We start from the raw sequence: 57671 nt of genomic DNA on the forward strand, positions 1-57671 counted from the left end.
AGCAAATTGGCTCAAATGTGAAATTTCACTTGGCAATTTATTGCCTAGTGAAAGGCCGAGCTTGAAGACTTTGCCCGGTTTTGGGCTTAGCAAAGGCTCCAAGTCGTGCCCACATTGTTCCAGCCAAATTTGCTTTGCTATGGAGGACGGCATCATAAACAATATCTAAAGTACATTTTTCCGATGCTTAGGACCAGGATTAAGATTCCACTTCAACAATCGTCTAATCTGCTGAATTGACGTTTTCCATTCCAAAGTTGCCAAAATCAAGAACACTGGTAAAAACTGAATCAAATAACGACTTCTACCACCTTCAAAGATTAGCAAGAAAATGAACCCACCAACTAATGACAAACGCAATATTTGGGTTATTTTCCGATCATCTTTCCAAGCAAAAAAAATCAATCCCAACCAAATGCACCAAAAAATTTGTGTTAAAAATCGGAAGTCACCAACATTGTTTCCATATAATAGAACAAAGTTTTCCAGTTTTCCTTTGAACCCGTGTTTATCCGGCGTGTATTTATTAGGAATCGAGATTCCTTCATGTAGCCAACCAAAAGTTCCATCAGAAGTGTTATTCCTTTGCTTGTGAACCAAAAAAGCAACATAACCACTAAACCCCATTTTATGAAGTCGCTTCTTGATTGATTTAACTGAATAATCAATTCGATCTTGTTTATTAATCAGAATAACCATTTTATATGAATCTTTAGCATTGTAACCACCTGTCTTAGATAAACCCATGTTGATAAAGTGGATCATCGGTACGGCTCGAAAATTATTAACATGAATATATGTCTGGTTAGTAATTACTTGACTAATTTTATAGTAACTTCCACCCACACTAAAGGTAAAAATACTCATCACTAAAAAAAACCAAATCCATTGTTTATTACGAACATTCATCAAATTAATTAATTCAACAATTATGATTGCAATTATCGGTATAATTGCAGATGGTTTAATGAAATAAGTTGCTCCAACTGTTAACCCATCCAATATTACAAAAAATAATTTCCAAAAATTACCTATCTTTGAATGAGCAATTATGGCGTAACAAAAGATATAAAAGGCAACGAATGGCATTACCCACGTGTCAGTATAAGGGACAATTATTGCTGGAAAAATCGCTAACCATAAAGCCTGAATATATAAAATAATTGGTAACTTGGATTTATCAATAACAAAAATAGAGCCCAAATTAAATAAGGCTGCCAAATCAACCATAACTATTGTCACAAAATCAAAAAATATCCACGATGTTTGATGAAATATTACCGCTATTTGATGTTGTAACAATAATATCCCTAAATTATTGGGATAAATACTAAAATAACCAATAATATTAACATCCTTAGTATTCGTTAAAGCTTCATGTACCGCACCAACATCATTACCCATACCATAATGAATCAATGAGACAAATCCGATTTGCAACAAAATTGCCAATATGAAACAAACCGTCGCTGTAACCCAACTTCGATCGACAAATAGCCACAGCAAAAAATCCCTCACTGAATGATTGACGTAACAAATGGTAAATAATGCTCCAAATATTAATAATACTATTGTCGTAAAAGCCGTCGTACCAATTTTGGTGATTGGATTATCTCCTAGAATCAAATTGGACGATGTCAAAGCGAAAATAAACGTGGCCGTAAAGAAGATATAAAAAATTATCTTTATAGCCCGATGATTAAATTTAAATAACGTCTCTCTCATATATTCCCTCAATATACTTTTTTCTATATATGAATAGAGTACAACGTAGGATTTTTTTTATAAATAGCCGAAATTATTTACTTGCTCTTTCTAACAAATAACGTTTCAAACGAGGATAAATTTTATTAGCAATCGTTTCCGCAATGATAAAACCAATTGCCAAAGACATCCCCACTGTCAAAGCTTTTACAAATCCATATGCTGCTAAAGCATCTTTTCCCAGAGTAAAATTCTTCATACTATCGTACAAAATAGCCCCTGGAACTAGTGAAACTAAACAAGGCACATAAAAAATATTGACCGGTGCTCGCACTAAAATTGCACACAGATTTCCTAACAAACCAATCACGACTGCCCCTAAGAGGTTGGGCATAATTAGACCATGATTGACTGATTCAACGAGAATATAAACTATCCACGCCAAAGCTCCGACAATCCCTGCAGGAACTAAAGTCCGCCGTGGATTATTGGTAATAATGCCGAAACCAACACTAGACAAAAAGCCGAAAATAAATCCATAAATCAACTGCATTGCCATAATTAACCTCCCCAAATCGTGCGCATCAAAATTTGTCCTACGATTACGCCACTACCGATAGAAATACCTGACATGATTGCATCTGTTGCTCGAACTAATCCGGAAATCGTATTTCGTTCGATAATTTCTCGCAAAGAGTTAGTCATCGGTACTCCAGGAACTAATGGCATCAAAGCACTAATAATAATGTAATTGGCATCATGAGCAATCCCAACATCGCCTAAAACATTAGCGATAAAACTAATTGCCAAACTTCCTAAAGCTACTGGTATATAAGGTGTTTTATTGTGATGTGCTACAAATTGAGAAATCAAATAACCGATGATACCCACGAAAAAGGCAATGAACAAATCACCCCAAGTAGCTTTAAACAAAAGCATCGGTGGCATGGAAACTAATCCTGCTCCGATACATTTGACCAACCAAGAGAAATCTCTTGATTCATGATCGACTGATTGCACTTCTTCTTTGAGCTTTTTAAAACTAATCTCATGCTGATAAAATTGTCTCGATAAAGTATTGATGTCATCTACTTTTTGCAAGTTGAAGTCCCCCACTCGCACCTTAAAAATTCTCGTGGCAGCGTCTTTTTCTGAACTAACAAAAATACCAGTCATTGTCGCGTGACAAACAACCGGTAAATTGGCAGCTCTTCCAACATATTCGACTGTATTTTCAACTCGAGCCGTTTCCGCCCCATTTTCTAGTAGAATCGTACCCACTTGACCACAAAGAGTAACAATTTCTGTTGCTGTGATTGTCTCCATGCCGGTTCCCTCCAAATGGTAAATTTCGTCTTGTTAAACTATTATTAACATATTCTAATCTAGAAAAACAGTTTTTGGATTATTTTTAATAATAAAAAAAGTAGATTCATTTTCATGAATCCACTCATTTTTACAAATCATTTTAACGTTTTGAAGTTATTCCCTTTAACAAAACTAGCCACAATAAAACGACTAGACCGGCTATGATCAAAACTATATCAGTTGATTCACTACCAGTTTGTGGCAAAGTAGCAGTTTTTGATTTATTATCTTCATCTTTGACTGTTTGTACATCGCCAATATTACTCAAATTACCTAAATCAGAAATCAACCCGGAAGTATCATCTGAATTAGAACTAGAACTGTCTAGCAAACTAGACAAATCAGAAGGATTTAAACTCCCAAAGTTCAAGTCGAATTTTAAATCTTTATCCAAACCAAAATCAGGAATATTTAAAGAAATATCTCCCGGAATCAAATTACTCAAATCAGTTAGCTTCTTAATCGGGAAGTCAAAAGTAATATAGTTGCTATCGCCTTCACTCTTGAAAGTTAAATTAAATGGTTTTTGTCCATTGATGGCATTGATTTCAAAAGCAGTATTACCAAATTTCCTAGGATATTTGATTGTTGCTTCAACATAATAAGTTCCGTCAGGGTTTTGCATGACTTTAGCTGTATTAGTGAAGTAAGGTGAAATCAAAGAACCATCACCATTGTTCTTAGAAATTTGATACGTCAATTCTTTCAAAATAGTCTTAGGTGCTTGCACATCGGCTGAATCGTTGGTATCAGTATCATTACTATTTTGAGTAGTATCATCTTCATCCTCACTTGGAGTAGCAATGATATTATTGTCAGAATCATTACTTGCTCTAAGATCATTCAACAATGTTTTAGCATCATTAGCTGTATTAGTAACATTATTTTCTGCTCGAGTAATTTTATTAAGACTATCTGCCAGAGTTTGTGAATTTGGATCATCTAATGAACTCATGTCGAATCTGAATGTAACATTTTGCTTATCAACGTTTAATACCAACAATTTAGTTTGCACCGTTGCTGGAATATCCTTGTCCAAATCATTCAAACTATCAATTGTGAAACTGATTTGAAAATGATTATTATCCTTTGTCGTAACTTTAGGTGTCTGATTATTAATAGTTGAAACTGTCAAACTACTAATATTACTGACACGAGCCGTAATAAAAACTTTATATGTTCCATCATTGTTAGGAACAATTGTCGCACTCTTAGTGAACAAAGTATTCATCGGTGATAAAGTATTGGAATTTTCTTTATAAACTTCATAGTTAATTGTTTTATTATTGCTATCGTTTGTATCTGCTTGAACTGTTTCCTCTAATACGTTGGGTGAGCCCGTATCGTTCAGACCTACCACGCCAAATATTCCCAAAAGCATCCCCACAGACAATAGACTAATTAAAAACTTCTTCATCTTATCGCCCCTTTTAACATATACCAATTTTATCATATTAATATCTTTCTCTGGAAATAATAAGACAAGTTTCTCAAATTATCGAATTTATTTTCATTAGAAGTATTAAAGTAGCATTATAGCTTTATTTGAAATAAACTAATGGATAGATATATACTTATACTTATTACATGCAGGAAGGTGACTTTTTTATGAAACAAGGGACAACAATCCTAACTCTCGACAACGGATATCATTTGTGGACTAACACACAAGGACACGGTGACATCAAACTACTTTGTCTCCACGGTGGACCTGGTGGTAACCACGAATACTGGGAAAATTTCGGTGAAAAATTGGCTGACCTTGGCGTACAAGTTACAATGTACGATCAACTCGGCTCATGGTACTCAGACCAACCCGACTATTCTGACCCAGAAATTGCTAAAAAATATCTAACTTACGACTACTTCCTAGAAGAAGTTGAAGAAGTTAGACAAAAATTAGGATTAGATAACTTCTACCTTATCGGACAATCATGGGGTGGCGCTTTGGTTCAAATGTACGCTGCTAAATATGGTCAACATCTAAAGGGTGCTATCATCTCAAGTATGGTCGACGAAATTGACGAATATGTTAAGAACGTTAACCAATGCCGTCTTGATACTTTAGGTCCCGACAAAGTTAAGTACATGCAAGAAATTGAAGCTAAAAATGAACTTTCAGATTCAACATACCAAAGCTACGTTGACATCCTAAACGCTGAATATGTTGACCGCAAACAACCAACAGCTATCAGACATTTGATTGACACAATGTCCGTTCCTGTTTACAACACATTCCAAGGTGACAACGAATTCGTTATTACTGGTAAGTTAAAGGATTGGCACTTCAGAAAGCACCTTAAGGAAATCACTGTTCCTACATTATTAACTTTTGGTGAACATGAAACAATGCCTATTGCTACTGCTAAGATTATGCAAAAGGAAATTCCACATGCTCGTCTAGTTACAACTCCAAATGGTGGTCACCATCACATGATCGATAACGCTCCTGTTTACTTTGATCACTTGGAACAATTCATTAAAGATGTTGAATCAGGTAACTTCAATGACTAACAAAAAAGCTCTCCATTCGGAGGGCTTTTTGTTTTGTCTAATTAGTTTTAATATATTTTCTCCACTTGAGTCGACTCAACCAAGTTTGTTGGGCGGAAATACCATGTTTTTGGGAATGTTTAGCATAATCGCCATCATCATCCAAAACATAGGAATTTTCAGTATCTTTAGAAAAGAGCTTAACAATTTTGATCAATTGTTGCTTAGGCTTCTCTTCAATAATTGGAACGGCTAATTCAACACGACGTTCTAGGTTTCTTGTCATCATATCAGCCGATGAAATCCATACTTCAGTATGCTCATTGCCAAATTGGAACTTAAAAATTCGACTATGTTCAAGCAATTGTCCAACGATACTTTTTACTCGAATATTCTCTTTAGGACCGCAGAGTCCCAGTTTCAAAGAACAAGGTCCTCTAACAATCAATCTAAATGGTAAGCCAATTTTGGCAGCATCATAAATGGCATCAATAATATCTATATCAGTCAATCCATTTACCTTCATGAAGACTTCACCTTGACCATCACGCAAGTAAGCCTTAGCTGCTTTTTTAATATTAGCAATTACCATATCATTAATACCATTAGGTGAAGCAGTCAATAAATCATAATGAGATTTTTTACCAGTAGTTAAATAATCAAAGAATTTAATAGCGTCATTAACGTAAATTTGGTTACTTGTAAAATAGCTAATATCTGTAAAGCCTTTAGCTGTGATGGCATTATAATTACCAGTTCCGATTTGAACATAACCTGTGTCATCAGCATGCAAAACCATACAAATTTTTGAATGTACTTTGTTTACTTTATCACCAAAAATTACTTTTACACCGGCTTCTTTAAGTGTTTTGGCGACTTCGATATTGTGAACTTCATCAAATCGGGCACGCAATTCTACAACTGCTGTAACATCGATTCCTTTGGCTGCAGCCTCTTTCAATAAGCGCAACAATTCCGAATCTTTCTCAGTCCGATAAATAGTAATACAAATTTTCGTAGTCTTAGGATCTTGAACTGCCGCATTCAAATATTCAATGAAGACATTGAATGAATCATATGGATATTGCACTAATAATGATGAATGACTTAAATATTCTAGGATATTATTGGAATTATTCCAATTCAATCCATTAAAAGGTTTATTGACCAATTCTGGTTGATCACGGAATTTCTTGTAAAAGATATTCAAAAATTTCAAATCAACCGGTCCAGGTATTTTATAAACACTCTTCTTATTCAATTTCATCAATTTAGAGAAGTATTTACGACCCTTTTCTTCATCTTCATCTGAAAATTCAATTCTCATAATTTCTCGTAAATCTCTAGTGTCGACGTAATGAATCATTTTTTCAAGATACTCTTCATCACTCATGTCTTTATCCAAGAAATCATACGGTTTGTTTTGATCGTAAGTTGCTCGAAAGACCATAATTTTAGAAATTTTGTACTTTCTAATTAAGTCCTTAAACATTGCCCGCATTACATCTTCGATTAAAATATAACGACCAGCAACTCCTGTTTCCAACAAACGTCCTAAATCCTCAGGAATAGGACAAGTATAAGTATACTTAGGTGTTTCCATTAAGAAATAAAGATTTTTTCTAAATTTATATTCTTTGGAAAAGCGTTGCATATCCAAACGTGGCAAAATTTTCTTTGTATAAAATTTCTTGACTGTTTTCTTCTCTGAATCGGACAAGTCCTTATACTTTACCAGCTGAAAAATACCTTTGTCGGACGCTTCTTTCATCAAAGCATCATAAACTTTATATTGTTCTGAAATATTCCTTTTGTTTAGTTCATATTCCCGATCCAATACGCCTTTCCCAGACAATCCTGTTCGTTTATCACATTTATTTTCGTCGACTAAATTATGAATATTATGAACTCGCACGCGGAAAAATTCATCCAAATTATTCGATGCAATAGTCAAAAATTTTAGTTTTTCCAAAAATGGAACGTTGGGGTCGTAGGCTTGATCAATAACTCTTCTATCAAATAAAATCCAACTTAAATCCCTATTATAATATTTATCCTTCATATACTTAATAACCCTTCATTCCTAAATTTAACTTTCATCCCTCTGCTCTTTTTTAAATGATTCATAGTCGTATTCGACTTGCTTGATATAGCTATTGGTAAAAGTCATCAACGAGTTAGCAATATCGGCATATTCAGCTCCAAATCCAATAATCAATGGATAATTTGGCGAATGCGAATGCGCTCTGGCCAATAAAATGACGCAAACCTTCACGTAATCCTCAAACGATTCAAAGTCTAACTTATCCAAATTGATCGATGATTTCATATCCTTGAACTGGCGCATATAAAAGCTGTATTTCTTCGTATCAAAGGCACCCAAAAATGGATCAGATGCACTTTGGAGAATCAATTGACTATTAACGATATTTTGCCCCTGACTGACTTCATCATCAGAATACAATTTATCGTCATTGTAAATTGGCAATGCTTGTTTAGCCTGCAACACCAAATAATTACTATCTAAATCTTGTAACAAAATTAAGTAACATAACGTTCCGACGCTACCAACACCTACGCTATGGCGCACGATATCAACAATGTCAAAATCTTCCAAGAATAGTCGAACGTCGCTTCTTTGACCTTTTTTATAATTCTTATAGCCATCAACTACGCTCTTATAATCCTTTTCACTGATATGTTGCGTAACTGGTTTGTTTTCCACAAAACGTCTGGCCCCAGTCGCATCAACTTCAGTATACTTTTCGATGACCAATTTTGAATTGCTTTTTTGAGCCTTTTTGATACTTTTAGCAATCATTTTATTGAAAGATTCTTGGAAATATTCCTCATTATCTTTCAATTTACCAAATATTTCAGTGATATTTTGCAAAGTATTAGGTAAAATGAATCGCTTCATTTCAGAAATCTTTGTCATATGACGCAAAGTATCGAAATAAGTATCCACCACTGTCAAGAGGAATTCTTGAACGTCAGTTTCTGGAAAGCCATGTGATCTAGCAACTATCAAAGCACTGACTAACAAGCGTTTTAAGTCATATTCCCAATGGCCCAAATGCGCTTCATCAAAATCATTCATATCGAACAGTAACTGTCCCTCAGATGATCCATAAAAACCGAAATTACCTAGATGAGCGTCACCACCAACTAGAACTTTGATACCGCTGTTTTCATTTCTCGACAAATCATAATGCATGACGTCAACCGTTCCCCGAAAGAAGGCAAACAATGACTTAGACATTCTTTCCCGTTTGACCGCTAAAAGTTCCGGCACTAATAGTTTGTTTTTGATGTTTAAAATCTTATGAATATTGCGTTTCTTTGGTTCAAATTGATTGAACTTATCCGATACAGTCGTCGCAAAAAAGCGACCTCTGATGATCAATTGTTCAGTACTCTTGAAGGCATCAGTATCTTGATAAGTGTACGGTGTTCGATGCATAAGCTCATCTCCTCAAATTTATTATACAATAGCTTTCCTAGATAACGATTATCTGATGTTATTTTTTTCATTAAAGTTTACTATAACAAAATATGTTTTTTAAGTATGACTAAACTGTCTTCGTATTTATAAAAACGAATAAAAAATAGCCCTGATAGAACTACGATTAAATTTGATTCTATCAAGACTATTTCAATTCGCCACTAGCCAGCAATGTCAACATTTGAATCGTGGCTGGATAGTAATCTTTACTACGAATTGGTGCAGTCAGAACTTTTTTATACCGACTTTTCAAAATTTGATTACCTAATACTTCTGCAGAATAAGCCACCGGTGCACAGAAAGCTTCATTTTCATATTTTTCTATTGGTTTTCCATCCAAAGTATAGATAGCGGTGATGTTCTTTTTTCTCGCAAAGAAATTGTCAATTTTAGTTATTACGCCTTTACTGATTCGACTATGATTCAATTGATAATCATATGCTACTCGCCATGGAATTCGACAAGCATTGAAACCATATTCAGCATCATATTTAGAAGCAATTTGATTAGGTTTAACGGTATTAATATTTAAATTATTGCCACTGACTACTACAAAGTCAGCCATCAAACCAGTCCGATGTTGATTACTTAATTCTTGCAAAGTCCTCTGACTGTTTTGCATAGTCTTCGTCCATCTACCATCTTTAGTATAGCTAGCAAATTCACGAAAATAAACTGAGATTAAATCGGAAGTTCTCACAACATTGCCATTTTTTCCTTGAGCCCAATTTCCAACTTTAGGTAAAGCTGTTTTAGGATTAATCTCATACTTATAAATATCGCCCAGTAACTGCAAGGCTAATGTATGATAATCAAATTTTTCATTACTACCCCATTTTTTATCAGCCAACATCAAGGCATAAGCTATGTCCAAATCACCATCAGTAGCACTCGTTTTTTCAGCTTTAGTACTTGTCATCTTTTCGCCCTGTTGATTTTGTCGCCAAGCCATCAAAGAATTTCGAGAGCTGATTCGATGATTTAAATAGTAACTAGTTAATTGATCAAAAGTTTTTTGACTACCGAATCCTTGTTGTGCAGCCATTACTGTAATTACCATTCCATATCCTTGAGCTTCAGAAAGGGTACGATTTTTACTATCATTATTTGTTTTGACGAATTTTTGAGTTTCATTTCCCCTTAAATAATATTTCTTCCAAATTCGATATTGTGATTGAATCTTTTGAGAACTAATTCCAATTTGTCGTTCTTGAGATTGAGTATTATAAATTGCAACACCAATGGCAAAAGTAACTAGAATTATTAACCCACCGATCAACCATTGATATTTATGCCGTCTGAACACAAAAATCACTCCTTAGAAACGCTGAGTTTTATACCATTTAGTATTATTTTTCCCCGTAACTTTATCGCGAATGATATCCCAAACAGCCACGAGTGAAACTACGATAAATAGTTGTGCATACGTGAAATAAGATATCAGCGTATACATGAAATTTTTAACTGTTTCTTGACCATAATCGCTGGCTAAAGCAATATTCATTTGCAATAAGTACAAGAAGAACATCAATAACCAGTTAACCATGAACAAAATCGACATCGGCGTTCCTATAGCAACCAGTTGATGAACCTGTGGGAAAAAATGCTGGATACCGGCAATAATAAAATTAGATAAAAAGATAAAATTAGAGATAATTATCGCTAAATTAAACCAAAAGAACGTACAAATATAATAGAACACCTCTAATTTAATACGCCATGGTGTATGGTCAAAAAGATGTCCCGCGTTATCCATAATTACCTCATAATTGCCTCGAGCCCAACGTTTACGTTGATTATAGTAGGCAAACAAAGTCTCTGGTTCTTGTTGAAATGCTTCTGCCCGATGAGCTAGAGCAATCAATTTCCCTTCGCGCATCAAACTAAACGAAATTGCGGTGTCTTCTGTCAAAGCACCATCATTCCAACCACCAAGATCTTGAACCACTTTTTTATTAATAATGAAATTTGTACCCGGTATGCGCCCGATTTTGAATAATTGCCATAAACCAGTATGTTGAATGCGTTGTGTATTAACGATTTCCAAATTAATACAACGAGTCAAAAAATTTTGTTGATAATTACGAGTCTTATTCCGTCCAAAAGCCGCTGCATAACGAGTAGGATTTTCCAAAATTTTTTCAACCAAAAAATACAAAGCGTTTGCTTCTGGAGCTGCATCAGCATCATATACTGCTAAATATTCACCCGTAGCAACTTTTAAAGCATCATTTAAAACGCCGGCTTTGCCACCAGTTCCAGTACGTTCAATAACTCGAAAATTACAGTCTTGATATTGTTTTAAAGCCATTAATTCACGAACCTTTTGCGCTGTTTTATCTTTACAATTATCCGCATAAACTAACAATTCATAACGATCTTTGGGATAATTTAAATTCAAAACGGCTTTGACTGTATCTTGTATCACGAGTTCTTCATTATGTGCTGGCACAACTAAAGTAACTTTAGGGTAACGTTTTAGTGCTGGCAAATTATCAATATCCGTGTGTTGCATGTGTTTGAAAATAAAAGTTATACCACCAAAGAGCGTCACGACCATCATGATCAAGGATAGCCAAATCGTTATGATGGCAATCACATAAAATATTTTAATCATGATTTTTATCCTCCAGGTTAAAATGGCGAATCGTTAATTTAAAAATTTTCCACCAACAAATTGATAAAATGATTACAATGATGCCAAAAATTATCGTAATACCCAAGCTAAATGAAAATAACCAACCGAATTTATCTAACATTGATCAATTTCCCCTTACATGTATTCTTTAACAATATCGGTTTCTGCACTCCGTTCCAATTGTGCCAATGTATCTTCAACACTACGATTTTGAACGTTATCTTGCGTAGAATAACTTACTTGTCCCATCCGCAAGACTAGTGCATCACGTGCCAAGCCAAACTCTTGTGCAATATCATCAATGTGATCTTTAATTTTTTTCTTCATAACGGGGGCATTGTCAGATCCTAGCATCGGCGACAAAATAACAAAACGTCCGGTTCCAATGTAATACAGGTCATCGACAGTAAATAACATACTACTCAAGTGTTCAGCTGTAGCTTTTAACAAACGATTGAATCTTTGGTTGCCCAAAAAGTTAATAATATTTTCTAAGAAGTCGATTTTCACCATCGTCAATGTAAACCGATAATCTTTTCCGTGGTAATAAACCAATTTCAATTCTTGAGCAACATCCCTATCCAAAGCTCTTTGGTTCAAAGCACCAGTAATAACATCCAAATCCGGTTTTTCTTTTTGTATTTGTTCCATTTCTTGTATTAAAGCTTTTCTCTTTAGTAATTGGTGATCCAATAAGTACATCAAATAAGTCATTAAAGGCGTAATTGTTAATAACGAAATAGCTGCCCAGAAATACATTGCTCTAGTATAAGGAATCATCAGCATTAAAACGCCAGCACTCATACTGACGAAAGACAAAACGCTTCCCAAAATAATATAAGTCGTCCGCCCTAACAATAATCCAAAAATAAATACTAATGAGACGATCAAAAAATTGAGCCATGAACCGTTGATGACACTCAAATAAAGTAAAGCATATTGATATATAAGGATTAGAAGCATCCCTGCAAAAATCATATTTTCTACTGACTTAAATTTCATTGCACTAACCTCAAGCTAGAAATTTTATTTACTACTTTTGCTGATATCTTTCCAACTTGAGTATAGTTTGATTAATTTTTTGAGACATTGATTAACTAGCTAAATTGACAATTAGTCTATTAGAACGCAAAAAAAGTTCCCAGAATAATTTCTGAGAACTTTTTATTATTTCTGAATAATTATTTTGCTTTTGCAGCAGCTTCGTCAGCATAAATCTTGTTTCTCTTCTTCATTTGCTTTGCGTACCAGATGAAGATCAATAGGTATGCAACAAGTGCTAATGCAGCGTAAAGAATGAACTTGATTTGACCAGTTGAAGCGTTACCTACTAAGTAAGCCAAGAATTTTTCGATAGGACCTTCCATAGTTGAGTGGGAAATCATTGTACCGGATGCAACACCCTTAGGGAATGCACCGATCTTCTTAGCAGTTTCAGTAACCATAGGAGCTGACAATGTACCGGCCCATAGGAACAATGGAAGTTCGATAGCACCGATAACGATCATACGAATAATCTTACCACGTGTAACAACTAGCAAGGCTGGTGTAACACCCATGGCGATGATACCACCTAAAGGCAAGATCTTGTTACCAGGTAGTACTAAAGCTTCAAGAAGCATGATAGGAGCCAAAACGTTAGCGGCAGCCCAGATTTCAGCACGTCCGGCGATGAATGGCCAGTCAAGACCAACATTCATTGTACGACCTTGAAGTCTCTTGTTAGCAAAGTCTGTAATACCTTGTGATAATGGTTCAACAGCGGCAATAAACCAAGAACCGATTTGTGAGAATAACTCCAAGCAGAATGCGGCTGTAAATGATAGTGTAAAGATTTCCTTAACACCTTGGTGTGAAAGTAAACCGATAAAGATACCTAAATAAATACCAATGGCGAATTTACTTCCCCAGAATCCAATTTTCTTGTTCAATGCAGCAGCATCAAAGTCATATTTATCAAGCCATGGGAAGATTTTATCAAAAATCTTATCAAAGACCATGATAATTGGGTTCATCATGTAGTTCATGTGTGTTGTAGTCATTGGGTTTGAAGCTGGAGCATTTAATAGATCATTAAAAGTAGGTTTCATCAAATCTGAATTGATAATCTTCAAAACACCAATGAAAATAACTAGGATTGTAGTAATCAATAGGTTTGCACCAAAGAACATAGCTAGCAATCCAACGAAAGCTAAGTGCCAAACATCGAAAATATCAACATCAAGTGTGTTTGTCTTGTTCATAAGAATCATAACGATATTAACGATAACTAAAATAAGTAAGAAGAACAATGTGTAAGGTGAACCCCAAGTGATAGTAGCAAGTGGAGCCCAACCTAAGTCAGTTACTGATAGTTGAATACCTGTTGATTTAACAAAGGCGTTCAAGGCATCTTGGAATGCTGTAGTTAGCAAACTGATAACTGAACTAATAGCCGTAAGGGCGATGGCTAATTTAATACCACCTTCCAAGGCTTTAGAGAACTTAACTCTGAATACCAACGCGATAATTGTCAAAACGATTAACATCATTGGTGCGGCACCAAGGTCAATTAACGGTTTGAAAATCATGTTGGCGAAATCAATTATTCCTGACATATTTCTTTCCCCCTAGATAAGTCTTAAAAACTATGCTTTACCGCTGTCCTTAATGGCTTGTTCTACTTGGTCATATACAGGTTTTGCCATAGCAGGCATTCTATATAGGATAGGACCAGCATCAATAACTGGGCAACTTGGTGTAAATCCAAGATCTGTAGCAGCGATTGGTGTGAACAAATCATAATCCTTCAACATATCTTCTGTAATGTCCTTAACCATAACGGCATCACATTGAACATCGTATCCACGGTTGCTCATTTCTGTTTCCAATGCATCTTTGATTTGGTGACTTGAGTTAACTCCGGCACCACAAGCAGCTAAAATTTTAAACATAATAACTATCTCCTTTTCTATTCGTTGCTCTTTGCATACTTAGTAAATTTACGATCTAAGAAAGAATAAATTTCCTTTGGATCGTCACTCTTAAAGAATGGTACAAGCTCGTTTTCAGAAGTACGAGCCATAAAGTCCATGATCTGTGCCAAAATGTTTGATTGGCCTTCTGGATCATTATTTAGGATCATGAATAAAAACTTCACTGGGAATTCCTTCGATGGATCAATCATATTATGGAAGGAAATCTCTTTTTCCAATTTAATTGGAACAATCATTCTTGCTTTAACAAACTCACTTTCCGTATGTGGGATTGCGATGTTTGGTATCTTTGGAGATACGACTGACATATCAATTCCAGTAGGATAGTTTTGTTCGCGTTCCAATAAATTATTAATGAAGTCCTTAGTTACTAGATCCTTCTTTAATAAAGAATCAGCTATTTCACGAAACACATCCTCTTGTGTTGAAGCCTTTGAAATATAAACTTCGCTTTCGCTAAATAGTTGATCAGTAGCTAATTCGCCCATTAACACCATCACCTACCCGTTTTGTTTGTTTTTGTTTACAAGAACAATGGTAAACGCTCTCATAAAATATGTCAATACTTAATATTAAAATATAAACCTTTTATTAAGATTTCCTATATATACCAATGAATTGCTCATAATTCCTGTTTAATTAGCAAGGTAAATGCTTTCAAAATTTTAAATATTTATCTTTGAAAAGGAATTGACAAGTGAACAACTAGATGCTAAATTATGTTTGTAACGAACAATAGTAAACAAAAAGAGGTGATCTTTTGTTAAAGAAAGAACGCTTTCTAAAGATACTATCGGAATTAGACAAGAACGATATTGTTACTGTCAATGATTTAACTACATTATTAGATTGTTCTGATATGACCATTCGTAGAGATCTTGAAGAGTTGTCAGAATCTGGCAAGTTGATCAGGATCCACGGAGGAGCACAAAAAATCAGTGTTTCTCCATTAGAAGAAGCTTCCCACATTGAGAAACGAGAAGTTCATATTAAGGAAAAACAAGAAATAGCTAAATTAGCAGCTAACAGAATCGATAATTTCGATACTATCTTTATCGGTCCAGGAACAACACTTGAATTGATTGCTCAAAATATTAAAAATATTAATTCTTTGAGGGTCGTGACGATTAGTATTCCTGTCTTTGAAAGCTTTAAAAATTCAGATCTTAACTGTGAACTGATTTTGGCCGGCGGTATTTATCGAAGTCGCTCAGGAACATTGATTGGAGCTTTAGCAAGTAATGCAGTGGGTGGATTGAAATTCGATAAGGCATTCGTAGGTGTCAATGGTATTCAAAATTCACAAATTATGACTGCCAACACTGAAGAAGGTCGGATTCAAAGCGTTGCTTTAAACAATTCTCAGAAAAAATATATCGTCGCAGATAAATACAAACTTAATAGGAATGATTTTTATACCTTCTATAGTTTGGATGATATTGATTATCTGATTACTAACAAGAGCACTTCCAAAGAAACTATCGATTATTATCAACAGTATGTAAGACTTATAACCAACTAATAACGGAGGGATTATTTTATGAAAATCGCACTAGCTTCAGATAAAGCAGGATTTGAATTAAAGAACTACATCAAGAACTATCTTGAAAATGAAGGCAAAGGTTACGAAATCGTTGACCTAACAGAAAATGAACCAGCTGCAGATTTCGTTGATTCATCAGTTGAACTTTCACACGCCGTACTAGATGGCAAGACAGATCGTGGAATTATGTTTGATGAATATGGTACAGGTTCAGCTATGGCAAGTAACAAGATTCATGGCATGGTTACAGCTAACGTTACTGAAGAAAATACAGCTCACATGACAACAGAACACAATGGTGCTAAAGCTATTGCTATCGGTGCTGGAATCGTTGGTAAGAAACGTGCTGAATCAATCGTTGATGAATACTTAGGTGTCAACTACGCTGGTGGACGTCACCAAATCCGTTTGGACATGCTAGAAAAATTATATTAATAGGAGGGAATTAATTTATGATTATTGCATTAGGAAACGACCATATTGTTACAGATACTAAAATTAAAATTTCAGAAATGTTAAAGGCTATGGGCCACAAGGTTATTGATGTTGGTACATACGACCACACAAGAACTCACTACCCTATTTACGGACTACGTGTTGCTAACCTTGTTCGTGATGGCAAAGCTGATTATGGTGTTGTACTTTGTGGTACAGGTGTTGGTATCTCAACTGCTGCTGACAAGAACCAAGGAATCCGTGCTGCTTTAGTTGCTGATACAACAGCTGCTAAATATGCTAAGGAACACTTGAATGCTAATGTTATCAGTTTCGGTGGTGCCGTTGTTGGTGAACACTTGGCTGAAGAAATCGTTAAGACATTCCTTGCTGCTGACTACTTAGGTGAAGATGACGACCTAGTTAAGAAAATCGATGCTGTTGAATCAAAAGACAATCCAGAACAACACGACAACCCTCACTTCTATGATCACGAAATGAAGCTATGGGACGAAGGATTCTACCACGACTAAGATTAGAGAGTGGAAAGCAACGCTTAGATTTTGAGCATTTGCCTAGCTATAAGAATTGGCTGCGGAACTTGTACTTGCAGACGATTTTTATAGCGTAGCAAAGCGCAGAAATCTGTTGCTTGTAACTCGTTTTAGATTTAAATAAAACATGAGCTACCATTGTGTAACTCATCAACCGGGCTATATGAAATAAAAGTTAGCCTTGCGTCATGCACTGAACTGAAATGGTACAGTGCTTAACGCAGGGCTAACTTGAGAGGTTTGTTTCGTAGAACCCATTTTTAATGGCCGAAACCAGACTAATTAAAAGTAAACAAAGGAGTCCGCACAATGAGTAATTCGGTTTTAACAATCACTATGAACCCTTCAGTTGATATCTCTTACCCACTAGAACATCTTAATATTGATACCGTTAATCGTGTAAAAGATGTTTCCAAGACAGCTGGTGGCAAAGGATTGAACGTTACTAGGGTTTTGAGACAATTAGGCGTTTCCGTAACAGCATCAGGTATCATCGGTGGGACGATTGGTCAGTTCATTACTAATCAATTGGATGAGAATGACATCGATCATGCTTTTATGAAAATTAGTCAAGAATCTCGTAATTGTATCGCTATCTTACACGACAATGGCGATCAAACAGAAATTCTTGAAGCCGGTCCTATCCTTTCAAAAGACGATGAAAATGCTTTTCTAGAACATTTCAACGATCAAGTTGGTAGTTTTGGATTGGTAACAATTTCTGGTAGCTTACCACAAGGACTTTCAACAAGTCTTTATTCTAAAATGGTGCAAGTTGCTGCCAAACACGATGTTCCTGTCATTTTGGACAGTTCAAATGAAGCATTGCGTTTAGCTCTAGAAAGCGACGATAAACCATTCATGATCAAACCTAATCAAGATGAAATTGCTCAATTAATTGGCAAAGAAGTCACTGATTTGAACGACTTGAAGGACAAACTAGCAACCGAAGAAATTTTCCAAGGAATTCCTTGGGTTGTAGTATCACTCGGATCACAGGGCGCATTCGTTAAATACCAAAATAACTTCTTCAAAGTAAATATTCCAAAAATACACGCCGTTAACCCTGTTGGTTCCGGTGACTCTACTGTAGCCGGTTTGGCCGCAGGTTTAATCAAGAATGAAACACCAGAAGATATCATGAAAAGAGCTATGACAGTCGGAATCCTAAATACTTTACAGGAAAAGACTGGAAATATTGACATTAGCCAATATAAAGATTATTTTGAAAAGGTAGACATAGTTAAGTACTAATGTTTAATTTATTATTCGGAGGAATGAATGTATATGACAACACCAAGTAAGTACGCAGCACTAGAAAAAATGTCTGACAAGAACGGAGTTATTGCAGCTCTTGCTATTGACCAACGTGGTTCATTAAAGAAAATGTTAGCCGCAGCCGCAAATAAGCCCGCTAACGAAGAAGATATCGTTGAATTCAAGAAAGCTATTTCAAGTGAATTAACACCTTATGCTTCTGCTATCCTATTGGACCCAGAATATGGTCTTCCAGCTTCAAAAGTTAGAGCTGATGGCTCAGGTCTATTAGTTTCATACGAAAAGACAGGTTATGACGCAACAGAACCTGGTAGATTACCAGATTTGATTTCTGTATGGTCAGTACGTCGTTTGAAGGAAGCTGGAGCTGACTCAATCAAGTTCTTGCTATACATCGACCCAGACGAAGATAAATCAATCCTCGATCAAAAGGAAGCCTTTGTAGAAAGAGTTGGTGACGAATGTGTTGCCGAAGATATTCCTTTGTTCGTTGAATTAGTTACATATGACGACTCAATCGGTGATGTTAAGAGTGCCGAATATGCTAAGGTAAAGCCTCACAAGGTTATCGAAGCTATGAAAGAATTCTCAAAGCCTAAGTATCACATTGACGTTTTGAAGGTTGAAGTTCCTATTAACCTTGACTACGTTGAAGGATTTAACGGCGACAACCCTGTTGTTTACACAAAGGATGAAGCTATCAAGTACTTCAAGGAACAAAGTGATGCTACTAAATTGCCATACATCTTCTTGAGTGCTGGTGTTTCTGCACAAGCCTTCAGAGATGAACTACACCTAGCTAAAGATGCTGATGCTAAGTTCAATGGTGTTCTATGTGGCCGTGCTACATGGAAAGGCGCTATCGAACCATTCGCTAAAGACGGTGAAGAAGCTGGTAAGAAGTGGATGAACGATCAAGGTAAGAAGAACATCGAAGAACTAAACAAGGTTCTTGCTGAAACTGCAACTTCATGGAAAGACAAAGTTTCAAAAGACTAATATTTAGTTATTAGAACTAATTGATTCGAATAAACTGGGTTTTCTTAGGCGAAAGTCTGAGATTATCCAGTTTTTCGTTTATTTTGCAATTTTATACATTTATTTATATTGGGGGAAAAATAATGGTACCAGCTAATTTTGAACTAGCCAGAAACGCTATTACATCAATTGTTTTAGTCCTTTTAATAGTTGTTTATATTATTTATATGATTTCTAAAGTCTCACACCGTGATGAAGAAAAAATTTGGACTGTTGATACGATTGCTCTAACTCTTATTGCCATTTATTGTATTTACTTAACTTTGACAAACTTTTTCAAACTACCGGAAAATCTGAGTTATATTAATGGCATCGTCACCTTCGTCTTTATGTTGGCCGCAATCGCCTTTATCATTAGTTCGATTGTTAAAAAAATCAAACTTAAATTCAGTAAAAACAAGTAACCGCGAGGTTGCTTTTTTTTGCCATTTTGTCTATGTTGCGATTTTTATTTAATGCTACGGTAATCTTTAAAAGAGTTGATGATGATGAAAATTTCTGAAGTAAGTAAAACAGTAGGATTATCTGTTGCTACCATTCGTTATTACTCGGATTTGGGGATGATTCCCTCTGAAAAACGTGATTTAACCGGCGAAAGAGTCTTCGATGATGAGGCAATTGTGTGGCTACAAGGCATTAAATTTCAAAGAGAGTTAGGCATGTCTTTGACGGAAATTAAAGAATACATGAAGCTATGCCAAGCCAGCGGTCCTGCAGCCGTTAAGAAACGTTATAAAATGCTACTAACACAACGTGGCAAAGCTAAACAGGACTTATTGGATTCAGTAGAACGAATGGATCAAATCGACCTCAAAATTAAGCGTGAAGAAGAAATTATAAAGGGGCAAAAATCTGACAGCTTACGTGCTGCTCGGCGTTTTTCTCCATAAAAAAATCGCAACCATTTTGATTGCGATTTTTTATTATCCAATTTGACTAGTTCCGTCGCTGTAATTCAAAGTAACGCCCTCTTGGACATTGAAAATATAAACATTGAAATGAACAGAATTATCACCAACAGATTGAGCTTCCATTTGAACTCCTCTTGGTAGTAATTCATTGCCACGAAAGACTGGTGTAACACGATATCTGATGTAATGCGAACTACTTTGTTTCAAATAATAAGCAATATCCATTTCATGAGCTAGCATTTCTGGACTATTCAAAGAACGAGTCCCTGTCATCAAATTCTTAGGATTATTGTTTTGACCAGTTAGTTGGTAACCAATTAAATGACTACGATTGTATAACCAGCCGCCACTGATACGTTTGTTGTGCCACCCGGTTGGATTCCAATGGAGCGGTTCGCGTTTGGCAGAAGGCATCAAAGATACATTCAATAAAGCATTAGCTGCCGTAACTCGATTTAAATTATCCAAATCACCATACTTTTGCCATGCCCCATTAGCAGTATTCAAATCAGCCTGTGAAAAATTAGGATTATTGTTGTTAACGATGATTTCTTGCGTGCTATTGTAATCAAGATTAGCCAAGTCTGTATTGTCAGCTTGTTGGGTCTTCTGATTAGAATGTTCATCGATAAATTGTTGATCAGATGAAATCTGCTTTTGAAGCTTAGTGATCGACTTCTTTAATTTCTTATTCTTGGAAACTAATTTTTTAGTACGTTTTTGATAAGTTTGACTGCTGATGACCTCTGATTTGCCCTCTACTTCAGTCTGTTGACCGGCATAGGCAACACTTGGAATCATCAATAAAACCATCAGTATTTTAACTAATTTCTTCATCATCTCAAGGCCCTCCGATATCCCGCGTTAATGGCGTCTTGCTCGGTGTTAAAGTAAACCGCATTTTTGGAGTTCATTCGATAACCACTTTGACCTGGAACATGATAAATGTGTGAATTAACATTGCCGACGATTTCCCCCGAATCAGAAGTATTCATATCCGTGTTTGATTGTGATTGGTTTTGTTGAGTTGACGGCTGAGATGCATTGCTATTTGCTGTTTGAGCTTGTTGTTCCTGTTGCTTTTTTTGCTCCTCTTGTTGCTTCTGTTGTTGCTTTTGAGCTGCAGCTTGTTGTTCTTGAGCCTTCTTCTCATCACTTTGAATCTGTTCTTTTTGTGATGCCAAAGTGTCAGCCTGTTGTTGAAGTTTTTTCTTCTTCGCTAACAAGGCAACATTTTCTTTCTTAGCAATGCTGTATTTCGACTTATCAGCCTTAGTGGCTTTTTGAACCGATTCAGTTTTGGTCGTATCAGAAGAATTTGATGTTGATTCATCTTCCGAACAGCCAGAAACCACTAATAAACACAGCAAAATACTCAATAAAGCAATGAATTTCTTACTTGCTGTTTTGGATTGAGCCATCCCCTTGTCCCCCTTTTGTTAAATATTCTTAGTTCATGTTACGGGAATTTTTTCATAGGCTCAAGGGGAATTGTATTCGATTACGTAAAATTGTTTAAAACTAGGATTTAGACTACTTTATTCCTCAAATATACTGTATTCTGTAAGTGTTGAATTCGGTTACATTATCATTAAATGAAATTGGGGGATATTATGACTAAAAAAGAACAACCTTATAATATTGGTTTAGATATCGGAACAGGCTCCGTTGGATGGGCCGTTACCAATGATAACTATGATTTACTTAACATCAAAAAAAAGAATCTCTGGGGAGTTAGACTATTTGAAGGCGCTCAAACGGCTAAGGAAACCAGACTAAATCGTTCAACAAGACGACGTTATAGAAGACGCAAAAATCGTATCAATTGGTTGAATGAAATCTTTAGTGAAGAATTAGCCAAAACTGACCCTTCTTTTTTAATTCGACTACAAAATTCTTGGGTTTCTAAAAAAGATCCTGATAGAAAAAGAGATAAATATAATTTATTTATTGACGGTCCTTACACGGATAAAGAATACTATCGAGAATTTCCAACAATTTTCCATTTAAGAAAAGAATTAATCATAAATAAAGATAAGGCAGATATCCGCTTAGTCTACTTAGCACTCCATAATATTCTTAAGTATCGTGGTAATTTTACTTACGAACATCAAAAATTTAGCATCTCTAATCTAAATAACAATTTATCAAAAGAACTAATTGAACTTAATCAGCAATTAATAAAATACGATATTTCTTTTCCAGACGATTGCGATTGGAGCCACATCAGCGACATCCTAATTGGCCGTGGCAACGCTACTCAAAAATCAAGTAATATTTTAAAAGACTTTACATTGGATAAAGAAACTAAAAAATTGCTTAAAGAAGTCATTAATCTAATCTTAGGAAACGTAGCACATCTAAATACTATCTTTAAAACATCATTAACTAAGGATGAAGAAAAGCTCAATTTTTCTGGTAAAGATATAGAATCAAAATTAGATGATTTAGACTCCATACTAGATGATGATCAGTTCACAGTTCTAGATACAGCTAACAGAATATATAGCACTATCACTTTGAACGAGATTCTTAATGGCGAATCTTACTTTAGTATGGCTAAAGTGAATCAATACGAAAATCACGCTATTGATTTATGCAAACTACGCGATATGTGGCATACTACCAAGAATAAAAAGGCTGTTGAACTATCAAGACAAGCCTATGATGATTATATAAATAAACCAAAATATGGAACTAAAGAAGTATATACTAGTTTAAAAAAATTTTTGAAAGTTGCTCTCCCAACTAACTTGGCCAAAGAAGCTGAAGAAAAGATATCCAAAGGAACATATCTAGTAAAACCACGTAATAGTGAAAATGGCGTCGTTCCTTATCAATTGAATAAAATTGAAATGGAAAAGATCATTGATAATCAAAGCCAATACTATCCATTTCTAAAAGAAAATAAGGAAAAACTACTGTCAATACTAAGCTTTCGTATACCTTACTATGTAGGACCTTTACAATCATCCGAAAAAAATTCTTTTGCTTGGATGGAACGTAAGTCTAATGGTCATGCCCGTCCTTGGAACTTTGATGAAATAGTAGATAGAGAAAAATCTTCAAATAAATTTATTCGCCGTATGACTGTAACAGATTCATATTTAGTAGGCGAACCTGTCTTACCTAAAAATAGTTTGATATATCAACGATATGAAGTCCTTAATGAATTAAACAATGTCCGTATAACGGAAAACCTCAAAACAAATCCTATCGGATCTAGATTAACTGTAGAAACCAAACAACGTATTTACAACGAACTATTTAAAAAGTATAAAAAAGTTACCGTAAAAAAATTAACGAAATGGTTAATTGCTCAAGGATATTACAAGAACCCAATTTTGATTGGTTTGTCACAAAAAGATGAATTTAATTCCACCTTAACTACCTATTTAGATATGAAAAAAATATTTGGCTCGCCTTTTATGGAAGATAACAAAAATTATGATCAAATTGAAGAACTCATTGAATGGTTAACAATTTTCGAAGATAAACAAATATTAAATGAAAAATTACATTCTTCTAAGTACTCTTACACACCTGACCAGATCAAAAAAATATCTAACATGCGTTATAAAGGATGGGGACGTTTATCTAAGAAAATCCTTATGGACATCACAACTGAAACTAACACTCCACAATCATTACAATTGTCAAATTACTCTATATTAGATTTAATGTGGACAACAAACAATAATTTCATTAGCATCATGTCCAATGATAAATATGACTTTAAGAATTATATAGAAAATCACAATCTAAATAAAAGTGAAGATCAAAATATATCTGATTTAGTTAATGATATTCACGTCTCCCCTGCTCTTAAGCGCGGAATCACGCAATCTATTAAGATAGTCCAAGAAATAGTTAAGTTTATGGGACATGCGCCTAAACATATTTTTATTGAAGTTACTCGCGAAACAAAAAAATCCGAAATTACTACTTCACGAGAAAAAAGAATTAAGAAATTACAAAGTAAACTTCTCAATAAAGCTAACGATTTCAAACCACAATTGCGCGAATATTTAGTTCCAAACAAAAAAATTCAAGAAGAACTTAAAAAACATAAAAATGATTTGTCTAGTGAACGGATCATGCTTTATTTTCTACAAAATGGAAAATCACTGTACTCAGAAGAAAGTCTAAATATAAACAAACTATCTGATTACCAAGTTGACCATATTTTACCTAGAACTTATATCCCTGATGATTCTTTGGAAAACAAAGCTTTAGTATTGGCTAAAGAAAATCAACGTAAAGCAGATGATTTATTATTAAATTCCAATGTAATAGATAGAAACTTAGAACGTTGGACCTATATGTTAAACAACAACATGATGGGGCTAAAGAAATTTAAAAATTTAACCAGACGTGTAATTACAGATAAAGATAAATTAGGTTTTATTCATCGTCAATTAGTTCAGACTTCTCAAATGGTAAAAGGTGTAGCCAATATTTTAGATAATATGTATAAGGATCTAGGAACTACCTGTATTCAAGCTAGGGCTAATCTCTCGACCGCCTTCAGAAAGGCTCTAAGTGGTCAAGACGGTACATATCATTTTAAACACCCTGAATTAGTCAAAAACCGTAATGTCAACGACTTTCATCATGCCCAAGATGCTTATTTGGCTAGTTTCTTAGGTACATATCGTTTACGTAGATTCCCCACCAATGAAATGTTACTAATGAATGGCGAATATAACAAATTCTACGGTCAAGTAAAAGAACTATATTCTAAAAAGAAAAAGTTACCTGATAGTAGAAAGAATGGCTTTATTATTTCTCCATTAGTAAATGGAACAACTCAATATGATAGAAATACTGGCGAAATTATTTGGAATGTCGGATTCCGAGATAAGATTTTAAAAATATTCAATTATCACCAATGTAACGTTACCAGAAAGACTGAAATTAAAACTGGTCAATTTTATGATCAAACAATCTATTCTCCTAAAAATCCCAAGTATAAGAAACTCATTGCTCAAAAGAAAGATATGGATCCAAATATATACGGCGGCTTTAGTGGAGACAACAAATCTTCCATCACAATTGTCAAAATTGATAATAATAAAATTAAACCTGTTGCTATTCCAATTCGATTAATTAACGATTTGAAAGATAAACAAGCACTTCAAAATTGGCTAGAAGAAAACGTCAAACATAAGAAATCTATTCAAATTGTTAAAAATAATGTTCCCATAGGACAAATAATCTACAGTAAAAAAGTTGGTCCTTTGGCCTTAATTTCGGATACAGAAATTGTTAATAGGCAACAGTTAATTTTGTTTCCTGAACATTCAGCTTTATTACAATTACTTCAAATATCTGATGAAGATCCAGACCAAATTTTAGCATTTTACGACAAAAATATTCTTATTGAAATACTCCAAGAATTAATTACAAAAATGAAAAAATTCTATCCTTTCTATAAAGGCGAGCGAGAATTCCTAACGTCCAATATTGAGAACTTCAATCAGGCTACTACATCTGAAAAAGTAAATTTGTTAGAAGAATTAATCATCCTTTTGCATGCTAATTCCACTCCAGCACATTTAAATTTTGATGGTATTGAAAAAAAAGCTTTTGGAAGAAAAAAACATGGTTTAACACTTAATGACACAGATTTAATATATCTGTCAGTAACTGGGTTATATGAAACTAGATTTCATATTGAATAACAAAAAAGAGCAAAAAAAAAAAAAACGCCCCCACGTGGGAGCAGCTTCACAGCTATTTAACATTCATGTTTATTTTAATCTAAGTAAGTCTTTCCATTTACTTACGAACAACTACAGTTTATCGTACTTCTATTTTTATATCAATATTTTTAGGAGGAGAATTATGGGTTGGCGAACTATTTATATTACACAGAAGGCTAAATTATCTTACAAAGCTAATCATCTGCTTATTCAAACTAATATGGACATAAAGCAAATCCCTTTTCACCAGATTAATTGTATTATCATAGCTACTACCCAATCAGTTATTACAGGATATTTGATTTCAAAGCTAGTGTCCGAAAATATCAAAGTCGTTTTTTGCGCCGAGGATCATAATCCTTGTGCTGAATTAAACGGATACTATAACAATATCCAACGCAATCAAAATATTGAAAATCAAGTTTCTTGGTCTTTACCTACGAAACAAGATTTATGGACACAAGTCGTCAAAAACAAATTGCAAAATCAGCGTTCCGTACTCGTAAGGGCTGATTTATCACCATCCTTTTTAGATAATGAATATAGATTCATTCAAGAAAATGACTCTTCAAATCGTGAAGCAGTGATAGCTAGAAAATACTTTTTGGCACTGTTCAATGAGGATTTTTCACGTGGTAAAGATACTAAAATAAACGCTATGCTTAATTATGGATATACAATTTTATTGTCTGCTACTAATCAAGAGATTACTGCTCAAGGATACCTGACACAACTGGGAATTCACCATCACAGTTTAAAAAATTGTTTCAATTTATCCAGTGATTTAATGGAACCTTTCCGTCCCTTTGTTGATGATAAGGTCTTTCAAAAATCAGACTATAATTTTGATGAATACATAAAATTAGAACTAGTTGATATTTTAAATCAAGAAATCTCTTATGGTTCTAAAAATTTTATCTTAAAAAACGCTTTATCGCAATATATTCGCGATTGCATCTCTTATTTAGATCCAAACCAAGAAGCAGAAATCAAAAAAGTAGGTTTTAAAGATGAGGAGTAGAGTGATGCGCTTAATAATAATGTTTGATTTACCCACGTTAACCGCTGCAGATAGAAGAAATTATCGTCAATTTAGAAAACGACTTTTAAATGACGGTTTCACGATGATGCAAGAATCAATTTACACGTGTATTTTAATTGATCGTCAATCTGCTAATTTATTGAATAAAAAGATTTCTATGTACGCCCCACAAAAGGGATTGGTTCAATCCTTAATCGTTACTGAAAAACAATTTGCATCAATTTCATTTTTAACTGGTAAAAAAGATGCTTCAGAAGAAAACACTTTTGAGAGGTTGACGGTAATATGACTAATACAATTACAGTATTTCCTTATAAGCCTTTTGAAATAAATGATGGCATAACGCTACTTAATTTTCAAAATATTGATGAATATTCCAATTTGATTTTTAGAATTAACAAATTAGAAAATGGCGAAACTTTTTCTGACGATACCAACCGAATCATTCATTTTTATACGGATGACGATGATCCTATTGAAGAACATCTGAAAGATATTTGTTTTATTGGTGATCTCGGTTCATTTAATCTCAACGCAAGCAATCAAATGAAGATAATCCTAAAAAAGATAATCGAAGATTCTCAAATAATGCTTAATGAAATTGAAAAAGTTAATACCGATTTAAATAGCGTTGTTTTTGACTCCATTACTAGATATTCGTTGCCGTTAACCCTTGATATGTACGCCAATTACGAAAAACTTTTAAAGTCAAAAGGCATCAAGATTGATTCTAGTAACTGGGCCAATTACTGTGATAAACTTATGGATGTAATCAGTTTTTATTCTGATTTCACTAATAAAAAATTGCTTATTTTTAATAACATCTGTCGTTTGTTAAACGTCAATCAGTTAAATGAGATACATACTTATCTAAAATCCGTTGATTTAAAGCTAGTTTCTTTAGAATCTTATCCTATGATTTTTAAGGAGGAAAAACTAAATGCTAAAGTCTATTCAATCGATAATGATCACGTTAGGTTTGATTATTAGAAGTTGATTAGAAAACAACGGTTTTAGAAGTAAGTCTTTCCATTTACTTAAGAACCTTATAACCTTCAAATCCCTTTTCAGATGGAGTTTTAGAAGTAAGTCTTTCCATTTACTTAAGAACCTTATCTTAGTAAATGACAGCGAAACAGCAAGTTTTAGAAGTAAGTCTTTCCATTTACTTAAGAACCAATATTGTAGCTGTTCGAATGAAACATCGAGTTTTAGAAGTAAGTCTTTCCATTTACTTAAGAACCAAGTCGTTAGTGAGCTGTAATAACTCTGTAGTTTTAGAAGTAAGTCTTTCCATTTACTTAAGAACCCGGCTCTATTTCTTTGGGGCTAGTGATAAAGTTTTAGAAGTAAGTCTTTCCTTTTACTTAAGAACCTTCTGAAATACCACCAGAAACAGTCACATAGTTTTAGAAGTAAGTCTTTCCTTTTGCTTAAGAGCCAATTTTATAGTTTAGAAATAGCGATAGAGAGTTTTATGAAATATATCTTTCTATTTATTTGGGAACTTGCTATACTTGTCCTCGTTAAGAGATTCAGATCAATAAATCATTTTTGGTATACTTACAAGTACGTCATCTCAATTACTTGTTTTAGAAGTAAATCATCTCAAATAAAAAGCTCTAGTACAGAATCCCAAACGATTCCAATACTAGAGCTTTTCATTTTTTATCCTAAACTCTTTAAAACATAATCACCCAAGGTCCGGACACGTTTCAAATCATCTTCATCTGGATCTTGGTCAATCTTCACGGAATCAGCAACTTGTTCGCCATTACTGGAATTCAGTTGCATTGTGAAGTAATCTACCGCACGACCAAAGTGAATGTGTCCTTTGGAACTTGATCCTAACACCGCAAATTTAGTTCTTTCTAAGTCAATATCTTCCAAATCTTCATAAAAATCTTGGGCTTCTTCTGGCACTTCACCATCATTGTAAGTATAAGTATCGACAATCACAGCATCGTAACTAGAAATTTCATACGCATCAGTATCAATCATTTGTTCTAAGGTCACGTCCGCATTATTTTTTTCTAAATAATCAGTCAAATATTTAGCTATTTTTTCATTACGACCAGTCATACTAGTATAAGTTATTAAAATGTTCATCATTTACCTACCATCTAACGCTAATACGTTCTTTTTGATGTTTGGCATTAACGATTTCATCAACCATAGCTAAAGCAAAATCGGCGTAACTGATTTCACTCTTACCATTTTTATCAAAGGTCAATTCTTCGCCAGCCAAAACATATTCGTCGGTCTTTGGTCCTTTGGCATCGAAACTAGCAGCTGGGCTAATGAAGGTCCAGTTAATATCACTTTTACGCAAAACATCTAGTGACTTACCCATTTCTTCACTTAAAGGTTTGACACTTTCTGGAAAATCGGCTTCTTGATAAAGTTGCTTAGTATGACCTTTATCAACGTATAACGAACCGGCTCCACCAACGACTAATAGTCTAGTGTTTGTACCTTCCAAAACTTCAATTAAATGCTTAGTTGCGGGTACATACTGATCCACATTAGGACCAAAGAACCCTAAGGCATCCACCAATACATCAAAGTCTTTGATATCATCTTTTTTCAAGCTATAAACATCACGGACCAAAAATTTATCCGTTTTAGCCTTCTTTTCATCACGTACGATTGAGGTTACGTCTATTCCACGATTCAAAGCTTCCTCAACGATCAAAGAACCTTCTTTACCATTAGCTCCAATAACTGCTATTTTCATAATCATTACCTCCAAATTCTTTCGACAAGTTTACTTTACACAACTCTAAGCAAAATCACTAAAGATAAGTCTCTTTTATAGTAAACTTGTTGTGCTAGGAGGCGGAAATTAATGGCATATCAAATTTATTTAGTAAGACACGGTAGAACTTGGTACAACGAATATGAAAAAATGCAAGGCTGGTCTGACACACCTTTGACGACTGATGGGGTCGCAGTTGCTCAAAAAGCTGCTGAATCACTCAAAAATGTCGACTTTGCGGCAGCTTTAACATCTGATATGAAACGTGCAGTCGATACTACTCGCATTATTACTAGAAGAAATAAAAATCATTTGGTACCACAGGAATTATCTGAATTCAGAGAACAATTCTATGGTTATTTTGAGGGGCGTAGCATTGATGAATCTTGGTTTGCCATTGGTAAACCTCATCACGCTAAAGGATTTGCAGATATCGTTAACAAATATGGCTTCGATGCCACAATGGACTTCGTTAAAGAAGCTGACCCACTTCACGACGCCGAAAATTCACAAGAATATTGGAGTCGAATTGAACGTGGCTTCAAGAAAGTTGACCAAATTGCCAAAGACGGCGACAAAATCCTTTTAGTCACTCACAGTATTACTATTTTAGGTTTTGCTATTCGCTATAAGACTAAAGATATCGTCCTAAATGATATCCCCGCTAACGCCAGTTTAACTTTACTAGAACGTGATCCAGCCACAGATACTAACAAAATTACTAAGTACAACCAGTCTCTAATCAAATAATGTAGTAAGATTAAGTTACACATTACCAGGAGGATACTTTTTAATGGCAAAATACCAAATTTACTTAGTTCGTCACGGACGTACTTGGTTTAATCGTTACAACAAAATGCAAGGTTGGTCAGATACTCCCCTTGCTCCCGAGGGAATTGAAGTAGCTAAACAAGCTGCTCACGCACTAAAAGATGTCGATTTTGCGGCCGCATTCTCATCCGATGCTAGACGTGCTATCGATACTTGTAAGTTAATCGTTGACGAAAATGTCAATCATGATAAAATTACTCCACAAAAAATGATGGAATTTCGTGAAGAGTTCTATGGATATTACGAAGGCATGAATTCACCCGAGGCTTGGTTCATGGTCGGACAACCTCACGGTGCTAGTTCTTTTGCAGAAATCATTGCTAAATATGGCATGGACGCTACCAAAGACTTTATGAAAGAGGCTGATCCCTTCCACGAAGCTGAAAATGCCGAAGAATATTGGGCTCGAGTTGACAAAGGCTTTGAAAAATTAGACCAAATCGCTAAGGACGGCGACAAAATCCTTTTAGTTTCCCATGGAACAACGATTCGTTCAATTACCGACCGTTATAACGATGGTTCCTTTGATGTAACGGTTAGTCCTAGAAACTCTAGTTTGACAATGTTAACTCGTGATAACGGTAAAAATCACGTCACTAGTTACAATCAAATGCTCAAGTAAAAAAATATTTGACAAAACAATTTTATTAATATATTCTCAGGTCATCAATTACTAGGAGGTCCCAAACATGATTTTAATCAATGCTCAAAACTTATGTTGCTGCGGTTCGCATTCTATGCGTGCCGTCTGTTTGAGTATTTAAAATCACAACGGACTACTAATAAAACGCGTAGGGTGCAGATCATTTATTGATTTGCACCCTTTTTTTACGCCCAAAAACAAAGGAGAATTCATGATGAAATTCAATACAAAATTAATTCACGGTGGCATTAGCGAAGATCAAGAAACTGGTGCTGTCTCAATTCCAATCTATCGCTCATCCACCTTCCACCAACACAAGCTTGGCGCTCAACCTAAGTGGGAATATGCTCGTACTGGCAATCCTACCCGTAATGCTCTAGAAGCATTGATTGCTGACATCGAAAATGGAAAAGCTGGCTTTGCTTTTAGTTCTGGTTCAGCTGCTATCCATGCAGTCTTCTCACTTTTTTCTAGTGGTGACCACATTATCATCGGTAATGACGTTTACGGCGGTACTTTTAGACTAGTCAACAAGGTTCTCAAACGTTTCGGCTTAGAATTTACTGTCGTTGATACTAGAGATCTTGTAGCTATCGAAGATGCTATTCAAGACAATACCAAGGCAATCTACTTTGAGACACCTACTAACCCACTTTTAAAAATCACCGATATCGAAGCTGTAGCCAAAATTGCTAAAAAACATAACTTAAAAACTATCGTTGACAATACTTTTGCCACACCATACAATCAAAATCCTTTAACTCTCGGTGTCGATATCGTCGTTCACAGTGCTACTAAATACCTTGGCGGCCACAGCGATGTTGTTGCTGGTTTAGCCGTTACGAACGATGCTGAAATTGCTGAAGAATTAGCTTTCTTGCAAAATTCTATCGGTAGTGTTTTGGGACCTGATGACAGTTGGCTTTTGATGCGTGGAATCAAGACTCTCAGTGTTAGGATGCGCGTTCACCATGAAAATGCTAATGCAGTTTATGACTATTTGACTAATAACGACAAAGTGGTCAAAGTTTATTACCCTGGCAATCCAAATTCGACTGGCTATGATATTGCTAAGAAACAAATGAATGGTTTTGGCGCAATGATTTCTTTTGAATTGCAACCTGGCTTAGATGCTAAAAAATTTGTCGAGAGCTTAAAATTGATCGACCTAGCTGAGAGTCTCGGTGGTATCGAAAGTTTAATTGAAGTTCCTGCCGTTATGACCCACGCTGCCATCCCTCGAGAAATTCGTCTTCAAAATGGTATTACTGACGAATTGATCCGTTTATCAGTTGGTTTGGAAGATGAAACTGATCTATTGGACGACTTGAAACAAGCATTTTCTCAAATATAAAAAAACTGCTCATCCCTTTTACAGGACGAACAGTTTTAATGACTCAATGGGCCAACCAGTAACATGATAGCAAAACAGAGCAATCCGATTGCCGTCACATAATTGTTCCAGAGCATCATTCCTCCAAAAGATACCGGTTGACCAGCACCATGCTTCATAATCGTCTTTTTGTAATTACGAGCATTTCTAAACTGATACAAAGATAATAGGATAAATATAACTGAGAAAACATGTTGTGCAGTAAAAATACTAGACATTTTGGTCACCTCACCATATTCATTTATTAATTTTATTATATCGCTAAAACATTACTTAAAAGAAAAAAACATCCTCAATGAGGGTGTTTTTCTTCTTTATTGATGATTATTCTTTATCATCTTTCTTATCGTCATCTTTTTTATTCAAGTTTTCCATAACGAAGTCCAAAGCTTTCTTAGAATCACGTGTTAAGGCAATATATTGTTGACCCTTTGTAGCAACTAATTGAATACCTAAACGATCAGTATCAGCTTTTAGATCATCGTAATAAGTTCTAACTTGTGGAGCTAAGACAACTAAATCATAATTTGGAAGAATATCGTGGTGAGAACCATAAGCTCCGGCACTGGCTACGATAGGTTCATCGTATTTCTCAGCACCTTCTGTTAAGGCATTTGCTAGTTGTTCACTAGTACCACCACCGGCACAGAGAACCAAAACTTTAACTTGTTTATCGAGTTTCTTAGCTTCTGGTGAATCTATTGTATCTGTTTCTTCTGTTGTTGCTGTTTCTGGAGTAGCTGAATCTGTAGCTGCTGTTGCAACTGCACCTGTTGTTCCTGCAGTAGCACCGGCAAGTTCAACACCATCTGTAGCATCGTCTTCTGCGTCAACAGCTGCTTCTTTAGCAACTAGTGATGCATCATAGGCCTTACAGAATGGAAGATAGATCAATGTATCTAGAGCTAGTAATAGAACCATTAATACTAATGAAATTGGTTGGAAGTTAGTATCCAAGAACGCACCGATAGGCCCAGGCAATGCCCACGATAGAACATACATGAACCCTCTCATATTGAAGACATCAATAAATAGTTTACCAACGACAACGTTAACAACTGGTGATAGAACAAATGGAATGAAGAAGTAAGGGTTCAAAATGATTGGGGCACCGAACAATAGAGGTTCGTTGACGGCAAACATTACAGGAATAAATGAAGCCTTACCAATAGCTTTCAGTTGCTTTGATTTCATTAAAAACATGAAGATAAATGGAACAACGAATGTAGCACCAGTACCACCAAGTTCACCAATGAAGTTACCAAAGTTTTCTGTTAGTGAGTGGAATGGGAAATGACCGGCTTTAAACAAAGCCAAGTTAGCAGTTGTATTACCATACAAAGCAGCAGTAATAGCAGGCTTTACAACTGAAGGTCCGTGGATACCCATGAACCAGAACAAAGGAATAAGGAACCAAATAATTGCCATACCGAAGTAACTTTCAGCACCTTTGAACAATGGAGCAATCAAAGTAGCAATCATAGCACTGAATGGAACATGCAACCATGCACGGATAGCAACATCAATAATACCCATAGCAATGATTGAGAATGAAAATGGGAAGACATCACGGAAGTTTTGGGAAATAGCGCCAGGAACTTCTTTAGGCATCTTGATAGTAATATCTTTCTCAACACAGAACTTGTAAATATGTACTGTTAAGAAAGCTGAAACGAAGGCTGATAGGATACCTTTTGTACCAAAGTAGTCGCCTAAGTATGCACCACTCTTAGTAGTACCGATAGCCAAAAGCATGAAACCACACATTGCGGCCATCATAGTAGATGTACTATTAATAAATCTACTACCTTTAATACGTTGGTTCATAGAACCTGTGAAGGCTTTAGCTGTTGTCCCCGCAACGTAGAACCCTACAAATCCCATAGTATAGTTATAAATTTTGTTGAACCAATTGTTTAGATCAGTTGGTAGGTTAACTCCAAACAATGGTGGAACAGATGTTAAAAGAATGAAAATACTTGAGAACAAGATAATTGGCATAGCTGCCAAGAATCCATCCTTGATAGCCATCAGATAAACGTTCTTTGAAATTTTATCAAAGAATTTCTGGTGCTTTTCCAATCTATCAATAATAAACTGCATAATTACACCCCTTTTATAATTTCATAAAAAAATGACCGCAATTGGGCAAGGTACGACAAAGTACCAAGCACCAACTGCGGTCATGCCTAATCTAATAGTAACAATCCACAACTAGAAGCTATTTCATTGTGTCAGCAAGTGCCTTGTACCACAAAGCACTCTTCTTGATATAACGTTTTTGTGTTGCAAAATCTACAAAGAACAAACCATAACGCTTGTTATATCCATTAGCCCATGAGAATTGATCTTGAAGCGACCAAATAAAGTAACCGTTTACATTGACCCCTTCACTACGAGCCTTCAAAATTGCTGCCATGTGTTGATCGACGAAATCAATACGTTTGTCATCATTGATAATCGTGTCATCAGTCACATTTTCTGGCAATTCCTCTTTTAGTCCCAAACCATTTTCAGTAATGAAGATTTCTTTACTGTTTGGATATTCAGAACTTACTCGCTTCAAAATATCATACAAGCCTTCTGGATAGATGTTCCAATCCCAATCAGTTGTTGGGATATTAGGATTTTTAACTGCTTGACCAACTCCTTTGAATTTGAATGATGAAGTACCCTTCTCGCCAGTACCATTGAAATGATTAGTACTTTCACCGTCATATGCGGCGAAGAATGATGGTTGATAATAGTTCAAACCAAAGTAATCATTTCGTGTTGAGGCTTTCTTCAAGATATCCATATCACCATCTTGAATGTCTAATTTGGCATCATTAGCGTCAAGAATCTCATTGATAAGTTTCATTGTCTTATCAGTGTATTCGCCTTTAAATGTACCATCGAGTAAGAAGGCATTCATGAAGGCGTCGCTAAGGTCAGCTGCGTGTTGATTTTCCGGCGTATTTGGATATGGATAAACTGGTTGAAGTACGTGAATCAAACCAATCTTGCCCTTGTAGCCGCCATCTTTGAACAAGTTGACTACTTTGGCATGTGCTAGTAGTTCGTTGTGTTCGGCTTGAATAGCACTAGTTACATCGAACTTGTGGCTTGGTGGGAAGTTCCCTTGAATATATTGTGAATATGCTAGAGAAATCAATTCATTGATCGTGAACCAATGAGTAATTTCTGGGAATTCGTCGAAACAGAATTTCGCATAATCAACAAAATGATCAATATTCTTGCGGTTCAACCAGTCGCCATCATCAAATAATGTCTTTGGAGAATCAAAGTGATGTAGTGATACATATGGTTCAATACCGTTATCTAAGCATTCCTTAAACAATCTGTGGTAGTAATCAACTCCGGCTTGAACTGGTTCACCATAGCCTTTAGGGAAGATTCTTGTCCAAGCAATTGAAACACGGATAGCATTCAAACCGTATTTCTTAGATAGGCGGATATCTTCAGGATATAAATGATAAAAGTCACTGGCTGGATCTGGGGCAAAACGACCTTGAGCTTTCAAATAATCATCCCACATCGTTTTACCTTTGCCATCGACCTTTGTAGCACCTTCTACTTGATATGCGGCAGTAGCGCCACCCCAAACAAAATCTTTGGGCAATTTTTTCACACGATTTAATTCAATACTCAAACCCTTACCTCCTCTATTTCATATTCAAATTACGTTCAATCTTGTCGATACGCTTATACTCATCAATGAAGAATTTGACTTCGTCCATCAACATCATCGTTGTCATCAAAGTATCTTGTCCATGAACCATGATGAAGGTAACGTCCATATCTTCACCACCAGCTTCTTTACTCAAAAGCTTAGTTTGTTCATTATGGGCATCAACGATTGATTGATTAGCTTCATCAACACAAGCTTCAGCTTTGTCAAATTCACCTTTCTGAGCATGTTGCAATGCCTCAATCAAACTAGTTTTGGCATCACCCGCGTAAGCAACGATGGAAAAACCAGTCATTGATATTTCTTCTTTAGTAGCCATAAGAGAAACCTCCCTGAATTCTTTTATTTTTCTTGTATTATTCTTTGGATGTGAATTAAAAAGTAGAGCAATTCGTTATCATTTAAATTGATATCCAATCTTCTTTGAATCTTGTCACAAATTTCACTGGCAATCTTATAGGACTTTGGATATAGCTTTCGAAAGTCCGATTCGATGTCTTGATTCAAAATTCTTTTATCTTGTTCGTGTGTCTGAATTCTCGCAACCAAATATTGTAGATGAATCATCAGACGGTCAAAATAGTTCTGATTAGTGATATTTCTAGTAATTCCGTATTCTTTAAAAACTGATTTAACAATTTTATTAACGTTATCACCGAAATCAGCCTGCTCTACTTTTTCCTTTTCCTCAGAGTTTTCACTCCCATGAGCATTGATAAAATGTAACGCAATTGCTTGAGCTGCATCTTTTGGAAAACGAACATTCAAGTCATGATTGATCATCTCAACAGCTTTGTCCGCAATCTCGTACTCAGTAGGATATTTGTCACGTATGTCAGGTGCGGTACTCTTTTGATACTTTCCTGCCATGATGTGCTTGTAAGTTTGTGCAATGTGGTCTGTTAACGTTACGTAGATGTAATCCAAAACTGGGTAATGATAGGTTTGCTTCGCCATTTCAATGATTGAAAAGCTTGTCATCGTGATATCGATCGGTACGTCCTTAAGCAAGGTACCAAAACGATGCTTTGCTTCTTTTGTATTTAGATAAAAGATCCGTTCAACACGAGTTGGTGAAATATCATCTCCATGACGTTTTTGAAAACCAACACCTTTACCTTGAACAATTGCTTGATCAGAATTATCTACGTCTACAAGAACTGTATTATTGTTATAAACTCGATTCACTACTAACAATGCCATCCATTCATCCCCCCTCTTTTCGAAAAAAAAGACCATGATCCCCACCTAAATAAAGTGAAGTTCATGGTCATGCCTAATTTAATAGTAACAATCCACGTGTTATTTAACTTACGTCGTTAGTATAACTTCTATTATCGATTTTATAAACGCTTTAATTATAAAAATTGTTAAAAAATTTCATAATCCAATTATTTAGCGGTCTATTTTTCAATCAAAAAAATCATTGCTCTAGTCCATTAATTATATGTAAGTGATTGATTTTTTTCAGAAACCAAAATTAAAATACAATTAATTTAATAAAAAAATTTTTTCGTTCACAATAAAGCGCTTAATCAACTGTCCAACAACCAGTTTAAACATTTTTATTTTTAGTAATATTAAATTTATTCTAATTATTACTACCAGTTTTATGAAAAATGCTTTAAACTATTACTAAGCTCGTATTTGAAAGGAGTTCTTTAACGTATGTCGAAATCTACACAAGCTATCGAATCTAAAGCATTTTATATTAACCCTAATCGATCAGTTGCCGTTGTTAATTACAATGAGGAGTATATCCAAGATATTGTTCAATTAGTCAACAGCCAAGGTTTCCACAACTTAGTTGACCTATATTTAAAGGAAAGCCAACTAGCTGTGACAAATAAAGTCGAAGGCCTAGCCGCTGATACTTACATCAATATTCTCAAGGCGATTTTGGTCGACGATAAACCTGCATATGAAAAGTATGGCAATGAACAGATCTTAAAGAGTATTGAAGATTTCTATTCATATTACCGTTCATATTTTAGAGTTTCTCTAATCAACAAACATGACAGTGCCATCGTCAAAAGTAATTTCATGAATATCGATAACCGTTTCAATGAAGTTGTTATCAGCTTATATCGTGCTATCGAAGAAAAGCTTCAAGGATTTGCTAATCGTACTTATCGCCAAATCAATGCAGGTACTAATGCCTGTGTACTAACTCAATCGATCAAATGGGACACTCCTAAAAAGTATCAACCACTTGAAAGCATCCGTTTCTTGGACACAATCATGTTACGTCCTCCAATGATGATGCACACTAAGAGTAATAAACGTGAAGGTGTCTTCAGCGCCGTTCCAACTAACCCAATCGAAAAATTCGACGGTACTCAAAATGACTGGTACTGCTTCCCTGCTAAAATTGGTGAAAGCTTAGCCTTCATCTACTTCCACCGTGACTACTTTGTCAGTGGTATTGCTTTAGCCAACTTATTTGAAGTTGCTGATAAGGAAAGCATCGAAGGTAAGAAGCCTGACGAAATCATCCTCTTTGGTCTCAAAGAAACAGAAGGCGACGTCAGCCACTACTATCACGATGAAGAAAATGATATCTGGGTCGGTGAAGTTCCTTATAACGATAAGACAACTTACTTCGGTTACATGAAGAAAATGTGCTTAACAGTACACAATTTACACATGATTTATGAAAACCGTCTACCAATCCACGGATCAATGGTTAATATCAGTTTCTCAAATGGTAAGACTAAATCAGTTGTCTTCTTCGGTGATTCTGGTGCTGGAAAATCTGAATCAATCGAAGCCTTGCAAGAAGTTGCAGATGATAAAATCATCAACATTGAAACTATCTTCGATGATATGGGTAGTTTTGCTTTTGACGATGATGGAAACATTTACGCTCAAGGTACAGAAACTGGTGCTTTCGTCCGTTTGGATGATTTGAGTAGTTCTGTTGCCTTCAACAATATGGATCGTGGTATCTACTTGAATCCAGAATTGAAAAATGCCCGTGTTATCTTGCCTGCTAATACTTACAAGCGTGTCATCGAGCATCACTCAATCGACATGTGGGTCTATGCTAACAACTACGATTCAGAAATCGGTTTGCATCAATTCCCTAATGAAGAAGAAGCCAAAGCAACATTCATCGCCGGTAAGCGTAAAGCTCTAGGTACGACTGATGAAGTTGGTATGACTACCACTTTCTTTGCTAACCCATTTGGACCTGTTCAAGAAGAAGCAAAGACTCGTCCAGTTATCGATAAAGTCTTCAACAAATTATACAAAGACAATGTTTATGTTGGTGAAATTTATACTCACTTGGGCTATGATAAGTCTAAGGCTAGCTTGAATGAATCAGCCAAAGAATTGTTGTCAGAGTTAATGAATAACTAAGACTAGCAAAAAACGCTACTCAATTTTTATTTTGAGTAACGTTTTTTTAATTATATTTTTGATTTATTTTATCAGTTAATTTATCTAATTCATGTACCAATTGTTTATCCGCTTTTTTCACAGTAGGATTATTCAATTGGTATTTTTTTGTCTTTGGATCTTTAACCCAGAAATTATACTTTGCACCATCAATAGCAAAGGAATTATTAATCGTAAAACCACTCTGCTTCAAGGCTGTATTGTATTCCAAAGGTTCATCCAGATGTATCGGCATCAATCCTGTTATAATCTCTGAACCGATATCAGGTAGCGGAAATTCATCGTGTTTGATCAACATCTTATGGTCAAAGTCTTTTGGCTTACTCATATTGGCATACCAACGATCAAACGAAACAACTCCTCCATTTAGAGCTACGAAATAAGTCTTATTTTGGAGTGCCTTATCGCCACTAAGAACTTTATCGATATGAATTGTTGCTTTAGTGTAGGCTCTATTTTTAGGGCTGTGCATTTTTTCTAAATTAACAACTGTACCTTTAATTAAAGCCTGATTATGATTCTTCAATTGATTCAAAGTTGTCCCAACATACGTTGATTCATCTTTTAAAACGTCACTTTGAATCACATCTGCATCCGCAATCTCTTTTTCCCACGCTTTTTTATTCTTTTTCAACAATTGAACTTGTTTAGATTGATTTTCGCGCGCTGATTTTACACTACACGCAGATAACGGTAGCATAACGCTCAATGCCACCAAAATAATTAGTATTTTTTTCATCGGTCATCCCCTCGCTTTAATTATCGCATGTCTAAGACAACCGTTGTACCGCAATTATTTCATATTAATCACTAATTATTTTGTAAAAAAATTATAAAAGCTACTCCATAGTAATAATTGGTTTTCGACCGGTCGTTTGATCCTTGAAATATTCATAATTACTTAGTTCCAAGAATGAACCTGAGATACCGGTGATATTAGTAAAGCCCCGATTGATCAAGGCTCGAACCATGTTGTAACTTCTTTGACTGGATTGACAGTGAATATAAACTGGAATGTCAGTTGGAATTTCATCAAGTCTTTGACGAAACTGACTTAATGGAATATTGACGGCATTGATAATATGTCCAGCTTGATACTCATTTGGCTCTCTAGCATCAATAATAAAAGCATCATTTTCAACTAGTTGACGGACTTTAGTAACGGGAATAGTTGGATATTCCCCATTTAAGATATTTTCTGCAACTAAACCAGCCATGTTCACAGCATTCTTAGCTGTACTAAACCATGGAGAATATGCCAATTCCAAATGCGTTAAATCAGAAATATTCCCATTCATTGAAATCATTGTTGCAATGACATTGATTTGCTTATCGACCGAAGATTGACCAACAGCTTGAGCTCCTAAGATTTCACCACTCGGATAGGCGAAAATCAATTTGAAGAAGATTGGTGACGTATTAGGCATTATGCTGACACGGTTTTGTGGTATAACGATGGCACAACGATAGTCTATTCCTTCAGAAAGGCAAACTTTTTCAGTCAATCCCGTTGAAGAAACATTCAAATCAAACAAGTGAATTACTGAAGTTCCAATGACACCACGATTGTTAACTTTGCGTCCATAAATGTGATCAGCTACGTCCCTAGCTTGAATTTGAGCTGGAAAGGCTAAAGCTAAGCGAGTTTTCTTTCTAGTCAAACGATTAGTAACTTCAATAGCATCTCCGACAGCATAAACATGTGGTATCGAAGTTTCAAAATGTTGGTCTACTACAATTCCGCCGGTCGATCCCAACTTACAGCCTATTTTAGTTGCTAAAGTAGTTTCCGGTTGAACGCCAATTGCCATGATAACTGCCTGGGCTTTAATTTTCTTACCTGAAGCCAAAGTTACCTCTGTATCAGAGATTTCTGATAATCCATCATCCAGAATCAAATTAACGCCATGATTATATAAATTTTTATGGACGAGTTGAGCAAAATCATCATCCAACGTCTGTAAAACTTGGCTGCTAGCTTCAATTATTGAGACATTTTTCCCGGCTTCAACAAGATTTTCACACACTTCAAGACCAATAAATCCTCCACCGATAACAGCAACGTCTGCCACCTTTTTATCAGTTAAGTATTTTTGGATTTTCTTAATATCAACGACATTTCTAACTGAGAAGACATTCTCTTTTTCAATGCCTTTAATAGTAGTCGGCATGATTGGCTTAGCTCCAGGAGATAAGACTAATTCGTCATAAGTATGTTTGGTAATTTCACCTGTTTCGGTATTTTTAACTCGAACAGTTTTATCTTTCGGATCAGCCGAAATCACTTCCGAATTGACTACTGCTTTAATATTATATTGATTCTTGAATTGTTCTGGTGTTTTCAAAACAATGTCATCAGCATTAGGAATCACGCCACTCAAATGATATGGCAACGAACAATTTGAGAAAGAAACGTTGGGACCTTTTTCAAACATCGTAATATCTGCAAATTCATCTAAACGACGCATTCTGGCAGCAACTGATGCACCACCACCAACTCCACCTACAATAACGATCTTCTTATTATCCATAAAAATTCCCTCCTAATTAAATGCTCACTACTTGATAACCGAAGCCTAAACTATCTAAGAATTTCTGCAAATCATTCATCTTGATAAACATCGTTTTGGTATTGTCATTTGGATGAAAGGTCAATGGGATATCACCAACAATATCCTTCTCAAAATAGACTTGGACATCCTTTTGGGTGTTGTTCAATAATCCAAAAATCGATACAAAACCCGGCTTTAAACCAAGTTTTTCCATCAATAATTTTTCGGAGGCAAACTTCAGATGTTTTTCACCGATAAGTCCTGCAAAATGCTTCATATCAAGACGTTTATCATCATCCATAAAAACCAAATAGTAACGGCGTTTTTTATTATCAGTCAAAAAAAGCGACTTAGTTCTAATTCCAACCTTACCTTCAATATACTTGTCTGCTTCTTCAGCCGTATAAACGGGAGGATGCTCAACCATATCATAAGAAATATTTAACTCATCTAATTTTGATTTCACTTGCTCATATGGTGTCATATATTTACCTTCTTACAATCATTTACTCTCATTTTAACAAGAAAGAGTACAAAAAAACTGTGGCAGTTGAATCCACCACAGTTTTTTATAGACGACGGAATATTTCTTTAGAACAAAGCTAAAATAAACCAGATTCCCGTCAAAACACTAATTTTAATTTTATCCGATTGAGGTACTTCTAAAAATTTCCAATTCAATAATGCTAATGTTCCGAACCCAAGTACTCCAGCGATTCCGTTGACCCATACATTAGTCTTCTTAGCAATCAAGTAAATAATAGTAATCAATACAGCCTCAATAGCTAGACCAATTGCCAAGTTGATTACCAATTTCACTTTGTAATTGTCATTGTTTCTCAATAAAAGCGTAAATAACCAATAACCAATCGCAAAAGTGACAACAGCACCAATTACATATAACAATAATTTCAACCACTTACCCATTTGTGGCATTTGTGCAACGTTTGGATCCGAAACAATCATTTCAATAACTGTCATCAAAATACTGATTAAAACTATTCCCAGTACTGACAACTTATCTAACTTATATAATTTTTTCATATTCTCCCCTATTCTTCCTTCAACAATCCGACTAATTCTGACTTAGCTGCTTTATTGGAAGGAATAAAACCAAAGATTAAACCAACCGCTGTCGATACCGCTAACGACAAAATAATTGCATAAGGCGTTATAACGGCTTTGAATGGCAAGAAGGCATTGATGATGCTTACAAAAATATAACCGAAAATAATTCCAATAATTCCCCCAATTATACAAAGAACGACACTTTCAATTAGGAATTGATTGCGAATATCGCCTGATGTAGCACCGAAAGCACGTCTGATTCCAATTTCTTTACGGCGTTCTGAGACCGTTATGTACATCACGTTCATAACCCCAATACCAGCAATCAACAAGGAAATCCCCGCAATAAAGGCGATGAAGTAAGTAATATCATTGAGAATCTTAGTAAATTGTTTACTGATTTGATCCGGATTTGAAACTGAATATGTACCAGTTTTCTTCTGTTCGCCAATCTTCTTCATCAATTTAGTGGCTTTTTTACCAACTTGTTTTTTGTTGGCATCAGAAGTGACATATATTTTTGCTTGATCTTTAGAAATTTGGTTCGCAAATAACTGTTTGAAAGTTGTCTCAGAAACATAAGCGTCAGGGCGATAATCCATCGTTCCTATACGATAAATTCCTTGGACTACGAAGACTGTCCCATCAATAGAAATTAAACGATTAAGGGCATTCTTTTTAAATAATTTATGAGCTAAATACTCCGAAATATAAACACCATTAGTATCGCCATCTAGCGACAAATACGTTCCTTTGACTAGCTTTAAATGTTTTGGTTGTTTGTTCAAACCGATACTGACATTTTTAGTTTTATATTGAACCTTTGCTGCAGCTTCAACAACGCTACTTGCTAAATTAACGTGATCAACGCCTTCGATACTGCTTAAAGCTGAAGCATCATTTTTAGTGAAACCTCCGTCAGTATCGTAAACGGACTTAGATTCCCATTGCAAAGTAACTTTATTGCTTACGTTATGGCTACCCATTCCTTTAGTAACAGTGTGCGTGAAACCATCACCAATCGCTAAAATACAAATAACACTAGCGATACCAATGATAATTCCTAACATCGTCAAGAAGTTACGATTTTTATTTTTAGTAATTGATTTGAGTGCGATTGAAATTTTATCAGTCATGATTTTTCACACTCTTTTCATCGTTATATAGTCGACCATCACGAATATAAACTGTACGCATGGCATGTTCAGCCACTTCGCTATCGTGGGTAACCATGATGATTGTTGTTCCATCTTGGTTCAATTTTTCAAAGATATCCATAATCTCTTTACTAGTCTTTGAATCCAAAGCTCCAGTTGGCTCATCAGCGATAACTAATTTAGGCCGGTTAACAATGGCTCGAGCAATTGCGACTCTTTGTTGTTGTCCACCAGAGAGTTCCGTTGGTAAATTCTTTTCTTTACCTTTTAAACCGACTTTTTCGATCACTGATTCAATCAATTGGTGCTTGTTGTTTTGAGCTTTCTTACTGTAAATTAATGGCACTTCAATATTTTCATAAACTGTATACGTTGAAAGCAATTTGAAATTTTGAAAGACAAATCCCAATCGATCACCACGAATTTGTGATAATTCATTGTCGTTTACAGCCTGATAGTTCTTGTTTCCTAGCAAATATTCACCAGTGTAACTTTGGTCAAGCAATCCTAAAATATTGATCAAAGTTGACTTACCAGATCCAGAAGGTCCCATGATAGCTAAAAACTCACCATCTTTAACTTCCAGATTGATATTTTTCAAAGCAGTGAATTCGCCATAAGCCTTACCTACATCAGTAACTTTTAGCATCATTTCACCGCCTTATTTCAAAACTATCTTGTCGCCAGCTTTTAGACCGTCGATTATGTAGTAATTTTGGTCTTTCTTCTTAATAGTGACGTGTTTTTTATGTTTTTTACCATTCTCTAAAACTTTAACTGTGTTTCTTGCCCAAAGTGCATTTTTAGGAATCTTGTAGCCATCAGCTTCAGTCTTAATTTGAACGTGCATCCCATAAGATAATTTGGCATCAGTCGCAACTCTAAAGTGATAGTAAGAAACATTACGAGTGCTATAAGGAATAGCATCTTTTTGTTGAAAATTACCAGAAATCTTCGTACCGTCATTCTTGATAACAGTCACATTTTGACCTAATTTGATTTTACTCAAGCTATATTCATTTACGTTTCCTTGGATCACTGGTGAACCATAGATGTAACTTCTGCCAGAATCATCCTTATAGTAAGTTCCACTAATAGGTGCCGTAACAGTTCTATTCTGAGCTTTGCTGATTTTGTTTAATTTAGCTTGCGCTAAGGCCAAAGCTTCTTGATTCTTGCTTAATTCAATTTTATCGGCAGTGGTTTTATCTGATGAATTGTAGTCTTGAATAGCTAATTGTGCTTGTTGAATTTCACTATTAGCACTAGCTAAATCACTACTCATATCACGATAAAATGTAAATAAAATTTGTCCTTTAGTAACCTTTTGACCATTAATTACTCTCGTAGAAGCCAAGGTTTCATCTTCCGATTTCGGTTGGTCACTGACTGCTTGTTTATCATTTTCTTGAACAATTCCATTAAAATAATTGCTATTATCAGTACGAACAGTATAAGTTTCTTCAGTCTTATCCGCACTGTTATTATTCATTCCTTTTCCCATAACTAAAAAGAGGATAATTGCCACTAAAACAACGTTGATTCCCCAAATGGCGATTTTGATTTTCTTCATAATAATCTCCCTAATTTGCTTTTAAAAACAGCATAACAATCATTAAACTAGCCAAAAGAGACTGTTATGTCAATATTTAGAAGACAAAAAAATAGAGCACCTCTGCTCTATTTTTTAAGAATTAATTATGAGAAATTAGTCGTAGCAACACAGTTAGCGTTTACAGATTTTCTCTTAATTGTAAAAATATTTTTTATGCCAATTCGGCAACTTTCTTATTATTAGCCTTAGTCTTGTCCAACTTCTTTAAACCAATACCAGTGAATCCACTAAGGATAGAAAGGATTGGTGATAGGAGGCTGAAGAAACAAAATGGTAAAAATGACAAGGTTGGTACACCTAAGGTATTAGCAACGAAAGCACCAGCAACTCCCCAAGGAATCAAGTAGTTAATTACAGTACCACCATCTTCAAGTACACGACTCAAAGCTAAGTTATCGAGACCACGTTTATTGAATGTTTCCTTGAAAGCTTTACCGGGAAGGATAACTGATAAGTATTGTTCACCAACAAAGATATTAACTCCAATACCCGAAAGGATCGTAGCGGTAACGACTGAACCATTTGATTGAAGTTTTTCTGCTAGAGGCTTCATAGCAGTTTGAATGACGTCAAACTTCATTAATAAGCCACCCAAGGAAAGCGTTAAGAAAATCAATGAAACTGTACCCATCATGGAACTAATACCACCACGAGTCAATAAAGCATCAACACTAGCATTACCTGTTTTTGATACGAATCCATTTTCAATAAATCCAGCAACACTTTTTACTTGAGTATTAGGATTTTCAATAAAGATCATTCCGACTGTTACGGTAATATTTAACAATAATGTTGCGACAGCTGGGATTTTCATAATTGAACAAATAAACAATAAAGCAATTGGCAAAATGGCCCACCAAGAAATGAAGAAGTGGCTATTCAATACATTCAATGTCGTATCAATTTTACCGAGATTATTAGTAGAACCAGCATTACCTAGGAAGGTGTAAAGAACTAATGAGATCAAAAATGCGGGAATTGTAGTCCACATCAAGTTTTTAATGTGAGCGAATAAATCATCCTCGGCAATAGCTGAAGCCAAGTTCGTTGAATCTGAAAGTGGTGAAGTCTTATCACCAAAGATAGCTCCTGAAATGATAGCTCCGGCAACTAAAGCAGGATTCATACCTAGTGTTTGGCCCATTCCGAATAGTGCAATACCGATAGTTGAAACAATGGTAAAGGCACTACCGATGGAAGTACCAATCAAGGCACAAACAACGAAAACTGATGGCACGAACCATTGAGCGGAAATCATATGGAAACCGGCAACCATCATTGATGGAATAATTCCGGCAGCAATCCAAGTACCGATCAATGAACCAATTAAAATAAAAATGAAAATGGGAATAATACCATTACGAACCCCATCAGAGATTCCGTCAAAAATTTCATCCCAACTACTGCCACGAACTTTTGACCACAAGATCAATAGTCCAATAACTACTAAAACTGGTGTTTGAGGTGACAAACCAAACTTGATAACACCCAAACCTAAAATAACTAACATGACTACTAAAATAGAGATTGCTTCTCTAAAACTGACTGTCTTTTTACTTTTATTCATCCTAATTCCTCCAATTATTTCTATCTAATCCGACAAAATTAATATCGAGGATTACCACCACAAGTATGCATCATTTTCTCACCCTTTGTATAAAAAAAGTCCCTGCTGCAATTATGCAACAGGGACGATTTACCGTGGTACCACCCAGCTTGAGAATAGTCTAAATAAACTATTGCTCCACTCTTGAGAATAACGGCTCTCTTATTCCGCTTGGAAAACCAAGTCATGCCTGGTATTTCATAACTACACCCTGACCGGTTCGCATCAACCACCGGCTTTCTTACACCCAGATGCATTACTAATTGATTCAGACACTTACATGTGTTTATTTGATTGACACCAACAATAACAGGCTTAAATTATTCTGTCAACCTTAATTAATTTTTTTATGCCATTTTATGGTCAATATACTTAGATAACAATGACAAAGCATAGCAAACAACAAAGTACATCAAGGCCATAGCTACAAAGACCGGAATGATGTAATTAGGATCTTGTCCATAAACAACTTGACCATGTTGCATCAATTCAGGAACCACGATGATAGTTGCCAAAGAAGTATCCTTGATCAGTGAAATAAATTGACTAACTAAAGCTGGAATCATCTTTTTATAAGCTTGTGGTAAAACGATATGCCACATTGCTTGAGTAAAAGTCATTCCCATCGCTCTGGAAGCTTCCATTTGACCAATATCGACCGCCATGATTCCTGAACGAATAATTTCAGCAACCATCATCGATTCAAAGACTGTCATCGCCAAAATTGCGGCTGGAATCGTATCTGGTTTAAACCCGAAAGCTGGCAAACCAAAGTAAACAAAGAAGATGATCAGTAGCAATGGCAAATTACGGATAACATCAATCACAAAACCGATAATTCTTGATAAGTAAGGAATCTTACTGTAACGCACAATCCCCAAAACTGAACCAAAAATAAAACTTAGGACCACCGATATAACGGAGATCAAAATCGTTACTGACAAGCCTTGGAGAAGAAATCTAATATTTATCCATGAATAAGCATCTATCCAATTTTGCATAATTTACCCCTCCTAAGCTAATTTTCTTTCTAGATGTTGCATATAGTAACTAATTGGCAAAGTAATAACTAAGTAGAACAAGCCAACGATTATATACGTATTAACAGTTTCAAAAGTTTGTGAAGCTATCGCATTACCTTGATACATCAAATCAAATCCAGCCACGAAAGCTAGAACTGATGAGTTTTTGACCAAGTTAACGAATTGATTTCCTAATGGTGGAATGACATATTTAAAGGCTTGTGGCAAAACGATATAACGCATAGCTTGCCAGAAGGTCATCCCTTGTGAGCGGGCAGCTTCCATTTGACCAATATCAACGGAATTGATCCCAGCACGGACCGTTTCCGCAATAAAAGCTGAAGTATAAATCGTCAATCCAATCGTACCAGCCGTGAAACCATTGATTTTGACAACATACAACGGAATTACTAAGTAGAAAAACATCGTTATAACCAATAAAGGAATGTTACGGAAAACTTCAACATAAACATTACCGATTATTCGCAAAATTTTATTGGGAACAACCTCCAAAATGGCAAACAATGAGCCAATGATCAAACTGAAAAACAATGCCAAAACACTGGATAACAAAGTCCAACCGAATCCGCTAATAAAGGCATGCCAGTTGCTAGATAATAGATTTATCATTTGCGTAACACCTCCTTATAGTTAAATCCAGGAACATTTCCAAACCACTTAACAATCAATTTGTTATAAGTTCCATCTTGTTGTACTTCTTTCAAAGCCTTGTTGACCGCTTTTCTAAAGTCATCTTGTCCCTTATTGATACCAATACCATAAGGTTCAGTCGTAAAGGCTTTACCTTGTAATTTATAGCCTGGATTATTGACAGCCATACCGGCTAAAATAACGTTATCAGTCGTTAAAGCATCACCTTGTCCTGATTTCAAGGCTGTCAAAGCCTGAGCGTAATCCGGCAATTGGAGCACTTGAGCTTTTGGAGCAAATTTTTTAACATTTTCAACTGAATTTGAACCAACTACCCCAATGATAGTTTTATTGTTCAAATCCTCGACTTTTTTCACCGACGAATTATCTTTAACCAGCAATGACTGTCCGGCATCGAAGTATGAATTAGAAAAATCAATTGTTTTTTGACGTTCCGGCGTTATGGTCATTGTAGCGATAATAGCATCAATATTACCGTTTTTTAGTAGTGGAATACGCGATTGTGATGTAACGGTAACAAATTTAGCTTTGGCATCTTTACCGAGCATCTTCTTAGTCAAAGCTGTCGCCAAATCAATTTCAAAACCTTTTTCTTTACCATCTTTAACATCGATCAAACCTAATAATTTGGTATCAGCTTTAACGCCCCAAGTTATAGTCTTACTCTGTCTATCATTTTCGAGTATATTTTGAGAAGACAACGGTTTTGACCCACAGGCTGATAAGGTAAACAAGAGTAGTAAAGAAGTAATCATCAACATTAAATATTTCAGTCGTTTCATAACTACTACCCCCTAGTGTTTAATAATTTTACTCAAGAATTGTCTAGCACGTTCATTATCAGGATGATTGTAAAACTTATCTGTTGGCTCATCTTCTAGAATTTGACCTTGGTCCATGAAAATAACTCGATTGGCTACTTCTTGTGCAAAGCCCATTTCGTGAGTAACGATCAAAGACGTCATATCACCTTGGTTAGTAACATACTTAATAACATTCAAAACATCATCGATCATTTCTGGGTCCAAAGCACTAGTTGGTTCATCGAAGAGCATGCAACGAGGTTTCATCGCTAAAGATCTAGCAATCGCCACACGTTGTTTTTGTCCACCAGAAATTTGTGATGGCATATTGTGAGCTTTATCAGCCAACCCAACTTGGTCTAATAAGTTCATCGCTTGTTTCTTATTTTCCTCTTCGTCTAATTTCAAAACGATTCTTGGAGCTAACATAATATTCTCTAAAACATCTTTATTGGCATATAAATTGAAGTGTTGGAAAACCATTCCGACATCTTTTCTAATCAAATTGATATCGGTTGTTTTATCGGCTATGTCATGACCATTGACGATCAATTGACCTTCTTGAATTGTCTCTAGACCATTAACCGTTCTAGCCAAGGTACTTTTTCCAGAACCAGAGGGCCCGATTAAAACTACCGTTTCCCCTTTGTCAATTTTCAAGTTAACATCTTTTAAAGCATGAAAATTACCATAATATTTTTGTACGTCACGGAATTCGATCATTGACATATTTAATTCTCCCTTCTTCATTAACAAAAATTTAATTTAATTTTTTTTATTAAGAAAATTCTAATAGTTTTTCGGAAATTTAGCAACAAAAAGTTATTTTGTGAAATAAATGTTCGGTTCCAAAGCCAAATAATAATTACTTATAAATTCCATAATACGGGCATTATGACATTGTTAGTAATCTTTTAATCTTCGTAAAAAAATTTTTTCGAACAATCAAAAAAATCCACATTACGTGAGAATGTGGATTTAATTTACGAAATTTGTTGAGGATTTCGAATAATTATTAAGGGGGGAGTGCTTCTCTTCCGAGAAGCTGAGCACGATAGGTCAATACCAGTCGTGCTCAGTTCCTCGGAAAGGAACTGTAAAGCTTATTTTAAAACGATCTTCTTGTAAAGATATCTCGTTAAGAAGTAATAACCAAGATACAAGACGATGAAGATAGCAAATGGAATTTCAATGTGCATGTATGGTTGATACAAGATTTTCACGAATAATTGCAAACCAATCAAAACATGGATAATTCCTAAGATTGCTGGAACTGAGAACAAGACAGCAATTTCTTTATTGATAGTCGAACGTAACATTTTAGGCTTAGTACCAATCTTATAAAGCATGTTGTAACGCTTAACGTCACTGTTGGCACCAGACAAGATCTTGAACATCAAACAACTTGCCAACATAGCTAGAAAGGCAATTCCTAAGAAGAATCCCATGAATTCTAGTCCGGAAAAGAAACCATTAATCATAGTATAAGCAGCAAACTTATCGCTAGCTGTTTGTTTCAAAACTGGATAACGCTTGTTTTCAGCTTTAGAAATAGCTTTGATTTCAGATAAATTGTCTTTAAATGAATTGGTTTTAACTAACACAGTCGTAGTTGCAGGACTGTTAATAGCATCATATTCTTGATCACTGACAAATTTTGTTTCCATATTTCTAGTCTGTGGCAATCTAGTATTCATTAATTCATATTGGGCATTAGTATTTTTCTTTAAATCAGATGATTTATTGAAACTAGATTTCATCGTATTAATGTCAATTTTTGCATAACCTAGCGGTTGTTTCTTAAATTCACTAGCACGATAGTAAACATTTTTACCATCAATTTTGTAATTGTAAGTAACTTTTTCTTTAACGTTTAAACTCTTTACACGCTTATTTTGAGCTGCATCTGGATTAGTTAATTGCACGTCATAATAATTTTGACCATTTACAACATTGTCGATTTGATTATTGAAACCAAGTCCAACCGTAATAGCACCCAAAGCTAGAGCGAACATAATTGAAACCATTGAAAGGATTTTTGTATAATCATTGATTCGGAAACTCAATTGCGAAAGTGTAAAGTTATTCAATCCCTTTTGAGAGAATTTTGTATTTTTCTTCAACATAACAATCAATGAAGTAACGAAAGCATTAATTGTGAAGTATGAACCACCGACGATAGTTACTAAGGCGACCGGAATTCCCACATAGATAGCACCTGGATTATTACCTGAGAAGTACATTGTGAAGTAACCGATGGCCAATAAAATTAAACCTAAAACAGCTTGAACAGCTTTCAAAACGCCGTTACGTTTAATTTTGACTGGTTGACTGTCACGGTTCAATAACGTTAAAACTTTAGTTCTACGTAGGGAAATTGAATTTCTTAGTGCAGAGAAAATGAATATAACGATGAAGAAGACAAAAGTCCAAATTAAAGCTGGTAGATAAAAGCTACTGAAGTGCTTGATTTGCATATCTAGCATACTAACCAACCAGCGACTGACGAAGCTTGTTGCCACGATACCGATCAAAGTACCGATAATTGTTGAAATAGCACCAATTGCAAAGGTTTCAACGAAAATCATTTTGGAAATTTTACTACTCTTAGCGCCGAGCATCATGAACATCCCATACTCTTTTTGACGCATACTCAACAGAAAAGTGTTGGCATAATTGATGTAAACGATAGTAATAATTGCTAAAAGAACAATCCCAAAGGCAAAGATGAAACTAGTAGCTGAGGCTGGGGAATTTGAACTTAAGAAAGCCTTATTCGTGGCTAACGACATAAACATATAAAAGATGGCTGAAGCAATCATCAAACCAGAAAACAAAACACTGTAATCACGTAGACGATGCTTGATGCCACTTAAAGCTAATTTGTTTAACATATTTTCCTCCCCTATTCTGCAAATGTTCCTAATGAATCTAGGATTTCTTGATAGTATTCAGCTCTACTTGAATCTTCCTTCTTCAATTCTTGACCGATTTCACCATCTTTGATGAATAAAATCCGATCACAGAAACTAGCTGAAAATGGATCATGAGTTACTAGTAAAATTGAAACTTTATCTTCACGATTAATCTTTGTTAGAGTATCCATCAAAGCACGAGCACTCTTGGAATCCAAAGCACCAGTTGGTTCATCTCCGAAGACGATTGAAGGCTCATGAACCAAAGCACGAGCAGCCGCAACACGTTGTTTTTGACCACCGGATAATTCAGTTGGATAGTGATTCAAAATCTCTGTTAAGCCTAATTTTTCAGCAATACTGGAAACTGCCGGTTTGATTGTTTTAGCTGATTTATTTTGTAATGCTAATGGCAAAGCGATATTTTCATAAGCTGTTAGATTTTCTAGTAAGTTAAAGTCTTGGAAAATAAATCCAATTTTATTAGCTCGAAAATCTGCCATTTGATTGTTGTTTAATTTAGTAATATCCTGACCGGCAATTTGAACTTTTCCGCTAGTAGGAGTATCTAATGTAGATAAAATATTCAATAAGGTAGTTTTACCTGAACCTGAAGCACCCATAATTCCAACGAATTCGCCGGGTTTTACTTCAAAATTAACGTCTGACAAGGCCTTAAATTGTTTTTCTCCGGCCTTTCCATAAATTTTTTCAATGTTTTGTACTTCGACGATTTTTTGCATTTTTTGCTTCCCTCCATTTGATATATCTATCATAATGGTTAATGTCTTTTAGGTCGTTCGATTCTCCTTACATCTTCTTACACTTTTGTAAGTCTGAATTAAAGCGATATAATATTGAAGATATATTAAAGATATCCTTTCTGAAATTTGTTAGTGTCAAATTGCCGTCTTCCACACAAGTTCTGTGATTGGCTGGAACGCTGCCGGCACTATTTTGAGCTTTTGCATGGCCCTAAAGACGCAAAATCTCAAAACTAGGCCTTCTTGTAAGTGCTAAAGCACTAACAAGAATCTGGCGGCTGAGCCATCACAGAACTTGTGCTCCAGACTAGATAACACCTTCCCTTTTTTATTTCAATAATTAAGGGAAAAATAATAGAACCACTATCTAGTCCGGAATAGCGAAGAAAATTGGCTCAAATGTGAAATTTCACTTGGCAATTTATTGCCTAGTGAAAGGCCGAGCTTGAAGACTTTGCCCGGTTTTGGGCTTAGCAAAGGCTCCAAGTCGTGCCCACATTGTTCCAGCCAAATTTTCTTCGCTATGGAGGACGGAATGCTTAACCAAATTAAGAAAGAATCACAAAAAAGGGGTGTATTTCCAATGGGGAAGAAAATGCCAGAATTAGACTCGAAAAAGTCATACATTAGCTGGCCTGTTGTTGCTCTAATGGACTTCGTTACCGTTATTGGTTTCGATGATATTGTCTACAACTTCCATAACCAAGGTTTGGGAATTGTTTTTACTTGGATTTTAATGTTATTTTTATTCGTTGTTCCTTATGAGATGATGGTCGGTCATCTAGGTTCAACTTTTGATGAAGAAGGTGGTGGGATCACTTCTTGGGTCCGTGCCACTGGTGGTAATCTTTGGGGTTACATTTGTGCTTGGACCGTTTGGGTGTCCAGTTTGCCTTATATTGTTGATGTTGCCAATTCAACTTTGATTTCATTTGGTTGGTTGATCAACGGTAACGGTTCAATGTCTGATAAGATGAGCAATTCAATGTTCGCCTTATTGACAGCGGTTATTTTTACGATCTTTATTTTTATTCAACATCATTTAAGAAATTCACTACAGATTTTGAGTATCATCGGTGGTGGTGCCATGTTCATCGTGTCAATTCTTTATGTTGTCATGATGATTGCTTATCTTGGACAAGGCAACATGCCACATACTCAACCATTTACTTTGAAGTCATTTATTCCTAAGTTCGATATGCATTATCTATCTACCTTTGGACTAGTTATCTTTGCTATGAATGGTTCTGAATTTGCGGCTCCATACGTTACTGAAATGAAAAATGGTAAGCGTGATTTCCCTAAAGCTATGTGGATGCTAGCCATTATGACTGGATTCTTAACTGTTCTAGGTTCATTTGCTCTAGGTGTTTTCTTTAACGCTCACCACTTGCCAAATGATTTGAAGATGAACGGTTCTTACTATGCTTTCCAATACATGGGACAAGAATTCGGTATGGGACAATTCTTCCTATACTTATTTGCTTTAACACAAGCACTTTACATGATGGCTCAATTGGCCGTGCTATTGGATGCCGGAACGAGAATGTTCTTATCTGATACAGCTAAGGAATATTTACCAAAGGGTCTAACAAAATTAGATAAACGTGGCCTACCTATCAATGGTTACTGGTTAACTACTGGTATTTGTACACTTATCATGGTTTTGAGTGCTACTTTGCCTAACATGAATTCAATCTTTAACCAATTACTAAACCTAAATGGTATCGTTTCGCCATATACGACTTGTTTCTTATTTAGTTCCTTTATCCTAGTTAGATTACACGAAGATCGTTTCCAATCTGATTTTGTTTATATCAAAAATAAATATTTAGCTATTTTAGTTGGTGCTTGGTGTTTTGCTATCACTTTCGGAGCTGCTACTTTAGGTATCTTCCCAACTGATGAAACACCAGGAACTTCTGCTTGGTCACACGTTTTAACTTTAAATATCGTTGAACCATTAATTATGATTGCTATTGGTATCATTTTGCCATTGATTGCTAGACACCAAAGAAATAAAGAACTTAACTAGAGTTTCTGATTGACTTATTCAGTCGATAAAGGTTAATTTGGTAGTGTTATAAATAAATCTATATTCTGAGGAGAGTTATTATGATTGATGAAATTATGAAAAATATCGAGCATTACGATACGATTATTATTCTCAGACATCAAAATCCAGATCCAGATGCCGTCGGGTCACAAACAGCCCTAGCGAATATCCTGAGAGAAGCTTATCCTCGGAAGAACATTTATATTGCTGGAATTGATTTGTCCGTTCTTGACTGGATTGGCAAGATGCAGCAAGTTGATAGCAAAACTTATCAAAATTCGCTTGTTATTGCCGTTGATACAGCTAATGCCAGACGAATTGATAACAATGGCGATTACAAAAAAGCTGATAAAATCATCAAAATTGATCACCATCCTAATGTTGATGCTTTCGGTGATATCAATTGGGTCGATGATACTTCAGCCAGTTGCGCCGAAATGATTTATGAATTAACTGAAAAAGTTGCCAATCTTAAGATTTCCAAATCAGCTGCCTATAATCTTTATGCTGGTATGGTTGGAGATACAAACCGCTTCCTATATGCTGGAACAACTTATAAAACATTAGAAGTGGCTGCTAAATTGGCCAAAACTGGCATCAATATTTCGGAAATAAGTTTGCATGAAGACGAAATGTCAATGCGAGTAGCACGCTTAGAGGCTTACATTCTAGACAATTTCCAAGTAACAGATTCCGGCTTCGGTTATATCATTATTAGAAAAAACGAACTGGAAAAATTTGATTTAGACGATGGTGAATTAGACCACGTTGTTCCTTTGATTGGACGCATCAAAAACGTCAATAATTGGATCGTCGTCAGTGAAAAAGATCTCAATCGTTTTAGAGTTAATCTTCGTTCCAAGAATGTCTCTATCAATGGTGTAGCTGAGAAATTTGGTGGTGGTGGTCATCCTTTAGCTAGTGGCGTTTATGTCGGTAGTATGGATGAAGTCAAAGCCTTAATTAAAGATATGGATAACTTAAATAAATAGAAAAACGCAAAAGCCAAAATTGGTTTTTGCGTTTTTTATTTACTATTCTAATGATGATAATTTTTCGAAGTCGGAATCACTTAATGAAACATCTGCTGATTCCAAATTATCTTTTAGATGAGCCAATGAACTAGTTCCAGGAATTGGAATGATATTGTCAGAACGTTTCAACAACCAAGCTAGAGCTATTTGAGCAGGACTAGCATTGTATTTCTTAGCAATATCTGCCAAAGGACCATCATCTTTTGCTAAATGACCCGTATCCAATGGGAACCAAGGCAAGAAGGCTATTTTTTGTTCTTTAGTATAATCAACAATTGCATCGTCATCTTTATGGTGACCAACGTTATACATATTTTCAACTGCATCAATCTTAGCTATCTTTTGAGCAGCCTTTAATTCATCGAGCGTTACTTGACTAATTCCAATATGCTTGATTTTACCCTCGTCTTGTAACTTCTTTAATTCACCAACTTGATCCTCAATCGGAACTTGTGAGTCAATTCTGTGCAAGAACAACAAATCTTCATGATCACGACCAA

54 protein-coding genes and 1 CRISPR repeat array (1 of these 55 running past the window's edge) are annotated in these 57671 nt (G+C 35.4%); of the genes, 18 read left to right on the forward strand and 36 right to left on the reverse strand.

The annotated features are described in order from the left end of the window. Positions 1 to 165: 165 nt before the first annotated feature. The 4 genes from FFM65_RS09510 to FFM65_RS09525 all read right to left on the reverse strand — a co-directional run bounded on the left by FFM65_RS09510 (position 166) and on the right by FFM65_RS09525 (position 4489). On the reverse strand, positions 166 to 1725 hold the full coding sequence (locus tag FFM65_RS09510) for a TIGR03766 family XrtG-associated glycosyltransferase (protein WP_119318611.1): 1560 nt from the start codon (positions 1723 to 1725) through the stop codon (positions 166 to 168). A gap of 73 nt (positions 1726 to 1798) precedes the next feature. After that, positions 1799 to 2257: a threonine/serine exporter family protein gene (locus FFM65_RS09515; RefSeq protein ID WP_162897985.1), complete on the reverse strand. Its 459-nt coding sequence runs from the start codon at positions 2255 to 2257 to the stop codon at positions 1799 to 1801. An 8-nt stretch (positions 2258 to 2265) separates the two neighbouring features. After that, positions 2266 to 3030, reverse strand: coding sequence for a threonine/serine exporter family protein (locus tag FFM65_RS09520; RefSeq protein WP_119318609.1), 765 nt, complete (start codon positions 3028 to 3030; stop codon positions 2266 to 2268). 142 nt (positions 3031 to 3172) lie between these two features. Further along, positions 3173 to 4489 (reverse strand): LPXTG cell wall anchor domain-containing protein, encoded by a 1317-nt coding sequence (locus FFM65_RS09525; protein ID WP_162897981.1) that lies wholly within the window; start codon positions 4487 to 4489, stop codon positions 3173 to 3175. A gap of 191 nt (positions 4490 to 4680) precedes the next feature. Here FFM65_RS09525 and FFM65_RS09530 point away from each other — a divergent pair, with 191 nt between their 5' ends. Beyond that, positions 4681 to 5586: a proline-specific peptidase family protein gene (locus FFM65_RS09530; protein ID WP_119318607.1), complete on the forward strand. Its 906-nt coding sequence runs from the start codon at positions 4681 to 4683 to the stop codon at positions 5584 to 5586. A gap of 37 nt (positions 5587 to 5623) precedes the next feature. Here the strand turns inward: FFM65_RS09530 and ppk1 are convergent, their stop codons facing one another. The 8 genes from ppk1 to FFM65_RS09570 all read right to left on the reverse strand — a co-directional run bounded on the left by ppk1 (position 5624) and on the right by FFM65_RS09570 (position 15171). After that, complete coding sequence (gene ppk1 / locus FFM65_RS09535) at positions 5624 to 7627, reverse strand: polyphosphate kinase 1 (RefSeq protein WP_119318606.1); 2004 nt, start codon at positions 7625 to 7627, stop codon at positions 5624 to 5626. A 27-nt stretch (positions 7628 to 7654) separates the two neighbouring features. Then, entirely contained in the window at positions 7655 to 9028 is a 1374-nt protein-coding gene (locus FFM65_RS09540; RefSeq protein WP_059073806.1) for a DUF2252 domain-containing protein, read from the reverse strand. Between the two features lie 187 nt (positions 9029 to 9215). Continuing rightward, positions 9216 to 10376, reverse strand: coding sequence for a family 8 glycosyl hydrolase (locus FFM65_RS09545; RefSeq protein ID WP_162897980.1), 1161 nt, complete (start codon positions 10374 to 10376; stop codon positions 9216 to 9218). 12 nt (positions 10377 to 10388) lie between these two features. Beyond that, positions 10389 to 11687, reverse strand: coding sequence for a glycosyltransferase family 2 protein (locus tag FFM65_RS09550; RefSeq protein ID WP_119318604.1), 1299 nt, complete (start codon positions 11685 to 11687; stop codon positions 10389 to 10391). 156 nt (positions 11688 to 11843) lie between these two features. Next, the gene (locus FFM65_RS09555; protein WP_119318603.1) at positions 11844 to 12710 is read right to left on the reverse strand and encodes a GGDEF domain-containing protein; all 867 of its coding nucleotides are present in this window, start codon (positions 12708 to 12710) and stop codon (positions 11844 to 11846) included. Between the two features lie 179 nt (positions 12711 to 12889). Then, positions 12890 to 14305: a PTS galactitol transporter subunit IIC gene (locus tag FFM65_RS09560; protein WP_119318602.1), complete on the reverse strand. Its 1416-nt coding sequence runs from the start codon at positions 14303 to 14305 to the stop codon at positions 12890 to 12892. 30 nt (positions 14306 to 14335) lie between these two features. Beyond that, the gene (locus FFM65_RS09565; RefSeq protein ID WP_059073800.1) at positions 14336 to 14641 is read right to left on the reverse strand and encodes a PTS sugar transporter subunit IIB; all 306 of its coding nucleotides are present in this window, start codon (positions 14639 to 14641) and stop codon (positions 14336 to 14338) included. A 17-nt stretch (positions 14642 to 14658) separates the two neighbouring features. Then, positions 14659 to 15171: a PTS sugar transporter subunit IIA gene (locus FFM65_RS09570; protein ID WP_119318601.1), complete on the reverse strand. Its 513-nt coding sequence runs from the start codon at positions 15169 to 15171 to the stop codon at positions 14659 to 14661. 272 nt (positions 15172 to 15443) lie between these two features. Between FFM65_RS09570 and FFM65_RS09575 the strand changes: the two genes are divergently transcribed. The 7 genes from FFM65_RS09575 (at position 15444) to FFM65_RS09605 (ending at position 20421) form a co-directional block, all read left to right on the forward strand. After that, the gene (locus FFM65_RS09575; RefSeq protein WP_119318600.1) at positions 15444 to 16205 is read left to right on the forward strand and encodes a DeoR/GlpR family DNA-binding transcription regulator; all 762 of its coding nucleotides are present in this window, start codon (positions 15444 to 15446) and stop codon (positions 16203 to 16205) included. Between the two features lie 18 nt (positions 16206 to 16223). Then, positions 16224 to 16661 (forward strand): galactose-6-phosphate isomerase subunit LacA, encoded by a 438-nt coding sequence (gene lacA / locus FFM65_RS09580; RefSeq protein WP_119318599.1) that lies wholly within the window; start codon positions 16224 to 16226, stop codon positions 16659 to 16661. A 17-nt stretch (positions 16662 to 16678) separates the two neighbouring features. Further along, entirely contained in the window at positions 16679 to 17194 is a 516-nt protein-coding gene (lacB, locus tag FFM65_RS09585) for a galactose-6-phosphate isomerase subunit LacB (RefSeq protein WP_119318598.1), read from the forward strand. 330 nt (positions 17195 to 17524) lie between these two features. Next, complete coding sequence (locus FFM65_RS09590) at positions 17525 to 18469, forward strand: hexose kinase (RefSeq protein ID WP_119318597.1); 945 nt, start codon at positions 17525 to 17527, stop codon at positions 18467 to 18469. A gap of 27 nt (positions 18470 to 18496) precedes the next feature. Continuing rightward, the gene (lacD, locus tag FFM65_RS09595; RefSeq protein ID WP_057812290.1) at positions 18497 to 19492 is read left to right on the forward strand and encodes a tagatose-bisphosphate aldolase; all 996 of its coding nucleotides are present in this window, start codon (positions 18497 to 18499) and stop codon (positions 19490 to 19492) included. A 122-nt stretch (positions 19493 to 19614) separates the two neighbouring features. Next, the gene (locus tag FFM65_RS09600; protein WP_119318596.1) at positions 19615 to 19935 is read left to right on the forward strand and encodes a hypothetical protein; all 321 of its coding nucleotides are present in this window, start codon (positions 19615 to 19617) and stop codon (positions 19933 to 19935) included. A gap of 78 nt (positions 19936 to 20013) precedes the next feature. After that, entirely contained in the window at positions 20014 to 20421 is a 408-nt protein-coding gene (locus FFM65_RS09605; protein WP_119318595.1) for a MerR family transcriptional regulator, read from the forward strand. A 33-nt stretch (positions 20422 to 20454) separates the two neighbouring features. Here the strand turns inward: FFM65_RS09605 and FFM65_RS09610 are convergent, their stop codons facing one another. Together FFM65_RS09610 and FFM65_RS09615 are read right to left on the reverse strand one after the other, a co-directional pair. Beyond that, positions 20455 to 21279, reverse strand: coding sequence for a DNA/RNA non-specific endonuclease (locus FFM65_RS09610; RefSeq protein WP_119318620.1), 825 nt, complete (start codon positions 21277 to 21279; stop codon positions 20455 to 20457). Next, positions 21279 to 21863, reverse strand: coding sequence for a sunset domain-containing protein (locus FFM65_RS09615; RefSeq protein WP_119318594.1), 585 nt, complete (start codon positions 21861 to 21863; stop codon positions 21279 to 21281). The genes FFM65_RS09610 and FFM65_RS09615 overlap by 1 nt, the downstream gene beginning before the upstream one ends. Positions 21864 to 22055: 192 nt before the next feature. Here FFM65_RS09615 and cas9 point away from each other — a divergent pair, with 192 nt between their 5' ends. The 4 genes from cas9 to csn2 all read left to right on the forward strand — a co-directional run bounded on the left by cas9 (position 22056) and on the right by csn2 (position 28179). Next, the gene (cas9, locus tag FFM65_RS09620) at positions 22056 to 26126 is read left to right on the forward strand and encodes a type II CRISPR RNA-guided endonuclease Cas9 (RefSeq protein ID WP_162897977.1); all 4071 of its coding nucleotides are present in this window, start codon (positions 22056 to 22058) and stop codon (positions 26124 to 26126) included. A gap of 163 nt (positions 26127 to 26289) precedes the next feature. After that, positions 26290 to 27168 (forward strand): type II CRISPR-associated endonuclease Cas1, encoded by an 879-nt coding sequence (gene cas1 / locus FFM65_RS09625; protein ID WP_119318592.1) that lies wholly within the window; start codon positions 26290 to 26292, stop codon positions 27166 to 27168. Between the two features lie 4 nt (positions 27169 to 27172). Next, positions 27173 to 27478 carry a CRISPR-associated endonuclease Cas2 gene (gene cas2 / locus FFM65_RS09630; RefSeq protein ID WP_119318591.1) on the forward strand — a complete coding sequence of 102 codons (306 nt, stop codon included), beginning with the start codon at positions 27173 to 27175 and terminating at the stop codon, positions 27476 to 27478. Continuing rightward, positions 27475 to 28179 (forward strand): type II-A CRISPR-associated protein Csn2, encoded by a 705-nt coding sequence (gene csn2, locus FFM65_RS09635; RefSeq protein ID WP_119318590.1) that lies wholly within the window; start codon positions 27475 to 27477, stop codon positions 28177 to 28179. The genes cas2 and csn2 overlap by 4 nt, the downstream gene beginning before the upstream one ends. A 19-nt stretch (positions 28180 to 28198) precedes the next feature. Then, positions 28199 to 28631: direct repeats of the CRISPR family, unit length 37 nt; unit sequence AGTTTTAGAAGTAAGTCTTTCCATTTACTTAAGAACC. Between the two features lie 226 nt (positions 28632 to 28857). Here the strand turns inward: csn2 and FFM65_RS09640 are convergent. Together FFM65_RS09640 and FFM65_RS09645 are read right to left on the reverse strand one after the other, a co-directional pair. Further along, a complete protein-coding gene (locus FFM65_RS09640) occupies positions 28858 to 29301 on the reverse strand; it encodes a flavodoxin domain-containing protein (RefSeq protein ID WP_119318589.1) in 444 nt (147 codons plus the stop codon). A 4-nt stretch (positions 29302 to 29305) separates the two neighbouring features. After that, positions 29306 to 29926: an NAD(P)-dependent oxidoreductase gene (locus tag FFM65_RS09645; RefSeq protein WP_119318588.1), complete on the reverse strand. Its 621-nt coding sequence runs from the start codon at positions 29924 to 29926 to the stop codon at positions 29306 to 29308. Between the two features lie 111 nt (positions 29927 to 30037). On the opposite strand from FFM65_RS09645, the gene FFM65_RS09650 reads away from it, so the two are divergent. The 3 genes from FFM65_RS09650 to FFM65_RS09660 all read left to right on the forward strand — a co-directional run bounded on the left by FFM65_RS09650 (position 30038) and on the right by FFM65_RS09660 (position 32775). Continuing rightward, on the forward strand, positions 30038 to 30697 hold the full coding sequence (locus FFM65_RS09650; protein WP_119318587.1) for a histidine phosphatase family protein: 660 nt from the start codon (positions 30038 to 30040) through the stop codon (positions 30695 to 30697). Between the two features lie 43 nt (positions 30698 to 30740). Then, entirely contained in the window at positions 30741 to 31400 is a 660-nt protein-coding gene (locus tag FFM65_RS09655; RefSeq protein WP_119318586.1) for a histidine phosphatase family protein, read from the forward strand. Positions 31401 to 31635: 235 nt separating this feature from the next. Beyond that, the gene (locus FFM65_RS09660; RefSeq protein ID WP_119318585.1) at positions 31636 to 32775 is read left to right on the forward strand and encodes a trans-sulfuration enzyme family protein; all 1140 of its coding nucleotides are present in this window, start codon (positions 31636 to 31638) and stop codon (positions 32773 to 32775) included. Between the two features lie 35 nt (positions 32776 to 32810). On the opposite strand, the gene FFM65_RS09665 is transcribed toward FFM65_RS09660, so the two are convergent. From FFM65_RS09665 to FFM65_RS09685, 5 genes are all read right to left on the reverse strand, one after another. Beyond that, entirely contained in the window at positions 32811 to 33032 is a 222-nt protein-coding gene (locus tag FFM65_RS09665) for a hypothetical protein (RefSeq protein ID WP_119318584.1), read from the reverse strand. 106 nt (positions 33033 to 33138) lie between these two features. After that, entirely contained in the window at positions 33139 to 34917 is a 1779-nt protein-coding gene (locus tag FFM65_RS09670; protein WP_119318583.1) for a PTS lactose transporter subunit IIBC, read from the reverse strand. A 118-nt stretch (positions 34918 to 35035) separates the two neighbouring features. After that, on the reverse strand, positions 35036 to 36466 hold the full coding sequence (lacG, locus tag FFM65_RS09675; protein WP_119318582.1) for a 6-phospho-beta-galactosidase: 1431 nt from the start codon (positions 36464 to 36466) through the stop codon (positions 35036 to 35038). A gap of 13 nt (positions 36467 to 36479) precedes the next feature. After that, a complete protein-coding gene (locus tag FFM65_RS09680; RefSeq protein WP_010018965.1) occupies positions 36480 to 36824 on the reverse strand; it encodes a PTS lactose/cellobiose transporter subunit IIA in 345 nt (114 codons plus the stop codon). Between the two features lie 23 nt (positions 36825 to 36847). Beyond that, positions 36848 to 37708, reverse strand: a complete 861-nt coding sequence (locus FFM65_RS09685; protein ID WP_245954259.1) for a PRD domain-containing protein — start codon at positions 37706 to 37708, stop codon at positions 36848 to 36850. A 465-nt stretch (positions 37709 to 38173) separates the two neighbouring features. Here FFM65_RS09685 and FFM65_RS09690 point away from each other — a divergent pair, with 465 nt between their 5' ends. After that, positions 38174 to 39868, forward strand: coding sequence for a phosphoenolpyruvate carboxykinase (locus FFM65_RS09690; protein WP_119318580.1), 1695 nt, complete (start codon positions 38174 to 38176; stop codon positions 39866 to 39868). A 46-nt stretch (positions 39869 to 39914) separates the two neighbouring features. Here the strand turns inward: FFM65_RS09690 and FFM65_RS09695 are convergent, their stop codons facing one another. The 14 genes from FFM65_RS09695 to FFM65_RS09760 form a co-directional block, all read right to left on the reverse strand. Further along, entirely contained in the window at positions 39915 to 40646 is a 732-nt protein-coding gene (locus FFM65_RS09695; RefSeq protein WP_119318579.1) for a hypothetical protein, read from the reverse strand. Between the two features lie 100 nt (positions 40647 to 40746). After that, positions 40747 to 42438 carry an FAD-dependent oxidoreductase gene (locus FFM65_RS09700; RefSeq protein WP_119318578.1) on the reverse strand — a complete coding sequence of 564 codons (1692 nt, stop codon included), beginning with the start codon at positions 42436 to 42438 and terminating at the stop codon, positions 40747 to 40749. Between the two features lie 16 nt (positions 42439 to 42454). Next, positions 42455 to 42943 carry a prolyl-tRNA synthetase associated domain-containing protein gene (locus FFM65_RS09705; RefSeq protein WP_119318577.1) on the reverse strand — a complete coding sequence of 163 codons (489 nt, stop codon included), beginning with the start codon at positions 42941 to 42943 and terminating at the stop codon, positions 42455 to 42457. A 107-nt stretch (positions 42944 to 43050) separates the two neighbouring features. Next, entirely contained in the window at positions 43051 to 43503 is a 453-nt protein-coding gene (locus FFM65_RS09710) for a hypothetical protein (RefSeq protein ID WP_119318576.1), read from the reverse strand. Positions 43504 to 43511: 8 nt separating this feature from the next. Next, positions 43512 to 44663, reverse strand: a complete 1152-nt coding sequence (locus FFM65_RS09715) for an ABC transporter permease (protein ID WP_119318575.1) — start codon at positions 44661 to 44663, stop codon at positions 43512 to 43514. Continuing rightward, the gene (locus FFM65_RS09720; protein ID WP_119318574.1) at positions 44656 to 45333 is read right to left on the reverse strand and encodes an ABC transporter ATP-binding protein; all 678 of its coding nucleotides are present in this window, start codon (positions 45331 to 45333) and stop codon (positions 44656 to 44658) included. Before FFM65_RS09720 ends, FFM65_RS09715 begins: the two co-directional genes overlap by 8 nt. Positions 45334 to 45345: 12 nt before the next feature. Continuing rightward, complete coding sequence (locus FFM65_RS09725; protein WP_119318573.1) at positions 45346 to 46257, reverse strand: efflux RND transporter periplasmic adaptor subunit; 912 nt, start codon at positions 46255 to 46257, stop codon at positions 45346 to 45348. A 193-nt stretch (positions 46258 to 46450) separates the two neighbouring features. Beyond that, positions 46451 to 47866 carry a Na+/H+ antiporter NhaC gene (gene nhaC, locus FFM65_RS09730; RefSeq protein ID WP_119318572.1) on the reverse strand — a complete coding sequence of 472 codons (1416 nt, stop codon included), beginning with the start codon at positions 47864 to 47866 and terminating at the stop codon, positions 46451 to 46453. Between the two features lie 386 nt (positions 47867 to 48252). Further along, entirely contained in the window at positions 48253 to 48906 is a 654-nt protein-coding gene (locus FFM65_RS09735) for an amino acid ABC transporter permease (RefSeq protein ID WP_119318571.1), read from the reverse strand. Positions 48907 to 48918: 12 nt separating this feature from the next. Then, positions 48919 to 49557, reverse strand: coding sequence for an amino acid ABC transporter permease (locus tag FFM65_RS09740; RefSeq protein ID WP_119318570.1), 639 nt, complete (start codon positions 49555 to 49557; stop codon positions 48919 to 48921). Beyond that, on the reverse strand, positions 49554 to 50381 hold the full coding sequence (locus tag FFM65_RS09745; RefSeq protein ID WP_119318569.1) for a glutamate ABC transporter substrate-binding protein: 828 nt from the start codon (positions 50379 to 50381) through the stop codon (positions 49554 to 49556). Before FFM65_RS09745 ends, FFM65_RS09740 begins: the two co-directional genes overlap by 4 nt. A 12-nt stretch (positions 50382 to 50393) precedes the next feature. Further along, positions 50394 to 51131 (reverse strand): amino acid ABC transporter ATP-binding protein, encoded by a 738-nt coding sequence (locus FFM65_RS09750; protein WP_119318568.1) that lies wholly within the window; start codon positions 51129 to 51131, stop codon positions 50394 to 50396. A 374-nt stretch (positions 51132 to 51505) separates the two neighbouring features. After that, on the reverse strand, positions 51506 to 53296 hold the full coding sequence (locus tag FFM65_RS09755) for an FtsX-like permease family protein (RefSeq protein WP_119318567.1): 1791 nt from the start codon (positions 53294 to 53296) through the stop codon (positions 51506 to 51508). 11 nt (positions 53297 to 53307) lie between these two features. Beyond that, positions 53308 to 54060, reverse strand: coding sequence for an ABC transporter ATP-binding protein (locus tag FFM65_RS09760; protein ID WP_119318566.1), 753 nt, complete (start codon positions 54058 to 54060; stop codon positions 53308 to 53310). 616 nt (positions 54061 to 54676) lie between these two features. Here FFM65_RS09760 and FFM65_RS09765 point away from each other — a divergent pair. Together FFM65_RS09765 and FFM65_RS09770 are read left to right on the forward strand one after the other, a co-directional pair. Further along, a complete protein-coding gene (locus tag FFM65_RS09765) occupies positions 54677 to 56116 on the forward strand; it encodes an APC family permease (RefSeq protein WP_162897984.1) in 1440 nt (479 codons plus the stop codon). Between the two features lie 80 nt (positions 56117 to 56196). Next, on the forward strand, positions 56197 to 57129 hold the full coding sequence (locus tag FFM65_RS09770) for a DHH family phosphoesterase (RefSeq protein ID WP_119318565.1): 933 nt from the start codon (positions 56197 to 56199) through the stop codon (positions 57127 to 57129). Between the two features lie 42 nt (positions 57130 to 57171). On the opposite strand, the gene FFM65_RS09775 is transcribed toward FFM65_RS09770, so the two are convergent. Then, positions 57172 to 57671: the 3' portion of an aldo/keto reductase gene (locus tag FFM65_RS09775; RefSeq protein WP_119318564.1), read on the reverse strand. Its footprint extends 370 nt past the window's final position; 500 of the gene's 870 nt are visible here — the last part of the coding sequence; its start codon lies beyond the right edge, outside the window — the gene reads right to left on this strand; it ends in the stop codon at positions 57172 to 57174.

It is taken from the genome of Companilactobacillus formosensis, from assembly GCF_005405305.1.
Classification (GTDB): domain Bacteria; phylum Bacillota; class Bacilli; order Lactobacillales; family Lactobacillaceae; genus Companilactobacillus; species Companilactobacillus formosensis.

Bases quoted from the DNA above. Each gene is read 5' to 3' on its own strand.
- FFM65_RS09510 (WP_119318611.1), bottom strand. From the start codon at position 1,725: ATGAGAGAGACGTTATTTAAATTTAATCATCGGGCTATAAAGATAATT.
- FFM65_RS09515 (WP_162897985.1), bottom strand. From the start codon at position 2,257: ATGCAGTTGATTTATGGATTTATTTTCGGCTTTTTGTCTAGTGTTGGT.
- FFM65_RS09520 (WP_119318609.1), bottom strand. From the start codon at position 3,030: ATGGAGACAATCACAGCAACAGAAATTGTTACTCTTTGTGGTCAAGTG.
- FFM65_RS09525 (WP_162897981.1), bottom strand. From the start codon at position 4,489: ATGAAGAAGTTTTTAATTAGTCTATTGTCTGTGGGGATGCTTTTGGGA.
- FFM65_RS09530 (WP_119318607.1), top strand. From the start codon at position 4,681: ATGAAACAAGGGACAACAATCCTAACTCTCGACAACGGATATCATTTG.
- ppk1 (WP_119318606.1), bottom strand. From the start codon at position 7,627: ATGAAGGATAAATATTATAATAGGGATTTAAGTTGGATTTTATTTGAT.
- FFM65_RS09540 (WP_059073806.1), bottom strand. From the start codon at position 9,028: ATGCATCGAACACCGTACACTTATCAAGATACTGATGCCTTCAAGAGT.
- FFM65_RS09550 (WP_119318604.1), bottom strand. From the start codon at position 11,687: ATGATTAAAATATTTTATGTGATTGCCATCATAACGATTTGGCTATCC.
- FFM65_RS09555 (WP_119318603.1), bottom strand. From the start codon at position 12,710: ATGAAATTTAAGTCAGTAGAAAATATGATTTTTGCAGGGATGCTTCTA.
- FFM65_RS09560 (WP_119318602.1), bottom strand. From the start codon at position 14,305: ATGTCAGGAATAATTGATTTCGCCAACATGATTTTCAAACCGTTAATT.
- FFM65_RS09565 (WP_059073800.1), bottom strand. From the start codon at position 14,641: ATGTTTAAAATTTTAGCTGCTTGTGGTGCCGGAGTTAACTCAAGTCAC.
- FFM65_RS09570 (WP_119318601.1), bottom strand. From the start codon at position 15,171: ATGGGCGAATTAGCTACTGATCAACTATTTAGCGAAAGCGAAGTTTAT.
- lacA (WP_119318599.1), top strand. From the start codon at position 16,224: ATGAAAATCGCACTAGCTTCAGATAAAGCAGGATTTGAATTAAAGAAC.
- lacB (WP_119318598.1), top strand. From the start codon at position 16,679: ATGATTATTGCATTAGGAAACGACCATATTGTTACAGATACTAAAATT.
- FFM65_RS09590 (WP_119318597.1), top strand. From the start codon at position 17,525: ATGAGTAATTCGGTTTTAACAATCACTATGAACCCTTCAGTTGATATC.
- lacD (WP_057812290.1), top strand. From the start codon at position 18,497: ATGTATATGACAACACCAAGTAAGTACGCAGCACTAGAAAAAATGTCT.
- FFM65_RS09600 (WP_119318596.1), top strand. From the start codon at position 19,615: ATGGTACCAGCTAATTTTGAACTAGCCAGAAACGCTATTACATCAATT.
- FFM65_RS09605 (WP_119318595.1), top strand. From the start codon at position 20,014: ATGATGATGAAAATTTCTGAAGTAAGTAAAACAGTAGGATTATCTGTT.
- FFM65_RS09610 (WP_119318620.1), bottom strand. From the start codon at position 21,279: ATGAAGAAATTAGTTAAAATACTGATGGTTTTATTGATGATTCCAAGT.
- FFM65_RS09615 (WP_119318594.1), bottom strand. From the start codon at position 21,863: ATGGCTCAATCCAAAACAGCAAGTAAGAAATTCATTGCTTTATTGAGT.
- cas9 (WP_162897977.1), top strand. From the start codon at position 22,056: ATGACTAAAAAAGAACAACCTTATAATATTGGTTTAGATATCGGAACA.
- cas1 (WP_119318592.1), top strand. From the start codon at position 26,290: ATGGGTTGGCGAACTATTTATATTACACAGAAGGCTAAATTATCTTAC.
- cas2 (WP_119318591.1), top strand. From the start codon at position 27,173: ATGCGCTTAATAATAATGTTTGATTTACCCACGTTAACCGCTGCAGAT.
- csn2 (WP_119318590.1), top strand. From the start codon at position 27,475: ATGACTAATACAATTACAGTATTTCCTTATAAGCCTTTTGAAATAAAT.
- FFM65_RS09640 (WP_119318589.1), bottom strand. From the start codon at position 29,301: ATGATGAACATTTTAATAACTTATACTAGTATGACTGGTCGTAATGAA.
- FFM65_RS09645 (WP_119318588.1), bottom strand. From the start codon at position 29,926: ATGAAAATAGCAGTTATTGGAGCTAATGGTAAAGAAGGTTCTTTGATC.
- FFM65_RS09650 (WP_119318587.1), top strand. From the start codon at position 30,038: ATGGCATATCAAATTTATTTAGTAAGACACGGTAGAACTTGGTACAAC.
- FFM65_RS09655 (WP_119318586.1), top strand. From the start codon at position 30,741: ATGGCAAAATACCAAATTTACTTAGTTCGTCACGGACGTACTTGGTTT.
- FFM65_RS09660 (WP_119318585.1), top strand. From the start codon at position 31,636: ATGAAATTCAATACAAAATTAATTCACGGTGGCATTAGCGAAGATCAA.
- FFM65_RS09665 (WP_119318584.1), bottom strand. From the start codon at position 33,032: ATGTCTAGTATTTTTACTGCACAACATGTTTTCTCAGTTATATTTATC.
- FFM65_RS09670 (WP_119318583.1), bottom strand. From the start codon at position 34,917: ATGCAGTTTATTATTGATAGATTGGAAAAGCACCAGAAATTCTTTGAT.
- FFM65_RS09680 (WP_010018965.1), bottom strand. From the start codon at position 36,824: ATGGCTACTAAAGAAGAAATATCAATGACTGGTTTTTCCATCGTTGCT.
- FFM65_RS09685 (WP_245954259.1), bottom strand. From the start codon at position 37,708: ATGGCATTGTTAGTAGTGAATCGAGTTTATAACAATAATACAGTTCTT.
- FFM65_RS09690 (WP_119318580.1), top strand. From the start codon at position 38,174: ATGTCGAAATCTACACAAGCTATCGAATCTAAAGCATTTTATATTAAC.
- FFM65_RS09695 (WP_119318579.1), bottom strand. From the start codon at position 40,646: ATGAAAAAAATACTAATTATTTTGGTGGCATTGAGCGTTATGCTACCG.
- FFM65_RS09700 (WP_119318578.1), bottom strand. From the start codon at position 42,438: ATGGATAATAAGAAGATCGTTATTGTAGGTGGAGTTGGTGGTGGTGCA.
- FFM65_RS09705 (WP_119318577.1), bottom strand. From the start codon at position 42,943: ATGACACCATATGAGCAAGTGAAATCAAAATTAGATGAGTTAAATATT.
- FFM65_RS09710 (WP_119318576.1), bottom strand. From the start codon at position 43,503: ATGAAAAAATTATATAAGTTAGATAAGTTGTCAGTACTGGGAATAGTT.
- FFM65_RS09715 (WP_119318575.1), bottom strand. From the start codon at position 44,663: ATGACTGATAAAATTTCAATCGCACTCAAATCAATTACTAAAAATAAA.
- FFM65_RS09720 (WP_119318574.1), bottom strand. From the start codon at position 45,333: ATGCTAAAAGTTACTGATGTAGGTAAGGCTTATGGCGAATTCACTGCT.
- FFM65_RS09725 (WP_119318573.1), bottom strand. From the start codon at position 46,257: ATGAAGAAAATCAAAATCGCCATTTGGGGAATCAACGTTGTTTTAGTG.
- nhaC (WP_119318572.1), bottom strand. From the start codon at position 47,866: ATGAATAAAAGTAAAAAGACAGTCAGTTTTAGAGAAGCAATCTCTATT.
- FFM65_RS09735 (WP_119318571.1), bottom strand. From the start codon at position 48,906: ATGCAAAATTGGATAGATGCTTATTCATGGATAAATATTAGATTTCTT.
- FFM65_RS09740 (WP_119318570.1), bottom strand. From the start codon at position 49,557: ATGATAAATCTATTATCTAGCAACTGGCATGCCTTTATTAGCGGATTC.
- FFM65_RS09745 (WP_119318569.1), bottom strand. From the start codon at position 50,381: ATGAAACGACTGAAATATTTAATGTTGATGATTACTTCTTTACTACTC.
- FFM65_RS09750 (WP_119318568.1), bottom strand. From the start codon at position 51,131: ATGTCAATGATCGAATTCCGTGACGTACAAAAATATTATGGTAATTTT.
- FFM65_RS09755 (WP_119318567.1), bottom strand. From the start codon at position 53,296: ATGTTAAACAAATTAGCTTTAAGTGGCATCAAGCATCGTCTACGTGAT.
- FFM65_RS09760 (WP_119318566.1), bottom strand. From the start codon at position 54,060: ATGCAAAAAATCGTCGAAGTACAAAACATTGAAAAAATTTATGGAAAG.
- FFM65_RS09765 (WP_162897984.1), top strand. From the start codon at position 54,677: ATGCCAGAATTAGACTCGAAAAAGTCATACATTAGCTGGCCTGTTGTT.
- FFM65_RS09770 (WP_119318565.1), top strand. From the start codon at position 56,197: ATGATTGATGAAATTATGAAAAATATCGAGCATTACGATACGATTATT.